Here is a 55,584-nt window from a genome sequence, read left to right as displayed (position 1 = left end):
ACCAAAGATTTGACCGCGCCCGGCTCAAGCGTCTGATCAGCGGCTTGGAATTCGAGACCCATGTGGTGGAAGCCGACCGGCTGGAATCCATGGGCACGATGCTCCAGCGTGACAAATTCGACCTGATCCTTGTCGATTACAATCTGCCGGACGGGAACGGTCTGATGGCGCTGGACGCCATTCGCCTTGATACCAAAAACCGTCACGCCGCGACGATCATGGTGGCCGGTGACGGCCAGACGGATGTCGCGATCGAGGCTTTGAAACGCGGGTGCAGCGACTACATCATCAAGGATGACCTGTCGCCTGCGTCCTTCAAGAAGGCCACGATCAATGCGCTGCAAAAATCATCCCTGTCGGTGGGGATCGAAACCCAGGATGTAAGACGTCAGCAGATCGAAGCGGTGCTGGAGCGGTTTTCGACCGAATGCGCAAGTGAGATCAAACCGGTTCTAAGCCGTCTGATGCGTCAACTGCGGGACCTGCGCGAAGCCCCCAGTCTCAGCGAAGAACAGGCAAGCGAGCGGTTTGGCCGGATCGAAAACTCCTGCATGCGGCTGTGGGAATTCCTCGATGACCTGGAGCAATATCAAGGCACCGATCTGTCGGACGCGCCCCTGTCGATCCCGGTCAACCCCAGCACGGCACAACCGCCCGTGATCGTCAATGACTTCCCGGATCAAGCCACCGCAGAGACTGCATCGCCCGCAACACAACCACGACGTATAAAGGCGGGAGACACCGGAGCAAACATACCCGGGAAGAAACCGCGCCCGAGCCTGTTCGGCAAGCATTGAGCGCCTGCATCTGCCCGGATTTCAGTCAGACCACGGGCGCTGCGTGCCTCACCTGACGGACGAGACACGGGATACGATTAACACAAACGCGGCGTTTAGACCGCTGCCTTCAGCGCGTCCACCAGGTCGGTCTTTTCCCAGCTGAACCCACCATCCGCGTCTGGCGTTCGGCCAAAGTGACCATAAGCCGCGGTGCGCGCGTAGATCGGACGGTTGAGCTGCAGATGTTCGCGAATGCCACGCGGCGTCAGATCGATGGTCTGCCCAATTGCGGTTTCAATCGCCGCGTCATCCACTTGCCCCGTGCCGAAGGTATCGCAGTAGATCGACAGCGGCTTGCTGACCCCGATCGCATAGCTCAGCTGGATCGTGCATTTCTCGGCCATGCCGGAAGCGACGACGTTCTTTGCCAGATAGCGCGCGACATAGGCCGCCGAGCGGTCCACCTTGGTCGGATCCTTGCCCGAAAACGCGCCGCCGCCATGTGGCGCTGCGCCGCCGTAGGTGTCCACGATGATCTTGCGGCCCGTCAGGCCCGCGTCCCCGTCCGGGCCGCCGATCACGAAGGTGCCGGTGGGGTTCACCCACCATTCGGTTGCGTCGGTGATCCACCCCTGCGGCAGAACCTCACGGATATAGGGTTCAACAATCGCGCGGATATCCTCGGAGGTCTGGCTTTCATCCGCATGCTGCGTGGAGAGCACGATAGAGGTCACCCCCACCGGGCGACCGTCTTCATAGCGCACTGACAGCTGGCTCTTGGCATCCGGACGCAGAGTTGGTTCGGTGCCGTCCTTGCGCACTTCGGCCAGGCGACGCAAAACGGCATGGGCGTAGTGGATCGGTGCGGGCATCAACTCCGGCGTCTCATTGGTGGCGAAACCGAACATGATACCCTGGTCGCCTGCGCCCTCATCCTTGTTGCCGCTGGCATCAACACCCTGCGCAATATGGGCGGATTGCTCATGCAGCAGATTGGTCACTTCGCAGGTTGCGTGGTGAAACTTGTCCTGCTCGTACCCGATATCCTTGATACAGGCACGCGCGATCTCCTCGATCCGGCCCATGTAGTCTTTCAACGCGTCCTTGTCTGACAACCCGACTTCGCCACCGATCACAACGCGGTTCGTGGTGGCAAATGTCTCGGCGGCAACGCGTGCTTCTGGCTCGGCGGCGAGAAAGGCGTCCAGAACAGCATCGGAAATCCGGTCGCAGACTTTATCGGGGTGACCCTCGGAAACGGATTCCGAAGTGAAAACATAATTTTTACGGGACATGTAGTGCTCCACTGAAAATTTCACGCCACGTCAGGAAGCCGTTGTGGCATGCGTCGCGCGTGCTTACGTGGCCTGATAAGCACCGTCAATTGCTATTTCGACGCAGCACGGCGGATGGCGGCGCCGACGAGCCCAATGAGCAACAGAAGGGCAAGCGGGCCATCGCCTGTGCGACTGTAAAGTGTGGGCTCCAGCGGTGCCGGCAGTTGCACATCAAGAAAGCCCGAAACCCCCATCGGCAAGCTGGCAAGAACGCGGCCGTGGGGGTCGATCATGGCCGAGATCCCGGTATTGGCCGCGCGCATCAGCGGCAGCCCCTGTTCGATCGCCCGCATGCGCGCCTGTGCAAGATGCTGTTGCGGCCCGACATCCCGGCCAAACCACGCATCATTGGTGATCTGTATGATGAAATCGGGGCGTTCGGGGGCGGCGTTCACATCATGGGCAAACACGGCCTCGTAGCAGATCAATGGCAGACCGCGCCCAAGCGCGCCAAAATCCAGCGTCTGCGCCCCCGGTCCGCGCGCAAATCCGGTTGCGGAGATCTGCGCCATTCCGGTCAACCCGAACCGTTCCGCGACGCTGGACAGCGGAATATATTCACCGAAAGGGACAAGGTGGTGCTTGTCATAGATCTGCGTTGCTTGTCCGGTAGCGTCGAGAACCACCATGCTGTTGAGCAGCCCCCCACCCTGCCGACGCAACAGACCAAGCGCGACCGGCTTGCCCTGCGCAGCGGTGGAGATCATCTCAAGCGCGGCCTCCGCATCCGGATGCACCCAGGGGATTGCCGTTTCCGGCCAGATCGTAAGATCGGGTGCCGCAGCAGCCGTTTCCGGCGGCGCCGCAGTCAGCGCCAGTTGCCGATCAAAGAACCCGCGCGCATGATCGGGATGCCATTTGAGGTGCTGTTCCGCATTGGGCTGCACCAGCCGAACCCAATGAGGTGTCAGCGGTGCCTCCGGCGCCGAGGGCCTTAGATAGAACAGGGCCGCAACGCTGACCAACAGAGCGGCCTGTCCCAGGCGCATGACGTGACGACGACGATAGATGGCGGGAAAGGACAAGGCCCAGGCCAGCGACATCAACCACAGTGTGATCCCATGCGGACCGACCCAGGCCAGACCCTGCCCGGCGGCCCCATTCACCAGGGCCTGTGCCGGATTGGCCCAGGGAAACCCCGTGAGCACATAGGCGCGCAACACTTCCGCAGCCGTCCACGTGAGGATCAGGGGCCATGTCCGATTGGACAAAAGGCGGGCCGCCCAGAACGCCGCACCCCAAAAGAGCGCAAGCCCGGTGCTCATGAAGAGCAGGGCAAAAGGCGCCATCCAGGCGTGCTTGTCGGGGTCGATCTGAAACGGCTGCAATATCCAGATCAACGCAACGCAGAAATAGCCGATCCCGAAGCACCACCCCACGAGCGCTGCGTCACGGGCACGCTTTTGCCGCCGGAGCATCAAGAATGCCAATGAGAAAGCCAGCAGCATGATCAGCGGCTGATCATAGGGCGCCTGCCCGAGAGCCCCCAAGGCCCCCACAAAACCAGCAATCGCAGCGCGCGCCACGCGCGGCAGCCGCGTGTACCACCCCCAGGGTTTACCGGGCCGGGAGCCAGCCCGCGTCATCAGTGTCCACGTGTATCTGCGCGTACCCGCAGGCGTTTGATGCGCCGCGGATCGGCATCGATCACCTCGAATTCAGGCCCATCGGGGTGGATGACAACCTCGCCTCGTGCAGGCACGCGGCCAGACAGCATAAAGACCAGCCCGCCGAGCGTATCGATCTCTTCTTCGTCGACCTCATCGTGATCGGTCAGCGATTGCCCGATCTCCGCCTCGAAATCCTCCAGCGGTGTTTTGGCCAGAGCCAGATAGCACCCGGGCTTTTCCTTGGTCCAGTACAGCCCTTCGTCGACATCGTGTTCGTCTTCGATCTCGCCGATCACCTGCTCGATCAAATCCTCGATGGTCACCAGCCCGTCGACACCGCCATATTCATCGATCACAAGCGCCATATGGCGCCGCTCTGCCTGCATCTTGGTCAGCAGCACGCCGATGGTCATGGAGGGCGGCACAAAGAGCAACGGGCGCAACATGGCGCGCAGGTCGAAATTGTGGCTGTCGCCGTTGAACCCATGCGTCAGGGCGAGATCCTTGAGGTGCAACAGGCCGATGGGCGTATCCAGCGTGCCCTCATAGGCGGGCAGACGGGTCAACCCGCTGTCCTTGAAGATCGCCACCACCTCATCCAGCGTGGCGGTTGTTGGAATGGCAGTGATATCGGCCTTGGGGACCGAAACGTCTTCCACCCGCATCCGCCGCAGGTTCATCATGCCGTGGGTCTGTGGCCGTGCCTGAGGTGCCTGCAGGACAGGGACCGCCTCGGCGTCGTCCGTCGGGCTCAGCGCTTCGATCACGCGGCTGAAAAAGCCGCCTTGCCTGGAAGGTTCCGGTTCTGGAGAGGTGTCTGTTTCGACATGCGCGCGGTGCGCTGCGTCAGATTGTCCGTCGTTGTCGCCCATTGGGTCCTGTTCTAGAATGGCTCGGCACGTGGACCGATCAGCTCCTATATGGGTCATCCAGACCCAGTTTGCCAAGTATTTCGGTTTCCAACCCCTGCATCAGCGTAGCATCCGGGTCACGGATATGGTCATAGCCGAAAAGATGCAAAATTCCGTGAACAAGCAGATGGGTGACGTGATCGTCCAGTGATTTACCGAATTCGCGGGCCTCGCGGCCGCAGGTTTCATAGGCAATCGCGACATCGCCAAGCGCCATGGAGCCGTCAAAATCAGGTGTGGGCATCAGCGGGGATTTGCCTGCGGCCTCGGCAGTGAGGTCCTCGGTGGGCCAGCTCAGCACATTTGTAGGCCCCGGTTTGTCGCGGAATGCGCCGTTCAATTCGGCGATGCGCGCATCATCGCAGGCCAGGAGCGAAACGCTCACGGGGTCCGGCGGCACCCCGAGGTGGCGGAGTGTTTCCGCCATCGCACGCTCGGCCAGGTCCGCCAGCGGGACCTCCTGCCATTGCGGGTCATCGATCAGAATATCGATCATCGGATCATCGCCGTTCCGGACCACGCCCCTCGGCTCCCAGCCATCCACCCGGCCCTCACGCGGGCGGTGTCTCCGCCTCGTAGGCTTCGATGATGGCGGCGACCAGCGGGTGGCGTACCACGTCCTTGGAGGTGAAATAGTTGAAGCTGATCTTGGGAATGGTTTTCAGCAGCCGTTCCGCATCTGCCAGCCCTGACGAAACACCGCGCGGCAGGTCGATCTGGGTCCGGTCACCGGTGATCACCATGCGCGAGCCTTCGCCGAGACGGGTGAGGAACATCTTCATCTGCATCGACGTCGCATTCTGCGCCTCGTCCAGCACGACAAAAGCGTTGCTGAGCGTGCGCCCCCGCATAAAGGCCAGCGGCGCGATCTCGATCTGCTTTTCCTCGATCAGCTTGGCCAGTTGCTTGCCCGGCAGGAAATCCCCCAGCGCATCGTAGAGCGGCTGCATATAGGGATCGACCTTGTCTTTCATGTCCCCCGGCAGAAAGCCCAGACGCTCGCCCGCTTCCACGGCCGGACGGGACAGGATGATCTTGTCCACATGGCCGGAGATGAACATCGACACGCCGACCGCCACTGCCAGATAGGTTTTACCGGTGCCTGCAGGGCCGATGCCAAAGGCCAGCTCATTGTCGAACAGCGATTGCACATAGGCTTTCTGCGCATCCGTGCGGGGTTCGACACGCTTTTTGCGGGTCTGGATCTCGACACGGCTGCCGATGGGCATTTCCATCTGATCGCCGTCCTGAACGCCGGTTGCCTCCTCAAAGGGGCCCATGCGCAATTCGCGGTCCACATCGCCCGGCTCCACCGCGCGCCCACTCTCCAGCCGCGCATAGAGCGCATGCAAGACCCGCATCGCATCGGTTTGGGCGTCCGCCTCACCGACGACGGCCAATTGATTGCCGCGCCGCACGATCTGAACCCCGAGCGCCTTCTCGATCAACGCCAGATTGGCGTCATAGGCACCACATAGATCGATCAGAAGTCTGTTGTCCGGGAATTCAACCGTGCCACCGGGCGCTGCGGTTGTTGTGTCTGTCGGGCTCTGGTCGCTGGCGGCCAATCGCTGTTCCTCAGGATTAAACTATGCCTGACGGTGCCAATTCCGCGCGGCAGGTGCAAGCGCAACTACATGGAATTCACATGTTTGAAACAAAAAAGGACATGCGCGGGGAAATACCGCCCATGCCCGCAATGTGAAAACCAATCCGGCCTTAGAAGGGATCGCCGATGATCTCTGTGCCGCCGCGTTTGAAATCGCCCACGGTCTGGGTTGGGGCAGCAACGCCGGAGCACACGGGTTTGCCGGTGTTACGATCAAGCCGGGCGGAGAGATAGCCTTCGATCCCGTCGTCGATGATCCAGTGATCACAGCCGTTGGGATCGACCCAGATGCCTGCCTGCAGATCCAGCAGGTCCTTGGAATCGGGCCCGCGATCAAAAGCCTTATCAGAACCAAGTTCACTGCACCCGGCCACCGCAAGCGCGGCAAGGCCCACCAAATAAAGATTGAAACGTGTCATGCGCGGCCCTCGTTACTGAATACAGATGATTTCGACGCGACGGTTCTTTGACCGGCCTTCAGGTGTCGCGTTTGACGCGGCAGGCTGGCGTTCGCCCAAGCCGCGGACATCCGACACCACCGCACCTTGTGCGCGTGCAATGTCCGCCACCGTGTTGGCGCGGTTCAGCGACAACTGCATGTTGTAGGCATCGGACGCGCTGCTGTCGGTGTGGCCTGTGATGATGAAGGCATTGGCGGTTGATCTGCGGAAGAAATCCCCAAGGCTGTCCCGCCCGGCCTGGCTGATCCGGAAACTATCGGTGGCAAAAAACTGATCCGAACTCATCACGGCGCAGACATCGGCCTCGCGGCAGACCGGAATGCCCTGACGGTTCACATGCGGGGTCATGAAGCCTTCGGCGCCATCGTCCATCACCCAGTGCTCGCACCCATCCGGGTCGACCCAGATGCTGGGGATGTATTGCCCCCGATCCAAACCGCTCTGCGAGGCTGTTTGCGCCCCTGCGACACTCCCCTGAAGCGCAACGACAACGCCCAAAACCACCCCGGCCAGACCACGTCCGACATCCGAAAAAGCAAATTTCACGGCCTATTCCTTTACTGATCACACCCAAACCCCGGTGCCAAAACACGCGAGACACAAAAACAAACTAAGAGTTTATGTAAATTCTAAAGGGTAATGAGGCAAGGAATTGCACGCATTGTCGCCACTGCAGCAACACAGCGCGCATAAATGCCACATTCCGACTGCATCGTGAAAGGTTAACCTTTATTCCTGCCTTATTGCGGCCAGGGAGTTGCGTTTCGCCCCGATGATTCTGACCGGCACGATGTCACCGACAGCCGCGTCGGAATTCTCAATATGAACCGCGTGCAGGTATTCCGATTTCCCCACCATCTGCCCCGCTTCGCGCCCCGGTTTCTCCACAAGAACCCGGGCACTCCGGCCAACCATCGCCTTCTGAATGTCCTGCTGCTGGCGGGTGATCAGCGCCTGAATGCGCTGCAACCGCTCGTCGGCCTCCGCTGCATCCACCTGCGTCCGTTCCGCCGCCGGGGTCCCAGGGCGCGTGGAGTATTTGAAGGAATAGGCGTAGCCGTATTTAACCTCTTCGATCAGATCGAGCGTTGCCTGAAAATCCTCTTCGGTCTCTTCCGGGAAGCCCACGATGAAATCCCCTGACATCAGGATATCAGGACGCGCGGCCCGAATACGTTCGATCACCCGCAGATAGCTCTCCGACGTGTGGCTGCGGTTCATGCGTTTGAGGATCTTGTCCGACCCAGACTGCACCGGCAAATGCAGGTATGGCATCAGTTTTTCACAAGCACCATGGGCCTCAATCAGATCATCGGTCATGTCGTTGGGATGCGAGGTGGTAAAGCGAATGCGCTCCAGCCCGTCGATATCGTTAAGTGCCCAGATCAACGCAGCGAGGCTCTGCTCCCGACCATCAGCGCCCAGCCCATGATAGGCGTTCACATTCTGTCCCAGCAGGGTGACTTCCCGCACACCACGCTCCACCAGATCGCGTGCCTCTTCGAGAATGCGGGCCACCGGGCGGCTGGTTTCGGCACCGCGGGTATAGGGCACCACGCAGAAGGCACAGAACTTGTCACAGCCTTCCTGCACTGTCAGAAACGCCGACGGTGCGCGCGCCGCCTTGGGTCGCCGTTTCAGCGTGTCGAACTTATCCTCTTCGGGAAAATCGGTATCGAGCGCTTTGCCGCCCTCCCGCACCCGCGCCTCCATCTGAGGCAGGCGGTGATAGGACTGCGGCCCCACCACCAGATCGACGGCGGGCTGGCGGCGCATGATCTCCTCGCCCTCAGCCTGCGCCACACATCCGGTGACGCCGATCTTCAGATCCGGGTTCTCCGCCTTCAGCCCCTTCAGACGCCCCAGCTCGGAATAGACTTTTTCAGCCGCCTTTTCCCGAATGTGACAGGTGTTCAACAAGATCATATCCGCGTCTTCGGCGGTGTCGGTGGGCTGATATCCCTGCTCGCCCAGCACTTCGGCCATGCGTTCGCTGTCATAGACATTCATCTGGCAGCCATAGGTCTTGACGAAGAGCTTTTTGGGCGCGGTCATGGGTGGGATCCAAATCACGGTGGGTTGGCGCGCTGCTTACCAGCCGCAGCACCGGCTTGCAATGAACGCTGAATTAACTGATTCTGCGCCATGCAGCCACCCGGAGCGATGATGCACTACAAGAACCTGAAAGACTTTTTGACCTCTCCGCCCGACGCATTGCGCAAGGGGCCGGTGGCAATGGTTTTTGTCGAAGATGACATCGAGGTGGCGACCACGTTGCGCCACCATGATCACATGGGGTTTGCCTGTGTCATTGCGCTGATGCCGGCCGCTTTCGATCTGCCCGACGACCTGCAGGACATCGTGCACCGGATCGATTATGACGCCACCGCCGACGGCACGGTGGAACGGGCCGTGAACAGCATCGCGGCAGCGGCCCCCGGCGCCTGGATGTATTACTGTTTCAACGCGGAGTATCTCTTTTTCCCCTTCTGCGAGACCCGGACCGTCGGTGAGATGCTGGCGTTTCACAGCGAAGAGCGACGCGATGCGATGCTGACCTATGTCGTCGATCTCTATGCGGACGATCTGGCCGAACACCCCGATGCCGTGTCGCTGGACCGGGCGCATCTGGACCGATCCGGGTATTATGCGCTGGCGCGCAAGGATGTCGCCAGGAACGATCATCCCAAGGAACGGCAGTTGGATTTCTTCGGCGGGCTGCGCTGGCGGTTCGAGGAGCACGTGCCCCACACGCGGCGCAAAATCGACCGTATCTCTCTTTTCCGGGCAAAGCCGGGGCTGGAACTGCGCGACGATCACACCTTCTCGGATGAGGAATACAACACCTACGCCTGCCCGTGGCATCACAACATCACCGCCGCCATCTGTTCCTTCCGCACGGCCAAGGCGCTGAAGCGCAATCCCGGCAGCACCTATGACATTCACACGTTCAAATGGCACAACTCAGCGCCCTTTGAGTGGCATTCGCGGCAGTTGCTTGATCTGGGGCTGATGGAGCCCGGTCAGTGGTTCTGAGGCCGTCGTCGCGACAGGCGTCTCAAGCGCCTGCGTTGCGATCCAGCAAAATCGGGAACCAGTCCGTCCGCAACCGCTCACCCGGCTGCATGGCATGGCCCGGAAAGGGGGGCGAGGTTGGACCGGGACGCGCCACGTAACGCGCATCCTCCCCGAGAAGACGCAGCGAAAACGCCCGGCGGCGCGTGTCTGCGGTGTTGCCGCGTGCGCCGTGCAGCACGCGGTAGTGAAAGGCGACGGCATCCCCGGGTTCCATCTGGAATTCCCGGATGTCCATGCCTTCTGCGTCAGGGTCGGGAACGGGGATGTAGGCATCGCTCTCCGGATAGAAATCCGTTTCGGCCAGCCAGCGCGTGGGCAGCACCGGTTTCGGCCAGCGATGTGACCCGGCAACACAGCGCAGCGTCGCCTCTTTCACCGGGTCAAGTGGCGACCAGAAACTGATCGTCTGCTCTCCCTCGACAAAATAATAGGGCGCGTCCTGATGCCACGGGGTTGGTTTCGACGTGCCCGGCTCTTTCACCAGCACGTGATCATGGAAGAGCTGCACCCGGTCGCTTTGCATCAGATCGGCGGCAACCTCGGCGACGGCAGAATTGCCAATAATCTCGCCAAATTCGGCAATCCGATCCCAATTGCAATAGTCGTCGAAAAAGCGGCCGGTTTCGTGTTTGTGCAGGTTTTCGGCTGCATAAGGTCCAGGATGCGCCATGTTGTGCGCCACCCCTGCCCGGAGCGTCTCCACATGATCCGCAAAAAGCCCACGGATCAACACCACACCATCGCGGGCGTAGGTCTCGATGTCTTGTTGCGTGATCAAGGTGTGTGGCACGGCGGGTTGCCTCTGAGCGCTTTCTAAAGCCAGCGCCGGGAGAAAATCAGGATTTACGGCGCAGGCGGATTACCACATCCACAGATGCAATCTCCGCCCCTTCCGGCGCGTCGGGCAGTTGCGCAATCACCAACTGGTCGGACGGCGCATCCGTGAGCTTCGCCTCGTCTTCCCAGAAAAAATGCGGATGATCATGCGTGTTGGTGTCGAAATAGCTCTTGGAGCCGTCGACGGTGACTTCCTGCATCAATCCGGCATCGCAAAAGGCGCGCAGGGTATTGTAGACCGTGGCCAGCGACACCGCCTCGCCCTGATCCTTGGCCGCATCGAACAGGCTTTCCGCGGTCACGTGGCGGTGCTGCCCATCGCCGATCAGCAAGGTCGCGAGGGCCACCCGCTGACGGGTGGGCCGCAGCCCGGCTTTGGCCAGCCAGCTTGTCCCGATTGTCTGTTGCGCAGGCGTCATGGCACCCTCTCGTGGCCTCATTTCATTCATATAAGGGTCAATGCGAGTCATTTTCAATTGGATTCACGCGATTTAACCCGTCGCAATTGACGCAGCCACGGCCAACGCGGACAGATACGCAGCGACCGCACCCGCCCTTGCAGAGGCCGCAAACGCGATGCTAGACGGGACTGACGAAAAAGAATACCGAGCAGGAGACGCGCCAAAATGGCCCAATACCCGACCAGCTTCACCAAGGACGACCTGCTTAAATGCGCGCGCGGGGAGCTTTTTGGCCCCGGCAACGCACAGCTTCCCGAACCGCCGATGCTGATGATGGACAGGATCACGGATATTTCTGCAGATGGTGGTGAACACGGCAAGGGGCATGTGGTCGCCGAATTCGATATCAAACCGGAGTTGTGGTTTTTCGACTGTCACTTTCCCGGCAATCCCATCATGCCTGGTTGTCTGGGTCTGGATGGGCTTTGGCAGCTGACCGGGTTCAATCTTGGCTGGCGCGGCTGGACAGGCCGGGGCATGGCGGTTGGCGTCGGCGAAGTCAGGCTCACCGGCATGGTCCGACCGGATCGAAAAATGCTGACCTATTACGTTGATTTTACAAAAGCCCTTCAGACCCGGCGCTTGACAATGGGTGTCGCCAATGGCCGTGTGGAGGCAGATGGGGAAACCATCTATCAGGTCACCGGCATGCGCGTGGCCCTGTCTGAAAGCTGACGTTGAAGATACAAAGGAGAACGCCATGCGCCGCGTCGTCGTGACAGGGTTGGGGATCGTCTCATCCATCGGAAACAATGCCGAAGAGGTCACATCCTCGCTCAAATCCGGCACCAGCGGCATCGTCGCCAGTGACGAGATGGCAGAGCATGGGTTCCGCAGCCGGGTCGCGGGCACGCTCAAGCTCGATGTGGCGGAACACATCGACAAACGCACGCTGCGGTTCATGGGGCCGGGTGCGGCCTATGCCTATATCGCGATGGATCAGGCGATTCAGGATGCAGGTCTCGGTGAGGACGTCGTCTCCCATCCGCGCACCGGCCTTGTTGCCGGGTCGGGTGGGCCCTCAACCAGCGCTATGTTGACGGCCCACACGGTCGTCAAGGACACAGGTGCCACGAAACGCATCGGTCCCTTCGCCGTGCCGAAATGTATGTCCTCGACCGTCAGTGCCAACTTATCCACAGCTTATAAGATCAAAGGTATCAATTATTCGATCACCTCGGCCTGTTCGACCTCTTTGCATTGCATTGGCAACGCGGCCGAACAGATTATGCTCGGCAAGCAAGACGTGATGTTTGCGGGCGGCGGGGAAGAGCTCGACTGGACGCTGTCCTGCCTCTTTGACGCCATGGGCGCGATGAGCAGCAAGTACAACGACACCCCCGACAAGGCCTCGCGCGCCTTCGATGCGAACCGCGATGGTTTCGTGATCTCCGGCGGCGGCGGCATGGTGGTGCTGGAAGAGCTGGAGCATGCGCTGGCCCGCGGCGCGCATATCTACGCCGAAGTCACCGGTTACGCGGCCACCTCCGACGGGCACGACATGGTCGCGCCCTCCGGCGAAGGCGGTGGACGCGCGATGCAACTGGCCCTGGAAACGCTGCCCCACGGGCGCAGCGTCAGCTACATCAACGCCCATGGCACCAGCACGCCTGCGGGCGATCAGCCCGAGATCGAGGCCGTGCGCCGCGCCTTCGAGGGGTTGACCCAACCGCCTGTGAGTTCGACGAAATCGATGACCGGGCACAGCCAGGGGGCTGCGGGCGCGCAGGAAGCCATCTATTGTCTGCTGATGCTCAAGGACGATTTCATCGCCCCATCGATCAACGTCGAAACGCTGGACCCCGCCTTTGAGCCCTCGGAGATCGCCACAGAACTTGTCGAGAATGCCGGGCTCGATTCGGTGATGACAAACTCCTTCGGGTTCGGCGGCACAAACGGATCGATGATCCTGTCCAAATATCGCGGGTAAGGTACAGTTATGTCTGGTCTATTGAACGGAAAACGCGGCCTGATCATGGGCGTGGCGAATGAACGCTCCATCGCTTGGGGTATTGCCAAGGCTATGTCGGAGGCCGGAGCGGAACTTGCCTTCACCTATCAGGGCGAGGCCTTTGGCTCCCGGCTGGCGCCTCTCGCCGCCTCGGTTGGGTCGGATTTCATGGTCGACGTGGATGTCACCGACGATGCCTCGCTGGACGCAGCCTTTGATCAGCTGGCCGCGCGCTGGCCGACAGTGGATTTTGTGGTGCATGCCATCGCCTTTTCCGACAAGAATGAGCTGACGGGGCGGTTCCTCAACACCACCCGTGCCAACTTCAAACAGACCATGGACATCAGCGCCTATTCCCTGATCGAGGTTGCCCGCCGAGCGCACCCGTTAATGGTCGAAAACGGCGGCACGCTGATGACCCTGACCTATCAGGGCAGCAACACCGTTGTGCCGAATTACAACGTGATGGGGGTTGCCAAGGCCGCGCTGGAAAGCGCCACGCGCTATCTGGCAAATGATCTCGGCCCGGAAGGTATCCGCGTGAACGCCATCTCGCCGGGGCCGATGAAAACGCTGGCCGGGGCCGCCATTGGTGGGGCCCGCAAGACCTACAAATTCACCGATCAGAACGCGCCGCTGCGCTCGAACGCGACGCTTGAAGCGGTGGGCGGTACGGCGGTTTATCTGGCCTCCGATGCAGGCGCCTGCACCACCGGAGAGGTCATTCGGGTGGATGGCGGATACCACGTGCTGGGCATGCCGCAGGGCGAGAACATCTAAACCAAGTACCGCACAGGCCGCGATTAAGCCCAACTGATGCCATATTCCATGTCTATGGAAAGGGCATGCTCACCTATGCCAATTCACGGACCCTGCGACAGGCGCGTTACATCCGGCGATCCAGCCGCGCGCGCCTTTATGCGTGGCTGTTGATGCCGGTCACGGCCGCCGTGTTTTCGGCCGCGCTCTGGTCGGATCCGGCGCTGCAACCCAAGCTGCAAAGCGGATTGGATGAGGTCAAACCCCTCCTTGCCGCCGTGATGCAGGGCGAATTCCCGACCGATGAAGCCCGCGAGCTGCAAGAGGCAGCGGCTCAAAAGGCCGCTGAGCTGAACGCGAAAATCGCGGGCCTTCCGATTGCACGAACGCCGGTGAACCGCCCCTTGCCCGCTGCCGGGGAAGAGGGCTGATCTGCCGCCTCAGGAGATCGACATCAACTCGATATCGAACTTAAGGTCCTGCCCCGCCAGCGGATGATTGGCATCGATCGTCACCGTGGCGTCGTCCACCGCGACAACCATCACCTGCATCGCCTGCCCCTCGGGTGTCTGCACATTCAGTTGCGTGCCAATATCGAGCGGAACATCGTCCGGAATGCCCTCGCGCGGCACCGCCTGCCGCATCTCGGGATTGATCGGACCGTAGGCCTCGGTGCAAGGAACCTCGACCGTTTTCTTGTCGCCCACGCTCATGCCGGGCAACGCTTCGTCCAGCCCGGGAATGATCTGGCCGGACCCCACTTCGAACTCCAGCGGATCACGCCCTTCTGAACTGTCGAATTTTGTGCCATCCAGCAAGGTTCCTGTGTAGTGAATGCCAACCGTGTCGCCCGTTTTCACCTGGGTCATTGATGCTCCGATCATGTCTGGGAAAGAGTGTGGGAGGCCACGTATCTGCGCGGGTTCTCCTGAGATGACCTCAGCCTGCCTGTCCAATCCAGATGAGTAAAGGCGAAAAACCCTGCATTTGGGCCTTTTCGCATAAGCTGAGCCGTGACACTCTGCGCAAGAGCATTTGTGAAGGGGTGCGCCCATGTCGATTACGACCTGCGTCTTTGACGCATACGGCACCTTGTTTGATGTTGCCGCGGCAGCACGACAAGCAGCGTCCGAGCCGGATTTCTCGAAACTGGAAAGCACCTGGCCGGCGCTCGCGGAGCATTGGCGTCTGAAACAGTTGCAGTACACATGGCTGCGGGCCGTCACCGATGACCACTGCGACTTCTGGGAGGTCACGCAGCAGGGGCTCGATTGGGCGCTGGAGAAAACCGGTCTGGCGGGCGATGCCGCGCTGCGTGAACGGCTGCTTGCGCTCTACTGGGAATTGCAGAGCTATCCGGAGGTGCCGGACATGCTGCGTCAGCTCAAGGCCGGGGGCATGGCCACGGCGATTCTGTCGAACGGGTCCCCCGATATGCTGCGCGGGGCGGTCACTTCTGCTGGCATCGATGCCTTGCTGGATGACACGCTGTCGGTCCAAAGTGTCGGGGTGTTCAAGCCCGATGCGCGGGTCTACGACCTGGTCGCCAAGCGGTTCGGGTGTGACAAGAAAGAGGTGCTCTTCGTTTCCTCCAACGGGTGGGACGCGGGCTGTGCCACGGGCTACGGGTTCACGACCGCCTGGGTCAACCGTGCGGGTGATCCGGTGGATCGTCTGCCATGGACACCGGCGCACATCCTGTCCGATCTCACCGGCATTCCGGCATTGGCGGGGCTCTGATGGCGTTTTTCCGAACATCCGACAAGCTATCGCTCTACTACACCGACGAGGGTACGGGCCCGCCCATACTCTGCCTTGCCGGGCTGACCCGGACGACGGCGGATTTCGACTATGTCACCCCCCATCTCAACGGCGTGCGTCTGATCAAGATGGACTACCGGGGCCGTGGACAATCGGATTGGGACAAGACCTGGCAAAACTATTCGCTCCCGGTCGAATGCCGTGACGTGATCGAGCTGCTGGACCATCTGGGGCTGGATAAAGTGGCGATCCTCGGCACCTCGCGCGGCGGCCTCAATGCGATGGGCCTTGCCATGGGGGCAAAGGACCGCCTGACCGGCGTGGCCCTGAATGACATTGGCCCGGTTATTGAGCCGGAAGGGCTCGAGTTCATCTCAACCTATCTCGGGCGCCCGCCCGCTGCGAAAACCCTTGCGGACGCGGCCCACGGCATGGGCAGCACCTACACCGGCTTCAAGGATGTGCCGCAATCGCGCTGGATCGAGGAGGCGCACAAGCATTTTCGGCAGACGGACAATGGGCTGACCATCACCTATGATCCACGCCTGCGCGACGCCTTCGACGCAGCGGGCGCACAGGAGGCGCCCGATCTCTGGCCCTGTTTCGATGCGATGGAAGACCTCCCGCTGGCCTGCATTCGCGGCGAAAACTCCGATCTGCTCAGCCATGAAACCTTTGCAGAGATGCAGCGCCGTCGCCCGGATATGATTGGTGTCACAGTGGCGGGCCGCGGCCATATTCCGTTTCTGGATGAGCCTGAATCCGTGGCCGCGCTGCAAACCTGGATCAATGCGCTGAGATGAGGAGCCTGCGATGAATATCGACATGATCAGGGCTGCGGCTGAGCGGCTTGAGGGGCACGCGCGGCGCACGCCGCTTCTGTCCTCGCCGTTTCTGGATGCGATTGCCGGTCGCCGCCTCTGGATCAAGGCGGAGTGCCTGCAACACACGGGCAGCTTCAAGTTTCGCGGGGCCTGGTCTGCGGTTTCCGCCCTTGCGGAGGAGACGCGTGCCCGCGGGGTTGTCGCCTTTTCCAGCGGCAACCATGCGCAGGGTGTCGCGCTGGCGGCCCAGGCCCATGGGGTGCAGGCCGTCATTGTCATGCCGCGCGACGCCCCCCGGGTAAAGATCGAAAACACCCGCCGGTTGGGGGCTGAGGTGGTGCTCTATGACCGGGCCGCGGGCGAGGATCGCGATGCGCTGGGGGCCAGGCTGGTGGACGAGCGGGGCCTGACCCTGATCAAACCCTATGATGAGCCGCAGGTCATCGCAGGCCAGGGCACCACCGGTCTGGAGATTGCCGCGCAGGCGGCAGAGGTTGGTGTGACAATGGCAGACGTCATCGTCTGCTGCGGCGGCGGCGGGTTTTCCTCCGGCATCGCACTGGCGCTTGAGGCTGAGGCGCCGGGGCTGCGGGTCCGCACGGCAGAACCCGAGAATTTCGATGACGTCGCCCGGTCGTTGAGGTCCGGCGCGGTCGAGCGCAACGCGGTATTGACCGGCAGCCTCTGCGACGCAATCGTTACGCCGCAGCCCGGCAATCTGACCTTTCCAATTCTGAAACGTCTGGCCGGGCCGGGGTTTGCCGTGACCGAAGACCAGGCGCTGCTGGCCGTTGCCCACGCGTTCAACCGTCTGAAGGTGGTGGCCGAACCCGGCGGTGCCGTGGCCCTGGCCGCGGCCTTGTACCATGGCGACCGGATTTCGGGTGAGGATGTGATCGTCACTATTTCGGGGGGCAACGTGGATCCCGAGGTCTTCCAGCAAGCGCTCACCCTTGCGGCGGCACAGGACAGACAGGGAGATGCGGCATGAAGATACTCGACCTTGGCGATGTCAGGCTCCACTACCGGGTCGATGGCCCGGCCGAAGGTGCGCCGGTGGTCTTTGCCAACTCCCTTGGTACCGATCTGCGCCTCTGGGATCCAATCCTGCCGCATCTGCCGGAGGGCCTGCGGATCATCCGGTTTGACAAGCGCGGGCACGGGCTCTCCAGCTGTCCCCCCGGCCCTTACACGATGGGCGCGCTGATCACCGATACGGAACAGTTGCTCGATCACCTGCAGGTGCGCGACGGCGTCTTCGTGGGCCTTTCCATCGGCGGCATGATCGCGCAGGGGCTCGCAGTGAAACGCCTCGATATGATCCGCGCGATGGTCCTTTCCAACACCGGCGCCAAGATCGGCACGCCGGACATGTGGTCAGAGCGGATCGAGAGTGTCCGCCAGGGCGGGATCGAAAGCCTTGCCGATGCGGTAATGGAGCGCTGGTTCTCTGCCGGGTTCCGTGCGACGCCGGAGCTGGAACTGTGGCGCAACATGCTGACGCGGCAAGAGGACGAAGGTTACATGGGATGCTCCGCCGCTATTTCCGGCACGGATTTCTACACAACCACGGCCAGCCTGCGCCTGCCCACGCTGGGCATCGCGGGATCGGAGGATGGCTCAACCCCGCCCGATCTGGTGCGCGAAACCACCGGTCTGATCCCCGGCAGCCAATGTCATGTGATCCGCAAGGCGGGCCACCTGCCCTGCGTCGAACAGCCAGAAGAATACGCAGCCCACCTGACGCGGTTCCTCAAAGAGGTGGGTCATGTCTGACGTCCGGGCCGTCGAGGTCGCCTGATCCATGGCGGCAAGCGTTTTCGACAGCCCGCTTTTTGCAGGTCTCTTTCCCACCGGCGAGGCGGGCCGCCTGTTTTCCGACAGCGCCGCGCTGCGGGCCATGCTGCTGGTCGAAGGGGCGCTGGCCAAGGCGCAGGGCACTCTGGGCATCATCCCCGAAATCAGCGCCGCCGCGATCCATCGCGCCACCTTGGAGATCCAGATTGACCCGGGCGCCCTGGCGCAATCAACCGGTGCAAACGGGGTCAGCGTACCGGGCATGGTTGCCGCCTTCCGGGCAGAGATGAATGCACCTGAACATGCGCAATATCTGCACTGGGGGGCCACCTCTCAGGATATCATCGACACCGGGTTGATGCTGCGCCTGCGCCAATCGCTTGCCTTGGCGGAGGCGGATCTACGCCAGATCACGCAGGCCCTGGCGGACCAGGCAGAGCAACATGCAGAGCTTCCAATGGCCGCGCGCACCTATGGCCAACAGGCGACGCCGACAAGCTGGGGGGCGGTACTGGCCGGATGGGGCATGCCCTTGATGGACGCGCTGGAGGCCTTGCCTGACCTGCGTGAAAACAGTCTCTGGGTCTCCCTGTCAGGTGCCGCCGGAACAAGCGCGGCATTGGGGGAAAGCGCCCCTGCCCTGCGCGCGGCCCTTGCCGAGGGGCTGGCGTTAAAGGACCCGGGCCGCAGCTGGCACACGGATCGTGGCCCCGTCCTGCGCATCGCGGGCTGGATGGCGCAAATCACCGCAACACTCGCCGCCATGGGTCAAAGCCTGATCGCCCTCGCTGCCACGGAACTGCGCGAGGTCACCTTTGAGGATGCCGGTGCCTCCTCGACCATGCCGCAAAAGCAAAACCCGGTTGCTGCCTCTGTGCTGGTGGCCCTCTCGCATCAAATGGGCGGCTTGCAGGCCGCGCTACAGGCTGCCGCCGCGCATCAGCATCAGCGCGATGGGGCGGCGTGGTTTACCGAATGGATGGTTATGCCGCAAATCATGCTCGGCGGTGCCAGCGCCCTGCAGCACGCCAAACAGATCACAGAGAAGCTGCAACCAAACCCGGCGCGAATGGCGGGTGGCTTGAGGAACGGGCTTGGCCTCATCCACGCGGAGGCCTTGAGCTTTGCGCTGGCCACCAAAATGCCCCGCCCGGAGGCGCAGGCAGAAACCAAGGCGCTCTGCCGCGCAGCTATGCAATCCGGCGAGCCGCTGGAGCCCCTCGCCCGCGCGCGGCACCCAGATCTGTCCGCCGATCTGTTCCGCCCCGACGCGCAGCTCGGGCAGGCCCCGGCCGAGGCGCGCGCCTTCGTGGCCCGCGCCCGCGCGCTTTAGGGAATGCGTCCAGCCGTTCTTTTCATTCTCATCACCGTCATGCTCGATTCCATGGGCATCGGGCTGATCATCCCGGTGATGCCGGACCTCATTCAGGAGGTACAAGGCACAGGGTTGAGCACTGCGGCCCTCTGGGGTGGCGTGCTCTCGACCACCTTCGCCGTGATGCAGTTCCTCTTTGGCCCGGTCATCGGTGGGCTGTCGGACCGTTTTGGCAGACGGCCTGTGCTGCTGCTCTCGCTGGTGGTGATGGCGCTCGACTATCTGGTTATGGCCGTCGCGGGCAGTATTTTCCTGTTGCTGCTGGGGCGCGTCGTCGGCGGGATCACCGCCGCCACACAATCCACCGCCAACGCCTATATGGCCGACATCTCCGGCCCCGATGACCGGGCCGCGAATTTCGGCCTGATCGGCGCAGCCTTTGGCGTGGGATTTGTGCTGGGCCCCCTGCTGGGCGGCGTCCTGGCCGAATACGGCACCCGAGCGCCCTTTTACGCCGCGGCGGGACTGGCCGCGTTGAACGCGATCTTCGGCTACTTCGTCCTGCGCGAAACCGTGACAGATGACATCCGGCGGCCCTTTCGCTGGGCACGCGCAAACCCGCTCGGCAGCATCCGGCAGTTGGGCCGCGTGCCGGGCGTCGGTCCCTTGCTGATCGTCTTCTTCCTCTATCAGGTGGCGTTCATGGTCTACCCCGCGATCTGGTCTTACTTCGGCAAGGAGCGTTTCGGGTGGGAGCCCGCGACCATCGGGCTCAGCCTCGCGCTTTTCGGGATCATGATGGCCGTGGTGCAAGGCGGTCTGATCCGCTGGGTCCTGCGCCTTCTCGGCGAACGCGGCACAGTTGTCTATGGCCATGTCTTCGACGTGGGCGCCTTCGTGGCGCTGGCCTTCGTGACCAATGGCACGGTGGCGCTGATCCTGACCCCGCTCGCGGCTCTGGCAGCGGTCATCACGCCCGCACTTCAAGGCATCATGTCCAAGGCCGTCAGCGCGGACGCCCAGGGAGAGCTGCAAGGCGCGCTCACCTCGGCCATGGCCCTGGCAATGATCCTCTCACCGATGGTGATGACCGGCACCTTCGCCGCCTTCACCGAGACCGACGCCGCGTTTTACCTGCCCGGCGCGCCGTTTTTGCTCTCGGCCGCCCTGATCATTGTCGGGCTTGTCGTGTTTATCGCCTTCCCGCCCAAACACGCCCTTGCCCGTGACGCGGGATAACAGCGACCTTTCATGTCGGTTTGCGCCTTGCTTTGGCACACGACATCGGGTCACCCTGCCCTTCGGGACCCGCGCGACATCGCGCCTGAAAGGAAGACGCCGACAGATGCAAACGATCAAAGCCGCCGTGTGCCACGCCTTTGGTGCCCCCCTCGAAATCGAAGACATCCAACTGCGCGCACCCGAACTGGGCGAGGTGGAGGTCACGCTGGACGCGGTGGCGATCTGCCATTCTGACATCTCCTACGCCGAAGGCGCTTGGGGTGGCTCACTGCCTGCTGTCTACGGGCACGAGGCCGCGGGTGTGATCACCGCCTGTGGGGCCGGAGTGCAAGGATTGTCCGTCGGCGACAGCGTGGTTGTCACCCTGATCCGCGCCTGCGGGTCCTGCGGCAATTGCGCAGGCGGCAAACCAACGCTCTGTGAAACGCCTTATGACGGTGACAAGGGGCCAATCACCACCGCGACAGGCGGGAAATTACATCAGGCCATGGCCTGCGGCGCCTTTGCCGAGAAGGTCGTGGTCGCGCAAAATCAGGTGGTCCGCATCGACCCGGACATCCCCAAGGACGTCGCCAGCCTGATCGCCTGCGGTGTCATCACCGGGGTGGGCGCAGTCGTCAACGCCGCCGGTCTGCGCACCGGACAAGATGTCGTGGTGATCGGCGCCGGGGGGGTCGGGCTTAACGCCATCCAAGGCGCGCGCATCGCCGGGGCGCGCCGCATCGTCGCCGTGGACATGAGCGCCGACAAGCTGGAGGTCGCCAAAGCATTCGGGGCCACCAACGGCGTACTCGCCACATCTGATAAACCCTGGAAAGCCGCGTTCAAGGCGCTCGGCGGGCGTGGCGCCGATGCGGTCATCGTCACGGTCGGCGCCATCCCGGCCTATGATCAGGCCCCGCGCTATTTGGGCTCCGGCGGCAAGGTCATCATGGTGGGCATGCCGCATTCCGGGGCAAGTTCGACCTATGAACCCGTCATTTTGGCCGCAGTCGGCCAGGGCATGGTGGGGTCGAAAATGGGCGACGTGGTGATCCAGCGGGACATCCCCTGGATGGTCGATCTCTACGCCCAGGGGCGGCTGAAACTCGATGAGCTGATCTCGGGCCGCTGGCGATTGGACCAGATCAACGAAGCCATCGCAGACACCAAAACCGGGGCTGCACGGCGCAACGTCATCCTCTTCGACCGACAGGCGCAATAGGCAGGTAAGGTGGGCTTCAGGCCACCTTTGGGCAAAAGGACACCGCGATGAAACTGCAGGACCTCGACATCATCGTAACGGCCCCCCCAGCGCCCGGCTGGGGCGGGCGGTATTGGATCCTCGTCAAGCTCACCACCGACACCGGCATCACCGGCTGGGGCGAATGCTACGCCTCTTCCATCGGTCCGGCCGCGATGCGCGGTGTGATCACAGACGTCTTCACCCGCCATATGCAGGGCGAAAGCCCCGAAAACATCGAAAAAATGTTCCGACGCGCCTATTCCTCCGGCTTCACGCAACGGCCCGATCTCACGGTCATGGGGGCGTTTTCCGGCCTCGAAATCGCCTGCTGGGACATCCTCGGCAAAGCCCGCGACAGGCCGGCCTGGGCCCTTCTGGGCGGGCGCATGAACGACCGCATCCGCGCCTATACCTACCTATACCCCCTGCCGCACCACGACCTTAACGCCTTCTGGACCTCCCCTGAAATGGCTGCAGAAAGCGCCGCTGACTGCGTCGCGCGCGGGTACACAGCGGTGAAATTCGACCCGGCAGGCCCCTACACCCTGCGCGGCGGCCATATGCCCGCGATGCGCGACATCTCTCAATCCGTGGCCTTCTGCAAAGCGATCCGGGAAGCTGTCGGCGACAAAGCCGATCTGCTCTTTGGCACTCACGGCCAGTTCACTACCGCAGGCGCAATCCGGCTTGGTCAAGCGCTGGAACCCTATTCCCCGCTTTGGTTCGAGGAGCCCATTCCGCCAGATGCCGTTGAAGAAATGGCAAAAGTCGCGCGCGCCGTGCGCATCCCCTTGGCCACCGGTGAGCGGTTGACCACCAAGGCCGAATTCGCGCCGGTCCTGCGCGCTGGCGCCGCCACGATCCTGCAGCCCGCATTGGGACGCGCAGGCGGCATCTGGGAAATGAAGAAAGTCGCGGCCATGGCCGAAGTCTACAACGCGCAAATGGCGCCTCACCTTTACGCCGGTCCCATCGAATGGGCCGCGAACATTCACTTTGCGGCCTCGATCCCCAATCTGCTGATGGCGGAAACCATTGAGACGCCGTTCCACGACGCGCTCATCAAAGGCGGCATCCGTGTGCAGGAGGGGTTCATCACCCCGCCGGAAACGCCTGGGCTGGGCATCGAGGTGGACGAAGAGCTTGCCCGCGCGCATCCCTACACCGGTAGCGGGTTGCATTTGGAAATGCGGGATGAGCCCTGCGACTATGTGAATGGCAACGCGTTTGAAGGTGGCGCGCCAGCACCAAAAAGCTAGCGATAAAGGCGTATCCCGGCGATAGCCAGATCAGCCGAAAACGCGCGCCCCACTGCCAGCACGCCAACACGACGCAACCGAGCGGGATCGAACTGCGCATCGATTTTATTGGCTTCAAGCGTCGCGAAAGGCACCCTGATGCTGCGCCAGCTCTCGGGCGCCACAAAGGACGTTCGGAAGGATTGCCAGGGTCGCGTCATCTGATCCGTGCGCAGGCGCAGATCATAGCGCTCACCATTGCCCATCACGTCGATCTCGAGCCCGGTCCAGCCGCTCACATCCATCCGCACGTCAAAAGCGACCTGGATAAAGCCGCCGTTGTTTTCCGTCGACACCTCACCCGTCAGCCGCACCGCCTCCCGGCTTTCAACTGTCATATGCACGGCCTGACCGGTTGAAACACCGCCCATCACGCCGTCGGCGACGTACTCCCATTGCGGTGACAGCTCCATATGTGTCTCCTCTGCGAAGGCCGTCGCCGCCCATACGCAGGCCAGCATCACGGCCCGCGCAATCACGTGCGCGCAGCCTCAAAAGCAGCCCACACTGCCTCAAACCCCTCGAAATCAATCTGCTTGCCTTTGACCGCATCGAAAACGATCTTCTCAGACCGCATCAGTGTTGCGATCGCATCAGAAAGCTGCGGGATCACATCATCTGGAATGACCACCGCCCCATGTCGGTCCGCGTGCACAAGGGCACCGGGTGCAATGGTCATACCGAAAACCTCAACCGATTGGTCAAAGTCGATCACATGCACAAACCCGTGACTCGGGCCGATAGACCCGGCCACCACCGGGAACCCTTCGGGCAAATCGCCCAGATCGCGCATCACGCCATTGGTCAGCGCACCTGAAAGGCCAAAGGCCTTGTGGATATTGGTGTTCACCTCACCCCAATAGGCCCCGATGGCCATTTCCCCATCCATGTCCTGTACCACGGCAACGCCGGGGCGCGGGCCTTCGGCCATATACTTGTAGTAAGTCATGCGCCGCGCCTTGATCACCTCGGGCGCCTCGTCGGGGGCGGTCACGGCACGGATGCGCGCGGTGCGGGCATAGCCCACCATCGCCTCACCGGGGGCAGAGCATTGCATCGTGCCGCGGGTGAAGTCGTTGAACCCGCGCGTGCCTTGCGCAACCTCAATCGCATTGCACACGGTCGGCGTATCGACCCTCTGCAAAAGCTTGAGAAGGGCTGCATCCATTACCGTCCCTCCGCCAGCTTTACCCCATCGCGCAAGGCTTCAAGCTTGGCATAGGCGATTTCGGGATCAATGGCCCCAAAACCGGCAAATGTTCCAAAACCACAATCTGATCCCGCCACAACGCGATCTGCGCCCACAATTTGTGTGAATTTGTCAAGTCGCTGGGCCACCAGTTCGGGATGTTCAACAAAATTGGTCGTCGTATCGACAACGCCAGGCACCAGTATCTTGTCGTCCGGGATGTCCCCTTTGCGATCACGGAAAACCGTCCATTCATGCGCGTGGCGCGGGTTCGAGGTTTCAAAGAGCAAATAGGACACCTTGGTCGACATCAGCGTGTCAAACACCTTTTCCATCCCGATGTCGCAAACATGCGGACCCTCGTAGTTGCCCCAGCAGATATGCACGCGCACCCGGTCTTGCGGGATGCCGTCGAGCGCGTGGTTCAGCGCCTCCACATGGGCGCCCGCGATCTTGAGGAATTCATCATCGGAGAGATCGTTAAAAAGCATGTGCCGCGACAGCGCGAGGTCGGGACAATCGAGTTGCAGATCGAGACCCGCGTCTACGATGGTGCGGTATTCCTCACGCATGGCATCCGCGAGGGCTGCAAGGTAGGCGTCGCGTGTCTTGTAGTGATCGTTTTGCAGGAAAAGAGAAATCACCCCCGGTGAGGCCGCATTCATGAACCCGCGCGTCGCGCCATGCTCGGCCATCGCGGATTTGAGGTTGGCGATGTCCTTTTGCAACTCGCCCTGCCCTTTTGACGTCACCTCGCCGGTACACATGGGACGCGCATATTTCGGCGTCCCGCCATCCTCCGCCAGGCGCTTGAGAAAGCTGGGAAATTTCTTGAGATCGGCAGGCGCGTTGCGCGGGCTGTCGCCGGAAAACCCGGTGTAGCGGTCCTTGACGTAGGTGGCGTAGGAAATCTTGGAGGTCTCGCCGTCGCTCACCACGCCCACGCCCGCAGCCACCTGTTTGGCCACCGTGGCAGAGACGGCTTCGGTCATCGCCGCGTCGAACTCTGCAGGGTCATAGGGGGTGCCATGTTCACGGGCAAAGATGAAATCCACCACCTTCTGGGTGCGGGGCAGCGAACCTGCGTGGGTTGTCAGGATAGGCATGGCGGGTCTCCTCAGATCTTGCGCGCCATGAGCACGCTGTGTTGGTTGGTCTCCGGATCCTCAGCCAGATAACCGGTCAGACGCAGATCGTTTTGCTCAAGGCATGTGGCGTATTGGGCGGGGGACAGCGAGGCGTGATAAACAGGCTGCCCGCCCACGGTGCCGCTGGCCTCCCCCGCGTCGGGCCCCACGGTCATCAGCAGCGAGGCGCCCGGTTCAAGATGGGCGGCCATGCGTATAATGCAGCCGCGCTGCTCCTCGGGCGTCAGGTGGAAAAAGCTGTTCCAGGCGATGATCCCGTCAAAAGTCTCGCCCAGATCGAAGCGACGCATGTCCCCCTGCCGCCAGTCACCCTCCGGCCAGCGGCTGCGGGCGATCTCCAGCATCGCATCGGCGAAATCCACACCCGTCACGCGGAAACCTTCGGCGATGAACCAGCGTGCAATAGGCTCACCTGCGCCACAGCCGAGATCAAGCACCCGCCCGCCCGGCGGCAGGCAGGCGGCAAAGCGCGCCAGCCAGCGCGCCTCAAAGAGCGCACGCGAGCGCTGCGCGTCATAGACCGCGGCCTGACTCTCGTAGACGTCGCGGATGCCCTTCGGATCTGCGCTCATCCTTGCCACGTCGGGCCAGCGGGATCATCTGTGCCGACGACATGATAAAGCGCCGCCTCACCAGTCATCGACGGAACGGCGCTGTGCATCACATTCTCCGGCACCGACATGGTATCGCCCGGCGCAAGCGTGGTGGCACCGCCCTCCCAGGTGACCCGCCAGTGGCCGGTAACCGGCATCAGCACCGATGGTTTGTCATGACGGTGCATCTCTGCGCTGGCCGAACCGCGGGTGAGGAGCGCAACCTCGAAACCCGGCTTGTCACGCAGCATGGCCCCCGCACCGATGACCTTGGCCGGGTGCCGATCCGCCAGTGCGACCATGTCCCAGTAGCGCGCCACATACCCCGGGATCACCTCCGCTGTCGTGGGCTCGGGGAAGGCGTGCAACTCCTGCTCGGTGAGCAGCGGCATTGGGCTCACACCCTCGGGCAGGACCTCACCTTTCTTGGTGTCGTAGAGTTTGCCCTCCTCAGACAGCACCAACCCGTGATCTGCCGCATCCTCAATCACCTGCGGCGCCCAGATCACGCCGCCGCCCGCATCATCACCGCCCAGGATCGCCATGATCATCCCGTAGTCATTGCCGATATTCTCAAACCCACGGAAAATGCCCGTTGGGATGTTGAAGATATCACCCTCCTCAAGCGTGACCTCCCCCGCATCACCCCAGCGGCCCCAGAAGAAACGCCAACGGCCCTTGAGCACAAAGAAGACCTCTGCCGTGCGGTGGCTGTGCAGCGAGTTACGGCATTTCGGCGGCTGACCCGCAGCCCCGATGTTGAAGCCATGCGGGATGGAGATATGCACGTGCTGATCCGGGCTCTCCGAAACACCACCGCCGATGATCGTAAAGTTCTCCTTCTGGTCCGATCCAGGCGTATGCGCATCAATGAAGGCGGTCTTGCAGGGCATCAGATCGCCATACCGCACAATGCGGGTTTCCATCTCAGCAGGTGTTACCATCTAACCACCGGGCGCATGACCCGCTCCTTCATTGTTCCATAAATATGCATGTTCGTAACCTCTTAGCCTGTTAACCTGTGGCCAGCAGGATCTGCTTCCAGATCGTGGTTTCGTCAAAAATCACATATTCGCGGCGCAGCCCCCAAGGGCCAAATTCCGCATGGCTGATGCCCAAAAGGTAGACCTCGGCCCCGGTGGGCGCGCCGAAGCGGCCCCAGCCGCTGTGTTTCCCGTGCAAAGACCAGCGCAGAGCGGCGCGGGGCGGCATCAACGCGTCATCGCGACCGATCTGGTGGTCGATCTGGAACGTCGCATCGGGAAAAGACGCGCGCAGGCCCATCCAGAACTGATCGACATCGCCGTGGCTGTGGCCAGTCTTCCCGCCGGGGTATTCGACGTGCACCGCGCGGTCATAAGCGGCGGGGATTACCGCCATATCCGCCCCCATGATGCGGGTCAGGATGTCGGCGTATTTTTCGCCCCACTCGTTGTCATTGCCGCGGCCCTTGTAGGGCCCGGGCTGATCCGTCGCAGGCGTCAGCGGCGGCACACAGGCCTCCGGCCCCCCTTCGCGCGCAATCAGATCAGCGGCGTAGTCTTTCGGGTCCCAGCCCAGCTGACGCACGATGGCGCCCTGATCGCGGATCAGCCATTCATCGTTGATCTGGTTGTTGATCGCGTGACAGTCCGCCAGAATGCGGTAGGTCAGCTTCTTGCCCGTAGCCTTGCCGTAAACGCCGTCATGCGCGTGGGTTGCGGTGCTCAGCAGCCGGTGCGAGGACAACATCCCCTCCTCCGGCGTGCCGGACCAGATCACGTCTTCGCCCAGCAGCGTGCGATCCGGGAATTCGGCCAGCGTCGCCATGGTGGCCCCGATCACGTTTTGATTGCCCACCACCACCGAGGCGGGCGAGCGCACGACGATATCGTCAGCGTAATACTGGTGCAGGGTCGCGATACCGCGATCCTCCCATATCTCCTTGGTGATGCCGATGATATAATCGGGGAAATCCGCGAACTTCGGATCGAAGCCTTTCATAGGGTCATACCTTCAGGTTTGCGGGCAGAGCCGCGGACAATCAAAGGACCATCGAGCGTGATCCGGCGCGGCGCCTCATCATCTTCGTTGAGCCGCGCCATCAACGCCTCGACCGTGGCGGCAACCATCGCATTGGCTGGTTGGCGCACGGTGGTGAGGTTGTAGCTGGGCCAATGCGAGAGCGTCACGTCGTCATAGCCCACGACCGAAACGTCCTGCGGCACCCGCAAGCCCAGCTCATAGCGCAGCACATCCATGACGGCAAAGGCCATGTGATCATTGGCCACAAAAACCGCATCAGGCGGCGAGGTGGCGTGGAACATCTCGCGCGCCGCCGCCTGCGCGGTCTCGAAGTGGAAATTGCCAACCCCGCGCGCGTGCAGGGCCATGCCCGACGCCTCCAGCCCGGCCATGAAACCCGCTTCCCGGTCGATCTGGGTCGAGGCGTCTTCCCAGCCCGCGATATGGGCAATGCGGCTGTGCCCGCCCGCAATCAGGAATTCGGCCAGCTTGCGCCCGCCCGCGACGTTGTCCGAGGTGACCGAGGTCAGCCGGTCGTCATACTGATGCCGGTTAAAGAGCACGATGGGGATGCCCAACCCCTCGCAGCGCTTCGTCAGGTCGTTCGAGAGGCCCACGGAAGCGGCGATGATCGCATCCACCTGGTAGTCCAGCAGCTCATCGATCACCTTCTGCGTGGCGGCATGATCGTTCGAGGCCATGAAGACGAGCACGTGATAGCCTTCGGCCTGCAGCGCCTTGCTGAGCCGTTCGATGGCCTCAGGGTAAAACTGGTTTTCGAGGTAGGCCACAACCAGCCCGATGATCCGGCTGCGCCCGGTGATCAGCGAGCGCGCGAGCACGTTTGGACGGTAGCCCAATGCGGCAGCCGCCTTGCGCACCTTCTCAGCCGTGCCCTTGCTGACGGAGGCCCCGGGCGTGAAAACGCGGCTCACCGCAGAGCGGCTGACCCCGGCCTTTTCGGCCACATCAAGAGAGGTCACCTTGGACATCAGCCTGCGGTCCAGCCGCCGTCGATCAGCATCGAGGTGCCGGTGACCATTGCCGAGGCGTCAGACGCAAGGAACAGCACTGCGCCCATGATATCCTCCACCTCGCCGACGCGGGGCAGCTTGATCTTGTCGAGAATCCAAGCGAGGCGGTCGGGTTTGTCGAAGGTGACCTGGCTCAGCGGCGTGCGGATGAAGGTCGGGCAGATCGTGTTGATGCGGATGCCCGCTTTGCCCCATTCGATGGCCATGGCTTTCACCATGCCTTCGAGCCCGTGTTTCGAGGTGCAATAGACCGCCCGGTCGACCCCGCCCACATGGCCCATCTGGCTGGAGATATGGATGATCGAACCCGATTTTCCCTCTTCAATCAGCGCCTTGGCGGCCTGGGCCGAGAGAAAATAGGCGCCGCGCAGGTTGATATCCATCACCGCATCGTAATCCTCTGGCGTGGTCTCGGTTGCGGGCGCATGGCGGGCCAGCCCGGCCGAGTTCACCACGACATCGAAGGGCGTGTCAAAAGCCCCAGCAAGTGCTGTCACATCGCTCTGATCCAGCGGCATCGCCTCCGCCGACCAGCCCTGCCCGGCCATCGCATTTACGGCATCCTGCAGCACATCCGCGCGCCGCGCGGCGCAAACCACATGCGCACCGGCCTCCGCCAGCGCCACAGCACAGCCCAACCCAATGCCCGACGACGCGCCGGTCACCAGCGCGCGTTTGCCTGTCAGGTCAAAGGACGGCGTGCGCGGCAGATCACTCACAGCGCGACCCCCGTCTCCGGGTCAAAACCCACACGCGCTTTGTTGAATTCGCGCATCCGCGCCAGCACATCGACACCGATCTGGTCGTACATGTGCAGCAGGTCCACCATCACCCAGTTTTCCCGGATCAGCCCGTTTTCGATGCGCCAGAAATCCAGGGACCGCATCTCGATCTTTGCGGCCGTTGGCGCGATGCCAAGCCAACCGCCATGGGTGATCGACTGCACCATGTCCGGCCAGCCGGTCACGGCGGCGTAATTCCGATCCCCGAAGAAGTGATACTCGACTTCATCAAGATACTGTCCCCGGTCTGGCATGCCGTTGAGAAACGGGATCTGGTGCCATTTGCGAAAGCCTTCGATCCCCCGGCCCGTGCCGATACCAGATGGCCCATACCACGTCATGCGCGGATGCCAGAAACGCGCCATTTCCATGACCTCCGGCCCGCCTTCGGAGGGATGGCGCTTGAGATGCTCCAGCATATCGACAATATGAACACGGCTCGCTTCAGCGGCCTCCGCATCGTAAGGGCCCGGCAACAGTCCATCACAGGTCGCGGGTCCCGGGATGTGCCACTCCCGCCCCAGCGACGGGCTCATCGGCCAGGCGCCCGCCTGCATCATCACCTCCGGCAGATCCCACAGCGCCTGCATCTCGGTGATCTTACCATTCTCGAAACGATAGAACTCATGGAACCGCATATGCGTGAGGTGCCCCGTCGGCGGGATATCGAGCCACGACGCCCGGAAAGTACCGGTGTAGAACCCACCACAGCCGATCCAATCGGCCCCCTCGGGCGTGGGGCCCGCCATCACGATGTGGTCGCGCCGCTCCAGATCTGGCACAGCACGAACAAGCGGCCCGTAAACCGCGTCCACATAGGCATCGACGCCCTGGACAGTCTCGAAAGGGAAGGCGAGGCGAAAGACCACATCCGGCGCGCAGATACCCTGTAGAATCGCCCGCACCTCCGCGAGGTCGAAATCATACATCGCCGCGCGCAACGGCGCAAAAAGCGCTTTGTGAGAGGAATGTGTGTCCATGTCTTCTTCTGGCCAAAAGTATCCCGGGGGTCCGGGGGCAGCGCCCCCGGGGCGGCGTACCTCCTACTCGGCGGCTTGCTGCGCGGGGGCCCCTTCACCGTAGGGCACATTGACCCCACCATAGCGCCGGACCCGCAGGTTGCACTGTTCAGCATGCCCGACAAACCCCTCCAGCATGCAGAGGCGCGAGCCATAGGCGCCGATCTCCGCCGCCGCCGCATCCGTTGTCACCTTCTGATAGCTGTGTGTTTTCAGGAACTTGCCGACCCAAAGCCCGCCTGTATAGCGCCCCGCCTTCTTGGTTGGCAGCGTGTGGTTGGTGCCGATCACCTTGTCCCCATTAGCCACATTGGTGCGCGGACCCAGGAACAGCGCGCCATAGCAGGTCATGTGTTCCAGGAACCAGTCGTCGCGGTCGGTCATCACCTGCACGTGCTCGGAGGCCACATCATCGGCCACCTGCAGCATCTCGTCATAGGTGTCGCAGAGGATGGCCTCGCCATACTCCTCCCAGCTCACCCGCGCGGTCTCGGCTGTAGGCAGGATTTCTAGGATACGGTCGATTTCAGAGAGCGTCTCCTCCGCCAGCTTTCGTGAATTGGTGAGAAGAACTGCGGGCGAATTGTAGCCATGCTCTGCCTGCCCCAGCAGATCGGTCGCGCACATCTCCGCATCCACGGTCTCATCGGCGATCACCATCGTCTCGGTCGGGCCCGCGAAGAGATCAATTCCGACGCGGCCGAACAGCTGGCGCTTGGCCTCGGCGACAAAGGCATTGCCTGGGCCGACGATCATATGCACCGGATCGATGGTCTCCGTCCCCAGCGCCATCGCGCCCACCGCCTGGATGCCGCCCATCACATAGATCTCATGCGCCCCGCCCAGATGCATCGCCGCAATCACCCCGGGGTTCGGTTTGCCCTTGAAGGGCGGCGTGCAGGCGATGATGCGCGGCACTTTCGCAACGCTTGCCGTGGCCACGGACATGTGCGCCGAGGCCACCATAGGGAACTTCCCACCGGGCACATAGCAGCCCACCGACTGCACAGGGATGTTCTTATGCCCGAGGATCACGCCGGGCATCGTCTCGACCTCGATGTCCAGCATCGAATCTCGCTGGGCTTGGGCGAAGTTGCGCACCTGCTCTTGTGCAAATTTGATGTCTTGGAGCTCGCGGGGGCTCAGCTGGGCAATCAGGTCGTCGATCTCCTGTTGGCTCAGCTTGAACGAGGCCGGGCTGTAGTTGTCGAATTTCTCACTAAGCTCGCGCACCGCCAGATCGCCGCGCGCCTCGATATCGGCCAGCGTCGCCTCGACAGCCGCCCGCGTCTTCGCATCGTCCTCGGCGCGCTCGGCCTCTGGTTTGCCGCGTTTCAGAACCTCGATTGCCATCTCTTACCTCACTGATCAGGCTGGGGCGGCGTCTTCTCGCCCCGGTCAAAAGCTTCCCAGCCTTCGCCGTCGAACACATCGACGCCGAGCTGGGCCAGAACATGCGGGAAATCGACCATCACCCAGTTGTCGGTGATCTTGCCGTTTTCCACTTTCCAGAAATCCATATAGCGGATGTCCACCCGTTTGCCGGTGGGGGCCACGCCCATGAACACCCCGGAATGGGTTGCCTCCTGCCGTCCGAAGGCGGCGGCCCATTCGCCCATGTAGAGCCGGGCTTCGTCGATGCAGGTTTTGTCGGAGAAGGCGGCCTGAAACGGGCGCTGCCAGTTGTCCTGAAATTCCCGCAATCCGTTTTTGGTGCCGCAGCCCTGGTTGCCCATCCAGCGGAAGTTTTGCGCGAAGAAAGAGCCGATATCGTCGATCCGGTGATCGTTCAGACCGTCCACCATGCCTTCGATCACCGCGCGGGTGTCTTCCGTTTTGGACATATCCGTATCGCGGCTGAGGGACGCTTGTTCGGGGCGGGATCCTTTCATTGGGAAGACGCCTCCGGCGGGCATATTTGGAGAACAATGAAAACCATCATCCCTTCACCGCCCCCGCGGTAAGACCTGAGACGATCTGGCGCTGGAAAACCATGACCAGCAGGAAAAGGGGCGCTGTGATGGAAACGGCAGCAGCGACCGCTTCGACCTGATCCGTGGTGGTGGTTTCACGGTTGAAGTAGCCCGCGATGGCCGGGACCATCGTCTGGTTCTGTGCATCGAGCAGCAGGGCGGTGACGAGGAAGTCGTTGTAGCCCAGAAGGAAACTGAAGAGACCGGTGGTGATCACACCTGGCCACATCACCGGCATGATCACGCGGCGGAAGGCCTGGAAGTGGCTGCAGCCGTCAACGCGCGCGGCCTCGTCCAGTTCGGCGGGGATGTTCTGGAAGAAGCTGCGCAGCATCCAGATGGTGAAGGGCTGGTTGATCGAGACCAGCACGGCGATCACTGCCCAGGGCTGGCCATAGAGCGTCGGCGCCCCTTCGCCGAAGATCGGAGCCAGGATTTCAGAGGAGTTGATGAAGACCGGCAGGTAGCCGGCCACCAGCACGGAATGCGGCAGGGCGCGGAAGATCAGGGCGAGGATGAGCAACCAAAAGGCGAGATCAGACCCGGAGCGCGCGAGCCCGTAACCTGCGAGGGTGCCGACGGTCAGGGAGATGGTCACAACGCCTGCGGTGACCAGCATGGAGTTGAGGAAGTTGCGATAAAATTCGTTCTCACCCCAGACGGCGATGTAGTGTTGGGTGGTCATGCCCAAAACAGGCGTGCCAAGCGGGCCGAGGAGGCTGTTGAGCACACCGAGGATAAGCGGCAGCAGGCCAAAGAAGATCAGCACAAAGGTTATGGCGTAGACCAGCGCGCCAACGATCCAGCCCAGCACGATGAGGCCGGGCGGGCAATACTGCCGCACCAGTGCGGGCAGTTTGGTGAAAGCCCAGCGGATGGCGAAGAACAGCACAACGACACCCAGAGCGATGTCGATGATCGAAAGCCCGTCGCCATTAGCCCGGGTGGCGGGCCCCGTGATCACGTCCCAGGCGCTATCGGCGAAGGCGTCGACGGGAGATTTGAAGCTCATCACCGCGATCCAGAAGATCGGGAAGGCGGCAAGCAGGCACCAAAAGGCCAGGAAAGCACCGGACGAAAACCGCAGTGCAAAGGACTGCCGCATGGCTCTGGGTGTAGACATTCAGAAAGCCTCCCTTTGGGGCAGTGGTCTGGCGTCGGATTGACGTGCCATCAGTGTGCGCTCCCCTTGTGGTCGCGCCACGTGCGGCGCAGGGGCATGATCAGCAGCAGCACGATCCCGATCATGGTGAGCATGGAGGAGGCCGAGGCACGCGACATCGCGCGGTTGCCTGCATCATCCGGCGTCATGAAGTCGAAGGTCAGCCATTGCAGTGAAATCACATGCGCCTGGCTGCGGAAGCCCACGATTTCATCAAAGACGCGGTAGCAGTCCATCAGGTGGATGAGCGCGATGAAGATGATCAGCGGCATCAGGTGCGGCACGATCACGTGGCGCAGACGCTCCCAGCGGCTGGCCCCATCGATCACGGCGGATTCCAGCGTATCCATGTTCACGGTTTGCAGGCCGGCGTAGAAGATTACGAAGGCGAAGGGCGCCACGTGCCAGACGCGGTAGAAATACATCAGAAGCTCGATGGTCCAGGCCTGCGCGAACATGGAGATGTTCTGGCCTGACCAGCGCTCCATCATCGCTGTGAGGATACCGTCGCCCACAAAGAGCCAGTAGATCGAGAGCGAACCGATCACAGGGGTAATGATGAAGGGCAGGAGCGAGATGAAGATGATCGGGCCGCGGATGGAGCGGGTGGCGTTGTTGACCGCGAGCGCGATGGCAAGGCCCACGCCAATCACCAGCGGCAGGGTCAGCAGCGTAAAGGAAAGCGTGAAGCGCAGCGCTTTCCAGAAATCTATCTGCATGATCTGGTTCCAGCTGCCATTGCCGACAGCAGACCAGAATTTATCCATTTGCAACACGTTGCGATAGCTTTGCAAACCGACCCAGCGGGTTGCCGTGACCGTCTTGCCGGCCTCGTCGAGCACGGGCACGGTCTTGATCTCGGTGGTACAGGTCTGGGTCAGGAACCCGGGGGTGCAGGTCTCGACCTCGATCTGTTCCAGGATTGGTTGGGTGACCTGGAAGCTCTGGATGAACACACTGACAAGCGGGGCAGCAATGAACAGAAGCATCATGAAGACGGAAGGCCCGACAAAGGCTGCAAATGTCTTGAACTTCATGGTGTTCTCCTAGTGGCAAACATGTTTGCAAAGAGGCCGGGAAGGGTTTGCAAAACGCACAGCTCTTGCGCTTGGCACTCCCCCCGGAGTGGCGTGGGACGCTGGCCGGGAAGCCCCCGGCCAGCGCATCCTTACTTCAGGACGCCCGCTTCCTTGGCAGAGGTCGTATAGGCCTCTTCGATGGCGATAAGCGTTGCGGCTGCGTCGCGCTCGCCGGTCAGGAAGGCAGGAAGCTCATTGCCGAGGGCAGTGTGCAGCAAGCCCATTTGCGTGGTTGAGGGATAGGCAGGCGGGGCCGGATTGGCCGTTGCCGTCTCAATCGCGCCTGTCGCGATATCGGTGGGCTCATAGCCTCCAACCAGCCAGATCGCCGCGTCATTCGCACCCTGCACCATTTCTGTGTCGAGGCCTTCCATGGCCAGACGGAAAGCGGCATCCGCCTCTTCATCCGAGATGTTTTTCGCAATCACGATGCCATCCCACCAAAGCGTTGTGGCGGGTGCGCCATCGGCAACTGCCTTGGGGGCGGCAGCCATCGCCACCTTGCCCACAACCTGGCTTTCGGCCTCATCATTCATCGCGCCCGCGCGGCTTGCCCAGAGATTCGCCATGGCAATCTTACCCTGCTGAAACTGCTGCTGCACGTAGGTGGAATCACTGACCAGCACTTCTGGATCGGTGTAGTCGAGTGCTTTTTTCATGGTCTCCAGCGATGCGAGCCCCGCATCGGAATTCACGGCGGTTGTGTTGTCATCGTTGAAGAACTTGCCGCCGTGGCCGGGGTACATGTTCACGAATTCCTGCGCGATATTCCAACCGGATTTCATCGTGGCACCCAGTGGATAGTCAACCACCCCAGCCTCTTTGATCTTCTCGGCTGCGGCGTAGACCTCATCCCATGTGGTGGGGGTGTCGATCCCCAGATCGGCAAGGATATCGGAACGGTACATCAGGTGCTGTGTATTCACCATCATTGCCACGGCCATGATCTGGCCATTGATGCGAATGAGCTGGTTGGGGCTGAGGTTCTGGCCATATTTCTCGACCAGGTCGTCGAGGGGGCGAATGGTGCCGGCATTCAACAGCGGTGTGATCGTGCCATTTGACACGCCGCCGATCTGGTAGAGCGAGGGGTTGGCCTCAAAGGCCGCGGGCTGCTTGGTGCGGAATTCCTGATCCAACTCGGCCTGGAAATTCCCGCATTCGGCCATTGCATCGGTCACGGCTTTCCACGCCTCGAACCCGGCGGAGAGCGACTTGACCGGCACCTCGTTTTGATAGGAGCAGGCCATCGCCGCGCTCCCCAAGAGCGAGACAACCCCCGCCAGTGCGATTTTCTTCAAGAACATATGCAAACTCCCTTTTGCAGTTTTGCAGAGTGCATCTTGCAAGGCTGCACTCGTGATTGGCCCCGAAGGGCATGTGTCATCCAGCGACGCCGACCTGCGCGCTTGTGTCCGAACCCGCTGTATCGATGCGCTGTCCGGTACTCGTGTCGAAGAGGTGACAGATCGCGACCGGTACCGAGAAAGACACCATGTCACCGATCTCGGCGCGGAATTCCTTGTGTGCCTTGACCGAAACCAACTGCCCCCCGGCCCGGACGGTCAGCATAGTGGCATCGCCCAAGAGTTCGATGGTGTAGATGGGCGCGGTGATCTGGCCGCTGGTCCCTTGAGCCAAGGTCGCATCCTCGGCCCGGAACCCCAGTGTCACGGGTCCGTCCGAACCCGTCAGGCCGGAGATCGAGACGTTGTTGCCAGAGAAGGTGCCACCGCGCATCTCGCCATCCATCAGGTTCATCGCCGGGCTGCCGATAAAGCTGGCCACGAAGGTGTTGGCGGGCTGGTCGTAGATGTCCGTGGGCGTGCCGACCTGCTGCACCTTGCCCTGTTTCATCACCACAACGCGGTCGGCCAGCGTCATCGCCTCGATCTGGTCGTGGGTCACGTAGACGGTGGTGACCTTGAGTTCGTGGCTGAGGTTCTTGATCTGCGCCCGGGTCGAGACGCGCAGCTTGGCGTCAAGGTTCGAGAGCGGCTCGTCCATCAGGAAGACGTTGGGTTCGCGCACGATGGCGCGGGCAAGCGCCACGCGCTGGCGCTGGCCGCCCGACAACTCGGCCGGTTTGCGGTGCAGGAAATCGTCCAGCTCCACCATGGCGGAGGCACGGCGCACCCGTTCGTCATGCTCGCCCTCCGGCACCTTGCGCACCTTGAGCGGGAAGCGAATGTTTTCGTAGACGTTCATGTTCGGGTAGAGGCCGTAGGACTGAAACACCATGGCCACGTCTCGATCCTTGGGATCAAGGTCATTCACGACGCGCCCGTCGATGATGATTTCACCGTCCGTAGCGTCTTCCAGCCCGGCAATCATGCGCATCGTCGTTGTCTTGCCACAGCCCGATGGCCCCAGCAGCACAAGAAACTCCTGGTCGGCAATCGTGAGGTCGAAGTCATCAACCCCGACAAAGCTGCCCCACCGTTTGTTGATGTTCCGCAGTTGAATCTCAGCCATGCCGCCCCCGCTGTCGCGCCCTGCCTTTTGCAGGATGTATTAACGCTAGACATTCAACTTGGCGCTTGGCAAGAGATTTTTGCACACGTGTGCAAAGCTCAACCAAAGCGCGCGGCACTTGCTTCGATGCGGAGCACAAAGCTGACAATTCGCGTTTTTTTAAACAGCCTGCAAAGCTTGGATGGCGCTGCGCTGCGGCGCAGGTGTGATCGGCTTCTGCACCCCTGCTGCAGCTTCGATATGTCGCCTACATGTGGTTCTCTGCCAGGTACTGACGTGATGGTCGAAGGGGTCTTCAAACCGCTTCGCGCCGCACTGCAGCACGTACATTGAAGAGACGATATATTCATCGCTGGGGCAAACCGATGCGCGGAAGGCGACGCCCGAATTGCCTCTGCCACCCATTACGCAGGCACGTCCGACGCCCGTATTTTTGGCATTTACCCCTCCAAACGGTTGGCATTTTTAGGCGTCGGGAGGTTCTGCAAGGTCGAAAGTGGCCAGATAATCCAAGCACGAATCATCCTTGGTCTTCCCCATCTGATGCGACAGGCCGGGCGTGATCCCTTCGGAGGGAAACGGGAGTTAGAAACATTTTCCTTAGGTCCATCGGCCCACGAGGGACTGTTGCCCGACAGCAATCAGAGCGCCCAAAACGCGGATCTGGTCGAAACGTTGCCGGGCGATTTGACTTTTTATGACCCGTCAATCGGCGGCTCCAATGGACAGAGGAGAGGGGTTCGTAACGGATCACCGCGCCCCCATTCCGGCAGCTTTCCCGAACCGCAAAGGCGCTAATTGCGGCTGCCGGATCGGGGATGGCAATTACCCGGCTGTCCCGGGTTACCCGTCGATGACAATGACTTATCAGCATCCCTACTTGGGCGTTCCATCAACAGGCCGGGCGTCGACGTTGCGGATCATGGTTTCTTATCGCTGCGCCAATGACAAAATTGCCAAAGACTGTGCGCTGCTCAATTACATGCACCAGATGAGTGTGGACCCAGCCCTGCGGTTCAAAACAATGTCAGGCCAGCAATGCCTTTGCGGCGGCGACGATGCTATCCCGAGACGGAAGCGTCGCCGCATAGGCGGGACCCGTCGCAATGAAACTGTCCTCTGCCGTCAGGCGCGCAACCTTACCAAACCCGCGTTCGGCAAAGAGCGTCATCAGCGCCTCGGCCTGCCCGCCGGTCCGCCGGCACTCATCCACCACAAGCACATGATCACACGCCTGAACGGCCGCCATCAACGCCTCTTCAGGCAAGGGCGCCAGCCAGCGCAGGTCGATGACACGCACCCGGATCCCTTCTCCCGCCAGAACACCCTGTGCCCGACGCGACAGATAATGGCCATTGCCGTAGGTCACAATTGCCACATCCGTGCCGTCGCCGTGCACTCCGATCTGATCCCATGCAATGCGCTCATCAGGGTCGGGGTAGCGCGTCATCCACGCACCATCGCCTGTGTCATGCAGGTCCCGCATCGGGTAAAGCGCGATAGGTTCGACAAAAACGCAAACCCGCTGCTCTTCACGTGCCAGACGGTGACATTCCCGTAACACCCGCGCGGCATCAGCGCCGGTCGACGGGCAGGCAATAACAATCCCGGGGATATCGCGCAGCACGGCCAGAGAGTTGTCATTGTGGAAATGCCCACCGAACCCCTTCTGGTACCCCAGCCCGGCAATGCGCAGCACCATCGGGTTGGTCCACTGACCCCGGCTGAAGAACGGCAAGGTTGCCGCTTCGCCGCGCAGCTGATCCTCGGCATTATGCAGGTAGGCGAGGAACTGAATTTCCGGCATCGGGATGAAACCGTTGTGCGCCGTGCCAATGGCCAGCCCGAGAATGGACTGCTCATCCAGCAGCGTGTCGATCACCCGATCAGGACCGAACCGCGCCTGCAGCTTTTGCGTGACGCCGTAGACGCCCCCCTTTCGCCCCACATCTTCGCCCATGACCAAGGTCTCGGGATGTGCGAGCATCAGATCATGCAGCGCCCAGTTGATGATCCGCGACATCGGTTGCGGCGCATCCATTTGCGGGGCATCGCCGCCGAAGAGATGCAAGCGCTGCTGCGGATCGGGGCCGTTTGTCGGCGCGCAGTTTCGCGCCGGCGGGATCAGGGTCTCCATCACATCCTGCGCGGTTTCAAGATGCGGGCGTTTGACAACCTTCTCCGCTTCTGCCGCCACAGCCTCCAGGGTCTCAAGATACATTCCGGACAGTGTCTCCGCAGACGCCAGCTGCGCCTCTGTCAGCAGACGCGCCGAATGCAGCAAGGGATCATTCGCCTCATCCGCTTCGACCTCTGCACGCGGCAAGTAGCTGGTCGCGACATCAGCCCCGGCGTGACCGTAGAGCCGCACCATCCGCACGTGCAGAAACGCGGGCTGCCGTCTGGTGCGCACGAAATGGGCCGCCTCGGATGCGACAGCAAAGGTGTCAAAGATATCCAGCCCGTCCGCCTCGAAATAGCGGATGCCTGGACGATGCTGGAAAGAGGCCTTGATCCATCCCGCAGGTGTCTTGGTTGAAATCCCGATACCGTTGTCTTCGCAAACCATTAGCAACGGCAGAGGCACACCCTGCACCGCCGTCCAGCCCGCCGCATTGATCGCGCCCTGCGCCGTCGAATGATTGGCCGAGGCATCGCCGAAAGAAACCATCGCAAGGCCATCGCGCGCAAGGCAGCGATGTTCGGGCGCGCGACGACGGGCGAGGCCAATGCTATAGGCTGCCCCGAGCGCTTTCGGCAGATGGCTGGCGATGGTCGAGGTCTGGGGCGGGATCATCAGTGGCCTGCTGCCCAAAACCTTGTGCCGCCCGCCACTGATCGGATCCTCGGCGGAACAGGCGAAACTCAACAGCATGTCCCGCATCATGCCCGATTGTCCAACCTGCTGCGCACGCGCGATCTGAAACGCGGCATCGCGGTAATGCAAAAAGGCGATATCATCGGGGCGCAAGGCCTGCGCCACAGCCGCCATGCCCTCATGCCCGGACGAACCAATGGTGTAGAACCCCTGCCCCATCTTCTGCATTGCGCGGCTCTGGATATCCAGCACCCGGCTCAACACCTGCGCCTGGTAAAGCGCCAGCGCCATGGCCGGCTCAAGCGGGCCAGCCGGAGCCGCACCACCCGGAAAATCACCAACCGCAAGCCGCCGCACCAGGGCTTCATGCACAATCTTCACGCGGTCCATACCGCCCCCAAAATCAAGTTGTTCCGCGTTTTTATGGTACAGCACATCGGCTGACCAGACGCCCCGCTTCATTGTTCGCGCAATATGCTCGGGGGTCCGGGGGCCGACAGCCCCCGGGGCGCGCCGCTCAGAAAAATGCCTGGATACCGGTTTGCGCCCGGCCAAGGATCAGCGCGTGCACATCATGCGTGCCCTCATAGGTGTTCACCGTTTCAAGGTTCATCATGTGCCGGATCACCTGGAATTCACCGCTGATTCCATTGCCGCCGTGCATATCGCGCGACATGCGCGCGATATCGAGCGCCTTGCCGCAGTTGTTCCGCTTCACGATGGAGACCATCTCAGGGGCGGCATTGGCCTGATCCAACAGGCGTCCCACACGCAGCGCACCCTGCAGGCCCAGTGAAATCTCCGTCATCATATCCGCAAGCTTTTTCTGGAAAAGCTGCGTGCCCGCAAGAGGCTTACCAAACTGATGGCGGTCCAGCCCGTATTGCCGCGCCGCGTGCCAGCAGAATTCAGCCGCCCCCATCGCGCCCCAGCTGATGCCATAGCGCGCCCGGTTCAGACATCCGAACGGGCCTTTCAGACCCTGCACGTTGGGCAGCAGCGCGTCGTCGCCCACTTCGACGCCGTCCATGACAATCTCACCGGTAACAGAAGCCCGCAAGGACAGCTTGTTGCCCACCTTTGGTGTGCTGAGCCCGGTCATGCCCTTTTCCAGGATAAACCCGCGGATCTTTCCACCATGCTCTTCGGATTTCGCCCAGACCACGAAGACATCCGCAATCGGCGCATTTGAAATCCACATCTTGGATCCGGTCAGCTTGTAGCCGGTCGCCGTCTTTTCCGCCCGGGTTTTCATACCTGCCGGATCGGACCCCGCATCCGGTTCGGTCAACCCAAAACAGCCGATCCATTCGCCGGCGCAGAGCTTGGGCAGGTACTTCTTGCGTTGCGCCTCGGAGCCATAGGCATAGATCGGATAGATCACCAGGCTCGACTGGACCGACATCATTGACCGATAGCCGGAATCGACCCGCTCCACTTCGCGCGCGACCACGCCGTAGGAGACATTGGACCCGCCCAGCCCGCCGTATTCTTCCGGACAGGTCACGCCCAGCAGACCCATCTCCCCCATTTCGCGGAAAATCGCAGGCTCGGTTGTCTCATTTGCGAAGGCGTCAATGATGCGCGGCTGCAGCTTTTCCTGCGCATAGGCGCGGGCGGATTCCTCGATCATCCGCTCGTCCTCTTCGAGCTGGTCGGCCAGACGAAACGGATCGGACCAGTCAAACGCACCCAGATCAGGGGCATCCTTGGCTTTCAGAACGGGGGTCTCAACATTCATGTCATATCCTCGCAGCAATGCGCCCGGGCCGGGCTTTGCCGCATTATTGCAAAAGCACGGGCAAATGACTAACGATGCTTTATCCTGCGATCCATGAGAAAAACTCATATGTCGGTGCCGCGCCGCTACCTGCCCTCCATTTCCGCGCTGATCGCTTTTGAAGCGGTCGCACGACTGGGCAGTGCGACGCAGGCGGCGGCGGAACTGTCGCTGACGCAAAGTGCGATCAGCCGTCAGTTGAAAGCACTGGAGGACCAGCTGGGCGTGGCGTTGCTGGCCCGCGAGGGACGCGGGCTGGTCCTGACCCCCAAAGGACAAGATTATGTGAGAGAGGTGCGCACTGTCCTGCAGCACCTGGCCCAGGCCGCTGTCTCGGCGCAAACGAATGTCGAGGGCGGGCCGCTGAACCTCGCCATTCTACCCGCCTTCGGGATGCATTGGCTGGCACCGCGTCTGCGCGATTTCGCGCGCAGGCACCCGGAGGTGACGGTGAACCTGTCCACCCGGCTGGCGCCTTTCGATTTCCGCACCTCTTCTTTTGATGCGGCTATTCATTTCGGGCGCGAGGACTGGCCCGGCGTGGCATACCTGCCGCTGCTATCAGAGACCGTCGTGCCGGTCTGTGCCCCGTCCCTTATCGACGCTGCGCTGACCGATCCGGAGGAGATCCTGCGGTACGATCTGCTGCATCTGGACACCCGACCGCGCGGATGGGCGCGATGGTTGCGCGCGCTGGGGCACGCAGAGGAGCCGCCTCCCGGCATGGTTTTCGATCAGTTCTCCACCATGGCACAGGCGGCCATTCACGGGTTGGGCATCGCGCTCCTGCCCACGTTCTTTGCGGAACCCTATCTGGCCGATGGCCAACTCGTTCTCGCCTCGGAGCAGACATCACAAACCATTGGGACCTATTATCTTGTCTGGCCGAAAGACCGTGCCGGGCCACCCGCACTTGTCTCTTTTCGTGATTGGTTGGCCGCCCAAAGGCTAACCCCCTAGAGAGTATAGTTTTTTATTATTCCCGATACACTCCTAACGAGAAAATCCTGATATTTCAATATACTGTACCGGGTTCAGAAACACTCTGTGCACGGGTCGATTGCCGCTGCGGCGACACCGGCCCGGCCCTTTTCAGCCCCATTTCAATTTTAATCAAAACGCATCAGCCGATTGGGTGGGGTCGGTTCAAGGGTGTTTGTTTGGTGTTCAAATCTGTTTCGTTAGTTGCCTTGGTATTCCTTGGATCGGTCCCATTCACGGGCGCGCGCGCGCTGGCCGAAGAGCGCGTGATCATGATCCTGCAGACCACCTATTTCCCAAATCGCACCGCGTTTACGCCCGGCGACACGCTGCGCTTCGTCAACGTCAGCGGGCGGGCGCATCGGGTCAGCAGTTCCGGCGGCGGTTGGACAACCGGAACCATTGCGCATGGCGAGGAGGTCACGTTGGAGATCGATGCCACCATGGCCGGACGGTTTCACGGCAAGTCCCAGCGTCTGATCGAAGGGCGTCTGGATCTGGCACGCCGATCACTCGCGCCCTGATCTACATAAAAACACCCGATGTCGCGACCTCAAGCCCCGGCAATGTCCTGTAGCGGCACCGTCAATTCAGGGCCGACGGCCTTGTTGGAGTTCACCGCGCGATCCACGCGGTGCCACCGCAGCGTGTCTTCTGGCGTGGCACGCATCAGACGGGCCGCCCCGTGGCCCGCTTCGCCCAGCCAGAGTGGCCAGTCGGCGGGTTGCAGGACCACGGGCATGCGGTGGTGGATTTGAGACATGCCGCGATTGGCGGCAGTCGTGACAAGCGCACAGCATCGCAGCCGCTCGCCCTCCGGGCTGATCCAGTCCTGCCAGACAGCCGCCATGACCAGCGCCCCGCCGTCGGCTGGTGTGATGTACCACGGATCGCGCGCGCCCTCCGGCGTTTTGGTCCATTCGTAGAAGCCGCTGGCCACCACAAGCGCCCGCCGCTGACGCGCGGCCTCGCGAAAGGCAGGCTTTTCCGCGATGGTTTCAGCACGCGCATTGATCAGCAGTGGACCAGCTGTCGGGCTTTTGTACCAATGCGGCAGAAATCCCCAGCGCATGGAGGTCAGACGCCGTGATCCTTCGCCGCCCCCCTGCACCACATGCACTCGGGTGGTGGGGCAAACGTTGTAGTTCGGTACATCTGGCAGATCGTTGTCCGGCAGCGCCTCGAACACTTGCGCCATGTCATCGACAGGCAGGGTTATGACAAAGCGTCCGCACATGGTGCGCAGAATAGTGGCTCTGCGCGGTCACCACCAGCGGGTATGCAGCTTATGTAGAAAACGCGCGCGAAATGCATCGCGCGCGTTAATCCAATGCGTGAAAGTCCGGTTACTTCGCCGTGATACGGCCATCGGTGTAAGGCGTATAGGGTCCTTGCGCCGCCAGGAAATCCGCCGTGACGTCGGCTACATCCGGCCCGAAGTCATAGGCGTTTTCCGCATCCTTGAACATGTCGTAGCCGTCCCCGCCGTTGCGGACATAGTTGTTCGACACGACCGAATAGACCTTGGCCGGGTCAATCGGCGCACCGCCCACCATCACATCGCTGATCCGGCTGCCTGCGGGTTGGGACACGTCAAAGGCATAGCTCATGCCCGCCACCTGCGGGAAACGGCCTGCGCCCTCTTCGTGCTGGCTGACACCGTTTTCCAGCGCCTCGATGATCTTGGCGCCGGTCACGTCAAAGGTGCTCAGCGTGTTCTGGAACGGCAGCACCGTCAGCACTTCGCCCATGGTCACCTTGCCCGCATCGATGCTGGCGCGGATACCGCCGCCGTTCTGGATCGCGATCTCAACCCCCTGATCCTTGACCCGGTCCAGCATTGCATCGGCGATCAGGTTGCCCATGGCGCATTCCCGCGCCCGGCAATCTTCGCGCACACCGATGATTTCCGAGGCCGTTTCCGCCACGACCTTGTTGCGGATTTCCTCCAGCGGTTGGGCCGCCTCGGCGATACGGTCTGCAGTGGCGCTGTCTTTGCTCACGGAGGCATCGATCAACAGCGGCTCGCCCCGGGCTTCGGTGATATTACCCGCATCGTCGAAGGTCAGGTTCAGCTCGCCCAGGAACTTGCCATAGGCATAGGCCTGTACGATGGCAGTATCGCCCACCATGGTCGGGTAGGGCCCATCCGCGCGATCGGATGTGTTCGACAGCAGTGAGTTGGAATGCCCGCCGACGATCACATCGACACCGGTGGTCTCAGCCGCCACGCGCTGGTCAACGCCGTAGCCCGAATGGCTGAGCACGATGATCTTGTTCACGCCTTCCGCCGTCAGCCGGTCAACCTCTCCCTGCACCGCGGCCACGGGATCGGAGAAGGTGATGTTGTCTCCGGGCGAGGCCAGCTCATCCGTATCCTCCGGCGTCAGACCGATCAGGCCCAGCTTTTCGCCACCGCGCTCAATCACCGTGGATTTGGCCAGCGTATCCGCCAGCAGCGGTTCGGCGGAGACATCCGCGTTGGACATCAGAACGGGGAAGTTCACCGCGTCCATGAACCCGCGCAACACCTCGGGGCCATCGTCGAATTCGTGGTTGCCCACGGTCATCGCGTCATAGCCCATCTTGTTCATCATCTCGGCGGCCAGCGCGCCTTTGTAATAGGTGTAGAAGAGCGTGCCCTGGAACTGATCGCCGCCATCGACAAGGATCGCGTTGTTCGAGCGCGCGCGGGCCTCTTCAATCGCCGTGATCAGCCGGGCAGAGCCGCCAAAGCATTCGCCTTCGGCATCGTCCTCGGCGGAACAGCTGCTGTCATACTTGTTGATCGGCTCAAAGCGGGCGTGGAAATCATTGGTGTGCAGGATCGTCAGGCTGTACTCAGCCGACGCCATACCGCTTGTCAGGGCAAGCGCAGCGGTCGCTGTCAAGAATCGTTTCATGGTTATCCCCTCGGTTGGAAACTGCTGTAATGGTGGCGGCTGAGGCGGCAGGTGTCAAAGACTGTGTGGTCCGTGCAGGACGCCCTGACCCGTGGTAATCATCCGCGCCGCGAACCCTTGACCCGACCTGCCGCAAAAGGCATCACCGCGCGCATGATGATATTCAAGATTTTTCGAAGCGACGAATGGTCGGATTTGCGGGCCAAAGGCGCAACTGCCGGGGCGCCAATCGATGTGTCCGATGGATATGTGCATTTCTCAACCGCGACACAGGCTGCTGAAACAGCTGCCAAGCATTTTGCCGGTGCCGACGGTCTGATGCTTCTTGCGGTGGACGCCGACCGCCTGGGAGACGATCTGAAATGGGAGATCTCGCGCGGCGATCAGCTTTTCCCGCATCTCTATCGGGACCTGCGCCTGGAGGATGTGGTCTGGGCGCAGCCCCTGCCGCTCAAAGATGGCGTTCACCAGTTCCCTGCCGGTCTGGAAGAAGCCAGCGCGTGACCGGGCATCACCGATGAAACGCGCGTTGGAACAGCTGGGCCTGCGGGCGCTGCGTCAGATCGACCCCGAAAAGGCCCATGGCTTGGCCCTGCGCGCCTTGCGCAGCGGATTGGCAGCATCGGCTGGGCCGATCAGCACACCGCGTCTGAGAACACAAATCGCCGGGCTGGATGTGCCGAACCCCATCGGGCTGGCTGCAGGGTTTGACAAGAATGCCGAAGCCATTGCGCCGCTCTCGCGTGCAGGTTTCGGATTTCTGGAGGTCGGCGCCGCGACGCCCCTGCCGCAACCCGGCAACCCGAAACCGCGTCTTTTCCGGTTGCGCGAAGATGCCGCCGCCATCAACCGGTTCGGCTTTAACAACGACGGGATGGAGGCGATTGGTCGGCGCCTTGCAGCGGCCCACGCATCCATCCCTCTGGGCATCAACCTGGGCGCCAACAAGACCAGCCAGGATCGGGCGGCTGATTTTGCCCAAGTCATGGCGCATCTGCGGGGACATGTGGATTTTGCGACCGTCAATGTCTCCTCCCCCAACACCGAAAAGCTGCGCGACTTGCAGGGTCCTGCGGCGCTGGCAGCCCTTCTGGACGGCGTCATGCAGGTGCGCGGCAACACCCCGGTTTTCCTGAAAATCGCTCCTGATCTCAACGCGTCTGAAATCGCGGATATCGCCGCCGTGGCGCGGGAAGCAAAGGTTGACGCGATCATCGCAACCAACACAACGCTGTCACGCGACGGGCTACAAAGCCGCCATGCGCATCAGGCGGGCGGCCTGTCCGGTCAGCCGCTCTTTGATCGCTCCACACGTGTCCTTGCACAGCTTTCCGAGCAAACCGACATCCCGCTGATCGGGGTGGGCGGTGTTGGGTCCGCTGAACAGGCCTATGCCAAAATCTGTGCAGGTGCCTCTGCGGTGCAGCTCTACACGGCGCTGGTCTATGGCGGGCTTTCACTTGTGCAGGACATCGCCCTCGGGCTTGATCGATTGCTTAAGCGCGATGGTTTCGCCTCCGTGCAGGAGGCCGTTGGGAGCCGCAAGGCGGATTGGCTGTAGTCACGCCTTTCCGGCAGAGGCTTCCAGCGCAGGATAGCGCAGCCCCAGTGTGACCCCGCGCGCGATGAAGGAAATCAGCAGCGCCAGCCACAGCCCGTGGTTGCCCAAGAGCGGCAACAACACAGCAATCGCACCCCAGTAAATCGCAAAGCTGACCGCCATCATGTTGCGCATGTCCTTGCTGCGGGTCGCGCCGATGAAGATCCCGTCGAACATCCATGCCGCGCAGCCCAACAGCGGCGCGATGACCATGTACGGCAGAAACACCCGCGCGGTCTCCTGCACATCGGCGTTCTTGGCCATCAGATCGATGATCCATCCGCCGGAAAGCGCAAAGGCCGCAGCGGTTGCAATGCAGATCACCATGCCCCAGCCGGAGGTGACCAGCGCCGCACGGCGCACATAGGCCCTGTCGCCGCGCCCAAAGGCCCGCGCAATCAGGGTCTCGGCGGCAAAGGCAAAGCCGTCCATGGCGTAGGCAGTGATATACATGAACTGGATCAGCACCTCATTCGCCGCCAGCGTCACATCCCCGAACCGTGCGCCGATGAAGACAAAGGAAGAGAAGATGATCATCAGCATCGCCGAGCGCAACAGGATATCGGTGTTTAAAAGCGCCATGCGAATGAGCTTGGCCCGGTCAAAAATGCGCGGCCAGTCGCGCCAGTCGGGCCGCGCAAAAGCCCCGCGACAGAACCACAGCCCCAAGGCCGCGCCCGTCAGCTCGGCAATGACAGTCGCCACAGCCACGCCCTGAACACCCCAGTCGAAGACCAGCACGAAGAGCAGATCGAGCAGGATGTTGACGCCGTTCATCACCAGTTGAACCCAGAACACACCGCCCGTGCGCTCCATCGCCACGAGCCACCCGGTCAGCGCATAGACGGCAATCGCCGCAGGCGCGGTCCAGATCCGGATGCTGAGGTAGGTCCAGGCCAGGCTTTCCACCTCGTCACTGGCGGGAGCGAGGCTCAGCGCACCCCAAAAGATCAAAGGCTGCAGCACGATCAACGCCAGTCCGCCCGCCAGCGCCACCAGCAGCGCGCGGGTCAACCAGGCGGAGACCTCGGCGCTGTCCCCTGCCCCTTCGGCCTGTCCGACGAGGCCGACAGTGCCCATGCGCAGAAACCCGAAAATCCAATAGACCGTGGAGAGGATGATCGCACCGAGCGCCACCGCACCAATAGGGGCCGCCTCTCCCATCTGCCCCACGACGCCCACGTCGACCGCGCCCAGAATAGGCACCGTTGCATTGGAGAGGACGATGGGCAGCGCAATCTTCAGAACGCGGCGGTGGGTCACGCCAGCCGGTGCGCCCGGGACAGTGTCACTCACGCCGTTGGGGCATCAGGAAATGCCCCGTGGCCTGCGCAAAAAGCCGGTTGCGATTGTCCTGCCAGGCCTCCACATGCACAGAGGCGTAGCGGCGGCCAGACCGGTTGATCCGCGCCCGCGCATAGGCATCGCGCGGCAGGCCGGACCGCAGATAATCCGTTGAAATATCAATTGTCTTCGGCAGACGCGGCAGACCGCCCGCCTCCAGCGTGGCCGTATCGATGGCGCCGGACTCCACGTCTTCCCAAAGATAGGTCCAGCTGAGGGTGATGATCGCCGTGACCTCCAGGAAGGCCGCCGTCACGCCGCCATGAATGGCAGGCAGCATCGGGTTGCCGATCAGCTTCTGGTCAAAGGGCAGAACCCCGGTCAGCTCATCGCCCTTACGCTCAAACTGCATGCCCAGATACTGGATGTAGGGCACCCCCTCGACCAGCGCGCGCAGCGTGGCATCGCGACGTTGCTTGATGACCTGGACCGGCTCGGGCGGGCGGCGCGGCGCCTTCATCGTGCAGTCTCCACCGTAAAAGCACCGGTCGCGGCCGCGACAGGATTATCCGTATCCTCATCCGTCGCCGTCGCACGCACGAATGCCACCGTGCGGGTCACGTGATAACAGATCGCGGTGGCCGTGATCGACTGGCCCGGCGTGGCGGCGCGCATGTAATCGATGCGCAGATCAATCGTCGCTGTTCCGCCCGGGCTGGCCGGATGGCTCATCACCGCAGCCCCACAGCAGGTGTCCATCAGGGCCGAGACCGCACCGCCGTGAATCACGCCCGTTTCCGGATCCCCCACGAGCTTTTCATCATAAGGCATCTCGATGGTCGATGTGCCCTCCCCCATGTCCGTCAGTCGCATGCCCAGCGCCTTGCTGTGCGGAATCGCTTCGATAAACTGTCGCGCGATGTCGGTTTTTGTGGCCATGGAAGTCTGCTCCGATGGGCATTGCCCGGATTCTTCTTGCTCCTTTATCAACGCATCCGCCCGCCAAGAGCAAGAGCGACGGTTGCGCTCGGGCAGCGCCCGGCCTAGCCTGTGGTTCAGGGAGAGAAGTTGCATGGCAGACCACCGCCTGACATTCAAAGAAATGTGCGCCGAATTCGACGTAACCCCACGCACATTGCGCTACTACGAGTACATCGAACTGCTCGAACCGGACCGCGAAGGCCGCGCCCGATTCTACGGCCCCCGCGAACGGGCCCGCATGAAGCTCATCCTGCGGGGGCGCAAATTCGGCTTCCAGCTCGAAGACATCCGCCAATGGCTGCTGATCTACGAAAACGAGGGCACCTCCGCGCAGATGGAGGCCTGGGTGACACTTGCCGATGGACAGCTCAAGGAACTGGCGGATCAACGCAGGCAATTGGACGAGGCCATGCAGGAGCTTCAGGACCTGCGCGATTCTGTTGCCAAAGAGATCACGAAGTCCTGACCTGAAACCGCCCAAAAGCACGCACTGGCGTGAATATACGCAAGTTTCCGCACATCAATCCGCGTCTTTTGGCACGGACAGCCTTTGTGACGCGACGTGCTGCTGGGCTTCCGCGATGGCAGCTGTCAAAGTGACGTGACGTTCAGGTTACGTAAACGTCATCTTGTGTTGTAGCTGAACACCCAGTTCATATTTGTGCCGCGTTCCGCTGTTGAAAGAGTGAAGCCGATGACCGACGAAATCATGACCATTCGCCAGATGTGCGATCAGTTCGATGTGACCCCGCGCACGCTGCGCTTCTACGAATCCAAGGAATTGCTGTTTCCGATCCGGGAAGGTCAGAAACGCCTGTTCACACGGCGCGATCGCGCCCGCCTCAAGCTGATCCTGCGTGGCAAGAAGTTTGGTTTCAGTCTTGAGGAAATCCGCCAGCTGCTGGACCTTTACGACATGGGAGATCAGCAGCAGACACAGCTTGCGCGCACCTATGATGTGGCCCGTCAGCGCCTGGCCGACCTTGTCAGCCAACGCGATGCGCTGAACGAGGCCATCGCCGAACTGACAGAACAGTTGAAGTGGGGGGAAGAGATGCTGACCTCCATGCGCGCCCCGCGCAGCGCCGCCGAATAACGAACCCGACATCACGTTTTCAGGGAGAGAGACAAGATGCCCCGCTACACCGCCCCCACCAAAGACCTGCAATTCGTGCTGCATGATGTGCTGAACGTGACCGCGCAGGACATCCCCGGCTATGACGAGCTGGAGGCCGACTTCACATCTGCCATTCTGGAAGAAGCGGGCAAGCTGACCTCCGAGGTGCTGGCCCCGCTGAACGTGGTGGGCGACACCGAGGGCTGCAAACTGGAAAACGGCGTGGTCCGCACCCCCGCGGGCTTCAAAGAGGCTTTTGAGCAGGTCAAGGAAGGCGGCTGGCCCGGGCTCGACATGCCCGAAGAATACGGCGGGCAGAACATGCCCTATGTGATCGGCACAGCTGTGGGTGAGATGTTCTCTTCGGCCAATATGGCCTTCACGATGTATCAGGGCCTGACCCACGGCGCCGCCTCTGCCATTCTGGCACACGGGACCGACGCACAAAAAGACATGTACCTGCCGAAAATGGTGTCCTGCGACTGGACCGGCACGATGAACCTGACCGAACCGCACTGCGGCACCGACCTCGGCCTCATGCGCACCAAGGCCGAGCCGCAGGATGACGGCAGCTACAAAATCACCGGGCAGAAGATTTTCATCTCCGCCGGTGAGCATGACATGTCCGACAACATCATCCACCTTGTGCTGGCCAAGATCACCGGCGCGCCGGAGGGGATCAAGGGCGTCTCCCTCTTCATTGTTCCCAAAATATGCGTGAACGACGATAGCAGCCTGGGTGCCCGTAACGGTGTCGCGGTTGGCAAGATCGAAGAAAAGATGGGCATCCACGGCAACTCCACCTGCGTGATGAACTACGACGGCGCAACGGGTTACCTGCTGGGCGACGCGCATAAGGGCATGCGCGCCATGTTCACCATGATGAACGAAGCGCGTCTGGGCGTGGGCATGCAAGGTATGAGCCAGGCCGAGGTCGCCTATCAGAACGCGCTGGACTACGCCAAGGACCGGCTGCAGGGCCGCGACGTGACCGGTGTGAAAAACCCCGAAGGCCCCGCCGATCCGCTGATCGTGCACCCGGATATCCGCCGCTCGCTGATGGATCAGAAGAGCTTTGCCGAAGGCGCGCGGGCGTTCATCCTCTGGGGCTCCACACTGATTGATGCGGCGCATCGGGGGCAGGACAAGGACGCGGATGGCCTGGTGTCGCTGCTGACGCCCGTGATCAAGGGTTTCCTGACCGATCAGGGTTATGACATGACCGTCAAGGCGCAGCAGGTTTACGGCGGCCACGGCTATATCGAGGAATGGGGCATGTCGCAGTTCGCACGCGATGCCCGGATCGCGATGATCTACGAAGGCGCCAACGGCGTGCAGGCGCTGGATCTCGTGGGCCGCAAGCTGGCGCAGGACGGCGGCAAGCATGTGATGGCTTTCTTTGATCTGGTGAAGAGCTTCATCAAGGAGAACGCCGGTCAGGACGCCGCGTTCGACGCGCAATTCCTGGAACCGTTGAAAGCGGCATCGAAGGATCTGCAGGCGGCGGGCATGTATTTCATGCAGAACGGCATGAAGAACCCCAACAATGCGCTCTCGGGGTCTTATGACTTCATGCATATGTTCGGACATGTCTGCCTCGGCCTGATGTGGGCGAAGATGGGCAAGGCAGCGCAGGAAGCCCTTGCGAAAGGCGCCTCGGATGTCGATTTCTTTGAAAGCAAGCTGCACACCGGACGCTACTACATGGCACGGCAATTGCCCGCGACGGCGCTGCACCTGAGCCGGATCGAAACCGGTGCAGACACCGTGATGGCGCTGGATGCGGCCAACTTCTGACCTGGGTAAGGGTGGCCTAAAGCCCACCCTACCTGCCAACTGAGAGGACCTGCTGATGCCGAAACGGTTTCGCCTGACCCGCCGCTTTCCAGTTGCGATGACCGAAGACGGATACCGCAGGCTGAAACGGTTTGCCGCAGATGCAGGGTTGGACGAAGGCGAGGCGCTGTCTTTTCTTTTCGAGAACTTCGATAGTGTGATGGACGAGGAGACGTTCGGCCATAGGCTGCGGCTTTTCAATGCGGAGTTGGACGACCGCAAGAAGTGAGCGCTTTTGGGGAGGGTGCGGCATGAAAGACGAAACGACCGAAACATCCGGGTGGATGACCGACGAACACCGTATGATCGCGGAGATGACGGCGCAGTTCATCACCACCGAGTGGGCGCCAAAGTTCGAGGCCTGGCGCAAGCAGGGCCAGATGGATCGTGAGACCTGGGCCGAAGCCGGCGCACTTGGCCTGCTCTGCCCGTCGGTGCCGGAGGAATACGGCGGACCGGGCGGCGATTTCGGTCACGAGGCTGCAATCCTGATCGAAGCCGCGCGAGCCAATCTGGCCAGCTGGGGGCATGGCATCCACTCAGGGATCGTCGCCCACTACGTGCTGGCCTATGGTACCGAAGACCAGAAAACACGCTGGTTGCCGCAGATGATTTCCGGAGAACTGGTGGGCGCGCTGGCGATGACCGAACCCTCCACGGGTTCGGACGTGCAGGCGATCAAAACGCGCGCGGTAAAAGACGGTAACCTCTACCGTCTGTCGGGGCAGAAGACATTCATCACCAACGGGCAGCACGCCAATCTGATCATCGTGGCCGCCAAGACGGACCCGTCGGAGGGCTCGAAAGGGGTGTCGCTGGTGATGCTGGAAACCGATGACGCGCAGGGATTCTCCCGCGGGCGCAATCTTGAGAAGGTGGGGCTGCATGCCAATGACACCTCGGAGCTCTTCTTCGATGATGTCGCGATCCCGCCGGAGAATATTCTGGGCGGTGAAGAAGGTCAGGGCTTTTACCAGATGATGCAGCAACTGCCGCAGGAGCGGCTGATCATCGGCTGCGGCGCCGTAGGCGCGATGGAAGGCGCAGTGGAGCGCACCATCGCCTATTGCAAGGAACGCGAGGCCTTTGGCGGTCCGCTGACGCAGTTCCAGAACACCCGCTTCAAGCTTGCGGAATGCAAGACACGCACGGCGGTGGCGCGCGCCTTTCTCGATCAATGCATCGAGGAGCATCTGCGCGGGGCACTCACCGTCGAGAAGGCGGCCATGGCGAAATACTGGCTGACCGATACCCAATGCGCGGTGCTGGACGACTGCGTGCAACTGCACGGCGGCTACGGATTCATGCAGGAATACGCCGTCGCGGAAATGTGGGCAGATGCGCGTGTGCAGCGCATTTACGGCGGCACGAATGAGATCATGAAAGAACTGATTGCGAGGACCCTATGACCATCCAACTCTACTGTTTCGGGGAAAGCGGAAACGCCTATAAAGCCGCCCTCGCGCTGCAATTGTCGGGCCTCGACTGGGAGCCGGTGCAGGTCGATTTTTTCGGCGGCGAGGCCCGCACGCCGGAGTACCGCACAAGTGTGAACATCATGGGGGAAGTTCCGGTGCTGGTGGACGGTGATCTGCGCCTCACGCAATCGGGGGTGATCCAGGACTACGTCTCCGAAAAATCCGGCAAGTTCGGCGGCAAGGATGCAACTGAGCGGCGCGAGATCCTGCGCTGGGTGCTCTGGGACAACCACAAGCTCAGCTCAACGGCCGGTCCCACCCGGTTCCTGATGCATTTTCTGCCCGAAGACAAACGCCCGGCGGAAGTGATTGCTTTCAACCAGGGGCGCCTCAAGGCCGCCTATTCAGTTTTGAACGACCACCTTGCAGGCCGCGACTGGATTGTGGGTGACAGTATCACCAATGCCGACATCAGCTGCTGCGGGTACCTGTATTATCCCGAGAAATTTGGATTTGAGCGGGCAGATTGGCCCCATATCGATGCGTGGCTCACGCGTATTTCCGACACACCGGGCTGGAAGGCCCCCTACGATCTGATGCCCGGCAGCCCCGCTGACCGCGCCTGACTGACACGCTGCGCGGCACCGCGCTTGATCAAGATACCGCGCGGAACCCGTGCGAGAAGGAGACACATATGACCGAAGCTTACATCTATGACGCATTGCGCACACCGCGCGGCAAGGGCCGCAAGGACGGCAGCCTGCACGAGGTGACCTCGCTGCGCCTCTCGGCCCAGACGCTGAACGCCGTGAAAGAGCGCAACAACCTCGAAGGTCATGCCGTCGAGGACGTGATCTGGGGCAATGTCACCCAGGTGATGGAGCAAGGTGGGTGCCTCGCGCGCTCGGCCGTGCTGGCCTCCGATCTGGACGAGCGCATCCCCGGCCTCGCGATCAATCGCTTCTGCGCCTCCGGCATGGAGGCGGTGAATTTGGCGGCCAATCAGGTTAAGGGTGGCGCAGGCGATGGTTACATCGCGGGCGGTGTCGAGATGATGGGTCGTGTGGCGATGGGCTCTGACGGCGCGGCAATCGCCGTGGACCCGACGCTGGCCATGGAGAAATACTTTGTCCCTCAAGGCATCAGTGCGGAT

58 protein-coding genes and 1 riboswitch (2 of these 59 running past the window's edge) are annotated in these 55,584 nt (G+C 61.8%); of the genes, 25 read left to right on the top strand and 33 right to left on the bottom strand.

What is annotated here, in order from left to right:
- On the top strand, positions 1-797 hold the 3' portion of the coding sequence (locus ISX84_RS10080) for a response regulator (RefSeq protein ID WP_195820192.1). Its footprint begins 85 nt before the window's first position; 797 of the gene's 882 nt are visible here — the last part of the coding sequence; its start codon lies off the left edge, out of view; the stop codon is at positions 795-797.
- 95 nt (positions 798-892) lie between these two features.
- Here ISX84_RS10080 and metK read toward each other — a convergent pair whose 3' ends face one another.
- From metK to miaB, 8 genes are all read right to left on the bottom strand, one after another.
- Entirely contained in the window at positions 893-2,074 is a 1,182-nt protein-coding gene (metK, locus tag ISX84_RS10075; RefSeq protein ID WP_195820191.1) for a methionine adenosyltransferase, read from the bottom strand.
- A 4-nt stretch (positions 2,075-2,078) separates the two neighbouring features.
- Positions 2,079-2,127, bottom strand: a riboswitch (SAM-SAH riboswitch).
- A gap of 39 nt (positions 2,128-2,166) precedes the next feature.
- Entirely contained in the window at positions 2,167-3,702 is a 1,536-nt protein-coding gene (lnt, locus tag ISX84_RS10070; RefSeq protein WP_195820190.1) for an apolipoprotein N-acyltransferase, read from the bottom strand.
- Complete coding sequence (locus ISX84_RS10065) at positions 3,702-4,598, bottom strand: hemolysin family protein (protein ID WP_195820189.1); 897 nt, start codon at positions 4,596-4,598, stop codon at positions 3,702-3,704. The genes lnt and ISX84_RS10065 overlap by 1 nt, the downstream gene beginning before the upstream one ends.
- A gap of 37 nt (positions 4,599-4,635) precedes the next feature.
- Positions 4,636-5,133: an rRNA maturation RNase YbeY gene (gene ybeY, locus ISX84_RS10060; RefSeq protein WP_195820297.1), complete on the bottom strand. Its 498-nt coding sequence runs from the start codon at positions 5,131-5,133 to the stop codon at positions 4,636-4,638.
- A gap of 55 nt (positions 5,134-5,188) precedes the next feature.
- Positions 5,189-6,205, bottom strand: a complete 1,017-nt coding sequence (locus ISX84_RS10055) for a PhoH family protein (RefSeq protein ID WP_195820188.1) — start codon at positions 6,203-6,205, stop codon at positions 5,189-5,191.
- Between the two features lie 151 nt (positions 6,206-6,356).
- Positions 6,357-6,665: a hypothetical protein gene (locus ISX84_RS10050; RefSeq protein WP_195820187.1), complete on the bottom strand. Its 309-nt coding sequence runs from the start codon at positions 6,663-6,665 to the stop codon at positions 6,357-6,359.
- A gap of 12 nt (positions 6,666-6,677) precedes the next feature.
- Positions 6,678-7,253: an OmpA family protein gene (locus ISX84_RS10045; protein ID WP_326838725.1), complete on the bottom strand. Its 576-nt coding sequence runs from the start codon at positions 7,251-7,253 to the stop codon at positions 6,678-6,680.
- A 183-nt stretch (positions 7,254-7,436) separates the two neighbouring features.
- Positions 7,437-8,762: a tRNA (N6-isopentenyl adenosine(37)-C2)-methylthiotransferase MiaB gene (gene miaB, locus ISX84_RS10040; RefSeq protein ID WP_195820186.1), complete on the bottom strand. Its 1,326-nt coding sequence runs from the start codon at positions 8,760-8,762 to the stop codon at positions 7,437-7,439.
- Between the two features lie 111 nt (positions 8,763-8,873).
- Here miaB and ISX84_RS10035 point away from each other — a divergent pair, with 111 nt between their 5' ends.
- The gene (locus tag ISX84_RS10035; protein WP_195820295.1) at positions 8,874-9,743 is read left to right on the top strand and encodes a hypothetical protein; all 870 of its coding nucleotides are present in this window, start codon (positions 8,874-8,876) and stop codon (positions 9,741-9,743) included.
- Positions 9,744-9,765: 22 nt separating this feature from the next.
- Here ISX84_RS10035 and ISX84_RS10030 read toward each other — a convergent pair whose 3' ends face one another.
- Together ISX84_RS10030 and irr are read right to left on the bottom strand one after the other, a co-directional pair.
- Positions 9,766-10,575 (bottom strand): phytanoyl-CoA dioxygenase family protein, encoded by an 810-nt coding sequence (locus ISX84_RS10030; protein ID WP_195820185.1) that lies wholly within the window; start codon positions 10,573-10,575, stop codon positions 9,766-9,768.
- A 46-nt stretch (positions 10,576-10,621) separates the two neighbouring features.
- Complete coding sequence (gene irr / locus ISX84_RS10025) at positions 10,622-11,041, bottom strand: Fur family transcriptional regulator Irr (RefSeq protein WP_195820184.1); 420 nt, start codon at positions 11,039-11,041, stop codon at positions 10,622-10,624.
- A gap of 207 nt (positions 11,042-11,248) precedes the next feature.
- Here irr and fabA point away from each other — a divergent pair, with 207 nt between their 5' ends.
- The 4 genes from fabA to ISX84_RS10005 all read left to right on the top strand — a co-directional run bounded on the left by fabA (position 11,249) and on the right by ISX84_RS10005 (position 14,224).
- A complete protein-coding gene (gene fabA, locus ISX84_RS10020; protein WP_195820183.1) occupies positions 11,249-11,758 on the top strand; it encodes a bifunctional 3-hydroxydecanoyl-ACP dehydratase/trans-2-decenoyl-ACP isomerase in 510 nt (169 codons plus the stop codon).
- A gap of 25 nt (positions 11,759-11,783) precedes the next feature.
- Complete coding sequence (fabB, locus tag ISX84_RS10015) at positions 11,784-13,013, top strand: beta-ketoacyl-ACP synthase I (RefSeq protein ID WP_195820182.1); 1,230 nt, start codon at positions 11,784-11,786, stop codon at positions 13,011-13,013.
- 9 nt (positions 13,014-13,022) lie between these two features.
- Entirely contained in the window at positions 13,023-13,814 is a 792-nt protein-coding gene (locus ISX84_RS10010) for an enoyl-ACP reductase FabI (protein WP_195820181.1), read from the top strand.
- Between the two features lie 65 nt (positions 13,815-13,879).
- Positions 13,880-14,224: a hypothetical protein gene (locus ISX84_RS10005; protein ID WP_195820180.1), complete on the top strand. Its 345-nt coding sequence runs from the start codon at positions 13,880-13,882 to the stop codon at positions 14,222-14,224.
- Positions 14,225-14,233: 9 nt separating this feature from the next.
- Here the strand turns inward: ISX84_RS10005 and ISX84_RS10000 are convergent, their stop codons facing one another.
- Positions 14,234-14,662 carry an FKBP-type peptidyl-prolyl cis-trans isomerase gene (locus ISX84_RS10000; protein WP_195820179.1) on the bottom strand — a complete coding sequence of 143 codons (429 nt, stop codon included), beginning with the start codon at positions 14,660-14,662 and terminating at the stop codon, positions 14,234-14,236.
- A gap of 184 nt (positions 14,663-14,846) precedes the next feature.
- Here ISX84_RS10000 and ISX84_RS09995 point away from each other — a divergent pair, with 184 nt between their 5' ends.
- The 8 genes from ISX84_RS09995 to ISX84_RS09960 all read left to right on the top strand — a co-directional run bounded on the left by ISX84_RS09995 (position 14,847) and on the right by ISX84_RS09960 (position 23,216).
- A complete protein-coding gene (locus ISX84_RS09995; protein WP_195820178.1) occupies positions 14,847-15,533 on the top strand; it encodes a haloacid dehalogenase type II in 687 nt (228 codons plus the stop codon).
- Complete coding sequence (locus ISX84_RS09990; protein WP_195820177.1) at positions 15,533-16,357, top strand: alpha/beta fold hydrolase; 825 nt, start codon at positions 15,533-15,535, stop codon at positions 16,355-16,357. Before ISX84_RS09995 ends, ISX84_RS09990 begins: the two co-directional genes overlap by 1 nt.
- Positions 16,358-16,367: 10 nt before the next feature.
- Positions 16,368-17,369 (top strand): threonine ammonia-lyase, encoded by a 1,002-nt coding sequence (locus ISX84_RS09985; protein WP_195820176.1) that lies wholly within the window; start codon positions 16,368-16,370, stop codon positions 17,367-17,369.
- Complete coding sequence (gene pcaD / locus ISX84_RS09980) at positions 17,366-18,154, top strand: 3-oxoadipate enol-lactonase (protein ID WP_195820175.1); 789 nt, start codon at positions 17,366-17,368, stop codon at positions 18,152-18,154. Before ISX84_RS09985 ends, pcaD begins: the two co-directional genes overlap by 4 nt.
- Positions 18,155-18,182: 28 nt before the next feature.
- Entirely contained in the window at positions 18,183-19,508 is a 1,326-nt protein-coding gene (locus ISX84_RS09975; RefSeq protein ID WP_195820174.1) for a lyase family protein, read from the top strand.
- Positions 19,509-19,511: 3 nt separating this feature from the next.
- Positions 19,512-20,729, top strand: coding sequence for a TCR/Tet family MFS transporter (locus tag ISX84_RS09970; protein ID WP_195820173.1), 1,218 nt, complete (start codon positions 19,512-19,514; stop codon positions 20,727-20,729).
- 106 nt (positions 20,730-20,835) lie between these two features.
- Positions 20,836-21,936: a Zn-dependent alcohol dehydrogenase gene (locus tag ISX84_RS09965; protein ID WP_195820172.1), complete on the top strand. Its 1,101-nt coding sequence runs from the start codon at positions 20,836-20,838 to the stop codon at positions 21,934-21,936.
- 47 nt (positions 21,937-21,983) lie between these two features.
- Entirely contained in the window at positions 21,984-23,216 is a 1,233-nt protein-coding gene (locus ISX84_RS09960) for a mandelate racemase/muconate lactonizing enzyme family protein (protein WP_195820171.1), read from the top strand.
- On the opposite strand, the gene ISX84_RS09955 is transcribed toward ISX84_RS09960, so the two are convergent.
- The 17 genes from ISX84_RS09955 to ISX84_RS09875 form a co-directional block, all read right to left on the bottom strand.
- Positions 23,213-23,734 (bottom strand): CIA30 family protein, encoded by a 522-nt coding sequence (locus tag ISX84_RS09955; RefSeq protein WP_326838724.1) that lies wholly within the window; start codon positions 23,732-23,734, stop codon positions 23,213-23,215. The genes ISX84_RS09960 and ISX84_RS09955 overlap by 4 nt on opposite strands.
- Entirely contained in the window at positions 23,731-24,423 is a 693-nt protein-coding gene (locus tag ISX84_RS09950; RefSeq protein ID WP_195820170.1) for an RraA family protein, read from the bottom strand. Before ISX84_RS09950 ends, ISX84_RS09955 begins: the two co-directional genes overlap by 4 nt.
- Entirely contained in the window at positions 24,423-25,550 is a 1,128-nt protein-coding gene (locus tag ISX84_RS09945; RefSeq protein ID WP_195820169.1) for a cobalamin-independent methionine synthase II family protein, read from the bottom strand. Before ISX84_RS09945 ends, ISX84_RS09950 begins: the two co-directional genes overlap by 1 nt.
- 11 nt (positions 25,551-25,561) lie before the next feature.
- Positions 25,562-26,164, bottom strand: a complete 603-nt coding sequence (locus ISX84_RS09940) for a class I SAM-dependent methyltransferase (RefSeq protein WP_195820168.1) — start codon at positions 26,162-26,164, stop codon at positions 25,562-25,564.
- Positions 26,161-27,129: a cupin domain-containing protein gene (locus tag ISX84_RS09935; protein ID WP_229884197.1), complete on the bottom strand. Its 969-nt coding sequence runs from the start codon at positions 27,127-27,129 to the stop codon at positions 26,161-26,163. Before ISX84_RS09935 ends, ISX84_RS09940 begins: the two co-directional genes overlap by 4 nt.
- A 70-nt stretch (positions 27,130-27,199) precedes the next feature.
- Positions 27,200-28,168, bottom strand: a complete 969-nt coding sequence (locus tag ISX84_RS09930) for a nuclear transport factor 2 family protein (protein WP_195820167.1) — start codon at positions 28,166-28,168, stop codon at positions 27,200-27,202.
- Positions 28,165-29,181 (bottom strand): LacI family DNA-binding transcriptional regulator, encoded by a 1,017-nt coding sequence (locus tag ISX84_RS09925; RefSeq protein WP_195820166.1) that lies wholly within the window; start codon positions 29,179-29,181, stop codon positions 28,165-28,167. The genes ISX84_RS09930 and ISX84_RS09925 overlap by 4 nt, the downstream gene beginning before the upstream one ends.
- Positions 29,181-29,942 carry an SDR family NAD(P)-dependent oxidoreductase gene (locus ISX84_RS09920; protein ID WP_195820165.1) on the bottom strand — a complete coding sequence of 254 codons (762 nt, stop codon included), beginning with the start codon at positions 29,940-29,942 and terminating at the stop codon, positions 29,181-29,183. Before ISX84_RS09920 ends, ISX84_RS09925 begins: the two co-directional genes overlap by 1 nt.
- Positions 29,939-30,985 carry an ester cyclase gene (locus tag ISX84_RS09915; RefSeq protein WP_195820164.1) on the bottom strand — a complete coding sequence of 349 codons (1,047 nt, stop codon included), beginning with the start codon at positions 30,983-30,985 and terminating at the stop codon, positions 29,939-29,941. The genes ISX84_RS09920 and ISX84_RS09915 overlap by 4 nt, the downstream gene beginning before the upstream one ends.
- Positions 30,986-31,048: 63 nt before the next feature.
- The gene (hisD, locus tag ISX84_RS09910) at positions 31,049-32,377 is read right to left on the bottom strand and encodes a histidinol dehydrogenase (RefSeq protein ID WP_195820163.1); all 1,329 of its coding nucleotides are present in this window, start codon (positions 32,375-32,377) and stop codon (positions 31,049-31,051) included.
- A gap of 8 nt (positions 32,378-32,385) precedes the next feature.
- Positions 32,386-32,916: an ester cyclase gene (locus tag ISX84_RS09905; protein WP_195820162.1), complete on the bottom strand. Its 531-nt coding sequence runs from the start codon at positions 32,914-32,916 to the stop codon at positions 32,386-32,388.
- 46 nt (positions 32,917-32,962) lie between these two features.
- Entirely contained in the window at positions 32,963-34,120 is a 1,158-nt protein-coding gene (locus ISX84_RS09900) for a carbohydrate ABC transporter permease (protein WP_195820161.1), read from the bottom strand.
- A 50-nt stretch (positions 34,121-34,170) separates the two neighbouring features.
- Positions 34,171-35,196 carry a carbohydrate ABC transporter permease gene (locus ISX84_RS09895; protein WP_195820160.1) on the bottom strand — a complete coding sequence of 342 codons (1,026 nt, stop codon included), beginning with the start codon at positions 35,194-35,196 and terminating at the stop codon, positions 34,171-34,173.
- 131 nt (positions 35,197-35,327) lie between these two features.
- Entirely contained in the window at positions 35,328-36,545 is a 1,218-nt protein-coding gene (locus tag ISX84_RS09890; protein ID WP_195820159.1) for an ABC transporter substrate-binding protein, read from the bottom strand.
- 76 nt (positions 36,546-36,621) lie between these two features.
- Positions 36,622-37,713 (bottom strand): ABC transporter ATP-binding protein, encoded by a 1,092-nt coding sequence (locus ISX84_RS09885; RefSeq protein WP_195820158.1) that lies wholly within the window; start codon positions 37,711-37,713, stop codon positions 36,622-36,624.
- Between the two features lie 1,027 nt (positions 37,714-38,740).
- Positions 38,741-40,921 carry a thiamine pyrophosphate-dependent enzyme gene (locus tag ISX84_RS09880; protein ID WP_195820157.1) on the bottom strand — a complete coding sequence of 727 codons (2,181 nt, stop codon included), beginning with the start codon at positions 40,919-40,921 and terminating at the stop codon, positions 38,741-38,743.
- A 127-nt stretch (positions 40,922-41,048) separates the two neighbouring features.
- Positions 41,049-42,272: an acyl-CoA dehydrogenase gene (locus ISX84_RS09875; RefSeq protein WP_195820156.1), complete on the bottom strand. Its 1,224-nt coding sequence runs from the start codon at positions 42,270-42,272 to the stop codon at positions 41,049-41,051.
- 108 nt (positions 42,273-42,380) lie between these two features.
- Here ISX84_RS09875 and ISX84_RS09870 point away from each other — a divergent pair, with 108 nt between their 5' ends.
- Both ISX84_RS09870 and ISX84_RS09865 read left to right on the top strand, forming a co-directional pair.
- Entirely contained in the window at positions 42,381-43,271 is an 891-nt protein-coding gene (locus tag ISX84_RS09870; protein WP_195820155.1) for a LysR substrate-binding domain-containing protein, read from the top strand.
- A 293-nt stretch (positions 43,272-43,564) separates the two neighbouring features.
- Positions 43,565-43,816 (top strand): cupredoxin domain-containing protein, encoded by a 252-nt coding sequence (locus tag ISX84_RS09865; RefSeq protein ID WP_195820154.1) that lies wholly within the window; start codon positions 43,565-43,567, stop codon positions 43,814-43,816.
- A gap of 29 nt (positions 43,817-43,845) precedes the next feature.
- Here ISX84_RS09865 and ISX84_RS09860 read toward each other — a convergent pair whose 3' ends face one another.
- Positions 43,846-44,529 (bottom strand): SOS response-associated peptidase, encoded by a 684-nt coding sequence (locus tag ISX84_RS09860; protein ID WP_195820153.1) that lies wholly within the window; start codon positions 44,527-44,529, stop codon positions 43,846-43,848.
- A gap of 109 nt (positions 44,530-44,638) precedes the next feature.
- The gene (locus ISX84_RS09855; RefSeq protein ID WP_195820152.1) at positions 44,639-46,195 is read right to left on the bottom strand and encodes a bifunctional metallophosphatase/5'-nucleotidase; all 1,557 of its coding nucleotides are present in this window, start codon (positions 46,193-46,195) and stop codon (positions 44,639-44,641) included.
- Positions 46,196-46,348: 153 nt separating this feature from the next.
- Between ISX84_RS09855 and ISX84_RS09850 the strand changes: the two genes are divergently transcribed.
- Both ISX84_RS09850 and ISX84_RS09845 read left to right on the top strand, forming a co-directional pair.
- On the top strand, positions 46,349-46,699 hold the full coding sequence (locus tag ISX84_RS09850) for a DUF952 domain-containing protein (protein WP_195820292.1): 351 nt from the start codon (positions 46,349-46,351) through the stop codon (positions 46,697-46,699).
- 13 nt (positions 46,700-46,712) lie between these two features.
- Positions 46,713-47,756, top strand: coding sequence for a quinone-dependent dihydroorotate dehydrogenase (locus tag ISX84_RS09845; RefSeq protein ID WP_195820151.1), 1,044 nt, complete (start codon positions 46,713-46,715; stop codon positions 47,754-47,756).
- On the opposite strand, the gene ISX84_RS09840 is transcribed toward ISX84_RS09845, so the two are convergent.
- The 3 genes from ISX84_RS09840 to ISX84_RS09830 are packed head-to-tail and all read right to left on the bottom strand — an operon-like array spanning position 47,757 to position 50,018.
- Complete coding sequence (locus ISX84_RS09840; protein WP_195820150.1) at positions 47,757-49,091, bottom strand: MATE family efflux transporter; 1,335 nt, start codon at positions 49,089-49,091, stop codon at positions 47,757-47,759. It abuts the gene before it with no gap.
- Positions 49,084-49,599: a PaaI family thioesterase gene (locus ISX84_RS09835; RefSeq protein WP_195820149.1), complete on the bottom strand. Its 516-nt coding sequence runs from the start codon at positions 49,597-49,599 to the stop codon at positions 49,084-49,086. The genes ISX84_RS09840 and ISX84_RS09835 overlap by 8 nt, the downstream gene beginning before the upstream one ends.
- The gene (locus ISX84_RS09830; protein WP_195820148.1) at positions 49,596-50,018 is read right to left on the bottom strand and encodes a PaaI family thioesterase; all 423 of its coding nucleotides are present in this window, start codon (positions 50,016-50,018) and stop codon (positions 49,596-49,598) included. The genes ISX84_RS09835 and ISX84_RS09830 overlap by 4 nt, the downstream gene beginning before the upstream one ends.
- A gap of 133 nt (positions 50,019-50,151) precedes the next feature.
- Between ISX84_RS09830 and ISX84_RS09825 the strand changes: the two genes are divergently transcribed.
- The 7 genes from ISX84_RS09825 to ISX84_RS09795 all read left to right on the top strand — a co-directional run.
- Positions 50,152-50,526 (top strand): MerR family transcriptional regulator, encoded by a 375-nt coding sequence (locus ISX84_RS09825; protein ID WP_195820147.1) that lies wholly within the window; start codon positions 50,152-50,154, stop codon positions 50,524-50,526.
- 228 nt (positions 50,527-50,754) lie between these two features.
- Positions 50,755-51,156 carry a MerR family transcriptional regulator gene (locus ISX84_RS09820; RefSeq protein ID WP_195820146.1) on the top strand — a complete coding sequence of 134 codons (402 nt, stop codon included), beginning with the start codon at positions 50,755-50,757 and terminating at the stop codon, positions 51,154-51,156.
- A 36-nt stretch (positions 51,157-51,192) separates the two neighbouring features.
- A complete protein-coding gene (locus tag ISX84_RS09815; RefSeq protein WP_195820145.1) occupies positions 51,193-52,974 on the top strand; it encodes an acyl-CoA dehydrogenase C-terminal domain-containing protein in 1,782 nt (593 codons plus the stop codon).
- A 55-nt stretch (positions 52,975-53,029) separates the two neighbouring features.
- Positions 53,030-53,242, top strand: coding sequence for a hypothetical protein (locus tag ISX84_RS09810; protein WP_195820144.1), 213 nt, complete (start codon positions 53,030-53,032; stop codon positions 53,240-53,242).
- A 22-nt stretch (positions 53,243-53,264) separates the two neighbouring features.
- On the top strand, positions 53,265-54,422 hold the full coding sequence (locus tag ISX84_RS09805) for an acyl-CoA dehydrogenase family protein (RefSeq protein WP_195820143.1): 1,158 nt from the start codon (positions 53,265-53,267) through the stop codon (positions 54,420-54,422).
- Positions 54,419-55,057: a glutathione S-transferase family protein gene (locus ISX84_RS09800; RefSeq protein ID WP_195820142.1), complete on the top strand. Its 639-nt coding sequence runs from the start codon at positions 54,419-54,421 to the stop codon at positions 55,055-55,057. Before ISX84_RS09805 ends, ISX84_RS09800 begins: the two co-directional genes overlap by 4 nt.
- A 68-nt stretch (positions 55,058-55,125) precedes the next feature.
- A protein-coding gene (locus ISX84_RS09795) for an acetyl-CoA C-acetyltransferase (RefSeq protein WP_195820141.1) crosses the window boundary here: on the top strand, positions 55,126-55,584 show its beginning. 753 nt of this gene lie beyond the right edge of the window; only the first 459 of its 1,212 coding nucleotides appear in the window; the start codon lies at positions 55,126-55,128; the stop codon falls past the right edge of the window.

The organism is Roseobacter sp. MH60115, from assembly GCF_015644665.1.
Taxonomy (GTDB): Bacteria; Pseudomonadota; Alphaproteobacteria; order Rhodobacterales; family Rhodobacteraceae; genus Roseobacter.
Note: the sequence above shows the minus strand (reverse complement) of the source record. Positions and strands in the feature narration are given on the sequence as shown.

What these genes read in the sequence shown, in the direction of transcription:
- metK (WP_195820191.1), bottom strand. Translation starts at nt 2,074, where the DNA reads ATGTCCCGTAAAAATTATGTTTTCACTTCGGAATCCGTTTCCGAGGGT.
- lnt (WP_195820190.1), bottom strand. Translation starts at nt 3,702, where the DNA reads ATGACGCGGGCTGGCTCCCGGCCCGGTAAACCCTGGGGGTGGTACACG.
- ISX84_RS10065 (WP_195820189.1), bottom strand. Translation starts at nt 4,598, where the DNA reads ATGGGCGACAACGACGGACAATCTGACGCAGCGCACCGCGCGCATGTC.
- ybeY (WP_195820297.1), bottom strand. Translation starts at nt 5,133, where the DNA reads ATGATCGATATTCTGATCGATGACCCGCAATGGCAGGAGGTCCCGCTG.
- ISX84_RS10050 (WP_195820187.1), bottom strand. Translation starts at nt 6,665, where the DNA reads ATGACACGTTTCAATCTTTATTTGGTGGGCCTTGCCGCGCTTGCGGTG.
- miaB (WP_195820186.1), bottom strand. Translation starts at nt 8,762, where the DNA reads ATGACCGCGCCCAAAAAGCTCTTCGTCAAGACCTATGGCTGCCAGATG.
- ISX84_RS10035 (WP_195820295.1), top strand. Translation starts at nt 8,874, where the DNA reads ATGCACTACAAGAACCTGAAAGACTTTTTGACCTCTCCGCCCGACGCA.
- irr (WP_195820184.1), bottom strand. Translation starts at nt 11,041, where the DNA reads ATGACGCCTGCGCAACAGACAATCGGGACAAGCTGGCTGGCCAAAGCC.
- fabA (WP_195820183.1), top strand. Translation starts at nt 11,249, where the DNA reads ATGGCCCAATACCCGACCAGCTTCACCAAGGACGACCTGCTTAAATGC.
- fabB (WP_195820182.1), top strand. Translation starts at nt 11,784, where the DNA reads ATGCGCCGCGTCGTCGTGACAGGGTTGGGGATCGTCTCATCCATCGGA.
- ISX84_RS10010 (WP_195820181.1), top strand. Translation starts at nt 13,023, where the DNA reads ATGTCTGGTCTATTGAACGGAAAACGCGGCCTGATCATGGGCGTGGCG.
- ISX84_RS10005 (WP_195820180.1), top strand. Translation starts at nt 13,880, where the DNA reads ATGCTCACCTATGCCAATTCACGGACCCTGCGACAGGCGCGTTACATC.
- ISX84_RS10000 (WP_195820179.1), bottom strand. Translation starts at nt 14,662, where the DNA reads ATGACCCAGGTGAAAACGGGCGACACGGTTGGCATTCACTACACAGGA.
- ISX84_RS09995 (WP_195820178.1), top strand. Translation starts at nt 14,847, where the DNA reads ATGTCGATTACGACCTGCGTCTTTGACGCATACGGCACCTTGTTTGAT.
- ISX84_RS09990 (WP_195820177.1), top strand. Translation starts at nt 15,533, where the DNA reads ATGGCGTTTTTCCGAACATCCGACAAGCTATCGCTCTACTACACCGAC.
- ISX84_RS09985 (WP_195820176.1), top strand. Translation starts at nt 16,368, where the DNA reads ATGAATATCGACATGATCAGGGCTGCGGCTGAGCGGCTTGAGGGGCAC.
- pcaD (WP_195820175.1), top strand. Translation starts at nt 17,366, where the DNA reads ATGAAGATACTCGACCTTGGCGATGTCAGGCTCCACTACCGGGTCGAT.
- ISX84_RS09975 (WP_195820174.1), top strand. Translation starts at nt 18,183, where the DNA reads ATGGCGGCAAGCGTTTTCGACAGCCCGCTTTTTGCAGGTCTCTTTCCC.
- ISX84_RS09970 (WP_195820173.1), top strand. Translation starts at nt 19,512, where the DNA reads ATGCGTCCAGCCGTTCTTTTCATTCTCATCACCGTCATGCTCGATTCC.
- ISX84_RS09965 (WP_195820172.1), top strand. Translation starts at nt 20,836, where the DNA reads ATGCAAACGATCAAAGCCGCCGTGTGCCACGCCTTTGGTGCCCCCCTC.
- ISX84_RS09960 (WP_195820171.1), top strand. Translation starts at nt 21,984, where the DNA reads ATGAAACTGCAGGACCTCGACATCATCGTAACGGCCCCCCCAGCGCCC.
- ISX84_RS09950 (WP_195820170.1), bottom strand. Translation starts at nt 24,423, where the DNA reads ATGGATGCAGCCCTTCTCAAGCTTTTGCAGAGGGTCGATACGCCGACC.
- ISX84_RS09945 (WP_195820169.1), bottom strand. Translation starts at nt 25,550, where the DNA reads ATGCCTATCCTGACAACCCACGCAGGTTCGCTGCCCCGCACCCAGAAG.
- ISX84_RS09940 (WP_195820168.1), bottom strand. Translation starts at nt 26,164, where the DNA reads ATGAGCGCAGATCCGAAGGGCATCCGCGACGTCTACGAGAGTCAGGCC.
- ISX84_RS09935 (WP_229884197.1), bottom strand. Translation starts at nt 27,129, where the DNA reads ATGGTAACACCTGCTGAGATGGAAACCCGCATTGTGCGGTATGGCGAT.
- ISX84_RS09930 (WP_195820167.1), bottom strand. Translation starts at nt 28,168, where the DNA reads ATGAAAGGCTTCGATCCGAAGTTCGCGGATTTCCCCGATTATATCATC.
- ISX84_RS09925 (WP_195820166.1), bottom strand. Translation starts at nt 29,181, where the DNA reads ATGTCCAAGGTGACCTCTCTTGATGTGGCCGAAAAGGCCGGGGTCAGC.
- ISX84_RS09915 (WP_195820164.1), bottom strand. Translation starts at nt 30,985, where the DNA reads ATGGACACACATTCCTCTCACAAAGCGCTTTTTGCGCCGTTGCGCGCG.
- hisD (WP_195820163.1), bottom strand. Translation starts at nt 32,377, where the DNA reads ATGGCAATCGAGGTTCTGAAACGCGGCAAACCAGAGGCCGAGCGCGCC.
- ISX84_RS09905 (WP_195820162.1), bottom strand. Translation starts at nt 32,916, where the DNA reads ATGAAAGGATCCCGCCCCGAACAAGCGTCCCTCAGCCGCGATACGGAT.
- ISX84_RS09900 (WP_195820161.1), bottom strand. Translation starts at nt 34,120, where the DNA reads ATGTCTACACCCAGAGCCATGCGGCAGTCCTTTGCACTGCGGTTTTCG.
- ISX84_RS09895 (WP_195820160.1), bottom strand. Translation starts at nt 35,196, where the DNA reads ATGAAGTTCAAGACATTTGCAGCCTTTGTCGGGCCTTCCGTCTTCATG.
- ISX84_RS09890 (WP_195820159.1), bottom strand. Translation starts at nt 36,545, where the DNA reads ATGTTCTTGAAGAAAATCGCACTGGCGGGGGTTGTCTCGCTCTTGGGG.
- ISX84_RS09885 (WP_195820158.1), bottom strand. Translation starts at nt 37,713, where the DNA reads ATGGCTGAGATTCAACTGCGGAACATCAACAAACGGTGGGGCAGCTTT.
- ISX84_RS09880 (WP_195820157.1), bottom strand. Translation starts at nt 40,921, where the DNA reads ATGGACCGCGTGAAGATTGTGCATGAAGCCCTGGTGCGGCGGCTTGCG.
- ISX84_RS09875 (WP_195820156.1), bottom strand. Translation starts at nt 42,272, where the DNA reads ATGAATGTTGAGACCCCCGTTCTGAAAGCCAAGGATGCCCCTGATCTG.
- ISX84_RS09870 (WP_195820155.1), top strand. Translation starts at nt 42,381, where the DNA reads ATGTCGGTGCCGCGCCGCTACCTGCCCTCCATTTCCGCGCTGATCGCT.
- ISX84_RS09865 (WP_195820154.1), top strand. Translation starts at nt 43,565, where the DNA reads ATGATCCTGCAGACCACCTATTTCCCAAATCGCACCGCGTTTACGCCC.
- ISX84_RS09860 (WP_195820153.1), bottom strand. Translation starts at nt 44,529, where the DNA reads ATGTGCGGACGCTTTGTCATAACCCTGCCTGTCGATGACATGGCGCAA.
- ISX84_RS09855 (WP_195820152.1), bottom strand. Translation starts at nt 46,195, where the DNA reads ATGAAACGATTCTTGACAGCGACCGCTGCGCTTGCCCTGACAAGCGGT.
- ISX84_RS09850 (WP_195820292.1), top strand. Translation starts at nt 46,349, where the DNA reads ATGATGATATTCAAGATTTTTCGAAGCGACGAATGGTCGGATTTGCGG.
- ISX84_RS09845 (WP_195820151.1), top strand. Translation starts at nt 46,713, where the DNA reads ATGAAACGCGCGTTGGAACAGCTGGGCCTGCGGGCGCTGCGTCAGATC.
- ISX84_RS09835 (WP_195820149.1), bottom strand. Translation starts at nt 49,599, where the DNA reads ATGAAGGCGCCGCGCCGCCCGCCCGAGCCGGTCCAGGTCATCAAGCAA.
- ISX84_RS09830 (WP_195820148.1), bottom strand. Translation starts at nt 50,018, where the DNA reads ATGGCCACAAAAACCGACATCGCGCGACAGTTTATCGAAGCGATTCCG.
- ISX84_RS09825 (WP_195820147.1), top strand. Translation starts at nt 50,152, where the DNA reads ATGGCAGACCACCGCCTGACATTCAAAGAAATGTGCGCCGAATTCGAC.
- ISX84_RS09820 (WP_195820146.1), top strand. Translation starts at nt 50,755, where the DNA reads ATGACCGACGAAATCATGACCATTCGCCAGATGTGCGATCAGTTCGAT.
- ISX84_RS09815 (WP_195820145.1), top strand. Translation starts at nt 51,193, where the DNA reads ATGCCCCGCTACACCGCCCCCACCAAAGACCTGCAATTCGTGCTGCAT.
- ISX84_RS09810 (WP_195820144.1), top strand. Translation starts at nt 53,030, where the DNA reads ATGCCGAAACGGTTTCGCCTGACCCGCCGCTTTCCAGTTGCGATGACC.
- ISX84_RS09805 (WP_195820143.1), top strand. Translation starts at nt 53,265, where the DNA reads ATGAAAGACGAAACGACCGAAACATCCGGGTGGATGACCGACGAACAC.
- ISX84_RS09800 (WP_195820142.1), top strand. Translation starts at nt 54,419, where the DNA reads ATGACCATCCAACTCTACTGTTTCGGGGAAAGCGGAAACGCCTATAAA.